We start from the raw sequence: 54322 nt of genomic DNA on the forward strand, positions 1-54322 counted from the left end.
TAGGGGCCGCTCGACCTGCGCCGGCGGCACGGGTGCGGCCGACCTTGCCGGCCATTTCGTGTCGCAGTTCATCGGCCGCAAGGCTGCGGAAAAAGCCGCCAAGATCCTCGTGCTCGACCGCATCCGCTCGAGCCTGGATGTGCAGCCCGTCGGCGATCTCTTTCCGGCCGCGTCGAGCCGAGCGGTGAAACGGGCGCTGCTTCTGATGGAAAGCAATCTCCAGGAGACGCTGTCGGTCGCCGAGATCGCGGGCCGGTTGCATTTATCCCGGCGCCAGCTTGAGCGGCTGTTCTGCGCCGAGCTCGGCATCGGCCCGATGGCCGCCTATCTTGCGCTGCGCGTACATCAGGCCAAGTCGCTGCTGGAGGGGAGCGACTTGGCAATCGGCGACATCGCCTACCGCTGCGGTTTTCCCAATGCCGGCCATTTCAGCCGTGTCTTCCGCCATCAGACCGGTATCACGCCGACCCATCTCAGGCATCCGAACCGAATGTCCGGTGTCTTTGCCGACGGCAAGGGGAGCGGTCCCTAAGCCTATATTGGGGCGTGCGATCTCGCCGTTGGTATGATAATATCATACCAACCTGATAGGAGGGATCCATGTCCGCCACCGAAAAACGCACCTTCAGCCTGCCGGCCGAGCAGGCTGCTTTCATCGACCAGCTCGTTCGGTCCGGCACATACGCGACCAGCAGTGAAGTGATCCGCGCCGGTCTTCGCGCATTGCAGGAACGCGACGCCGCTGTGGAGCGCTGGCTGCGTGAGGAGGTCGCGCCGACCTATGATAGGTGGAAGGCAGACCCCTCCCAGGCCATCCCGGCCGACAAGTCTTTTGAAAGCATTCGCGCACATCACGCAGCTCGCCTCAAGGGGAACGTGTGAAGCGCCGGCATGTTGTCCTTTTGCCGGAAGCCCAGACGGACCTGTTATGGATATACGATACGGTCGCTCACGCATCCGGCAACCTCACCGCCCTTCGCTACATCGAGCGGATCGAGCGATTTTGCCTGGGTCTCGACTATGCCTCGGAACGCGGAACCCTAAGGGATGATGTGCGGCCGGGGCTTTGCATCGTTGGCTTCGAGCGCCGCCTGACTGTGGCCTTCACCGTAGAAGGCGACCAGGTGGTGATTCTCAGGGTGTTCTACGGCGGCGTCAACTGGGAGGACGAGTTGGCGCCTATCGCTCCGTGAACGCCCGCGCGAACGAGTCCAGCATCGGCCGCGCCAGATATTCGAGGAAGGTTCGGTCGCCGGTGCTGATAAACGCCTCGACCGGCGTTCCCGGGTAAAGCTGCTCGGCTTTCACGCCCTGCGGCAGCGTGTCGGTGATCTTCAGCCTGGCGCGGAAATACGCCTCATGCGTGGTTTCATCGATCAGCCGGTCGGCGGAAATTTGCGTCACCGTAGCCGGGACCTCAGGGGTGAGGCGCGCGTTCAGGGCGGACAGCCTGAGCTTCGCCGGCTGGCCGACGCGAACCAGGTCCACGTCTTTCGGCCGCAGCTTCGCGTCGACGATGAGGCCCGACGCGGTCGGCAGGATCTCCATGATCTTCTGCCCCGGCGCAATCACGCTGCCTTTGGAGTTGTAGATCGAGGATACCACGATGCCGGCTGCCGGCGCCTTGATCGTCGTGCGCCCCAGCACCGCCTCGGCTGCGGTGATCTGTTCGCCGATGTCGGCCAGGCTGGTGCGAACCTCGTCGAGCTTGGTCAGCGCGTCCTCGACGCGCTGCGTGGTCGCGCGCTCGACCTGCGCCTGGGCTTCGACGATCTGCGTCTTGGTCGCTGCGATATCCGCCTCCAGCGCGCCGGCCTGGCCGACCAGATCGGCCTCGCTGCGCAGAAGCTGCGAATATTCGCTGCGGTTGGTGAGACCCTTGTCGAGCAGGCCGGTCTTGATGCCGAGTTCCTTCTTCACGATCTCGGCCTGTTGCTGGATGGCGAGTTTCTGCGCCTCCAGTCCCAGCGCCGACTCACGATGCATGGCGACGCGCTGCGCCAGGATCGACTGCTCGGAGCGGAACCGGGCGAGCCTGGCCTCGAACTCCTTCTGCTGTTCGTGCACCAGATTGTCGAAATCGCGCTGGAACGGCGCGGGTGCTGCTTCGGCGATCGGCGCCAGCCTGTCCGATCCGTCGCGCTCGGCCTCAAGTCGCGCGGCACTTGCCCTGAGCGCGATCGTCTGTCTGGTCAGCCGGTTGAGGTCGGTCTGAGCCGCCCTGCGGTCGAGCAGGACCAGCGGTTCGCCTTGTTGCACGCGGTCGCCTTCATGCACCAGCAACTGCTCGATGATGCCGCCCTCGGGGTGCTGGATGAGGATGTTGCCGCCCGTCGCCGAGATCGTGCCGGAGGTGATCACCGCGCCGGAGAGCGGCGCGTTCGCCGCCCAATAGCCGAAGCAGCCGACGAAGAGCGCTATGGCCACGTAGCCGACGACGGCCATGCGGCGGAAGTCGGTGCGCGGTCGACCTTCGAAGGCGAGGCTCTGCTGCATCATCGTCTATGACCCGAAGCGGACGCTGTGCGGGCGCACGGTCGGCACGAACGAGCCTGTCACCACCGCGCTCCCGGCCTTGCCGGCCGCCGGTTGCCTCAGCACCTCGCTCGCAGGGCCGAAAGCTTCGACCATGCCGTTGCGCAGGACCATGACGCGGTCGCAGGCCGCGGCGATCGAAGGGCGATGCGTGATGACGACTGTCGTGACGCTTACACTTCGCGCGGCCGAAAGCATCCCTTCGAGCGCCGCCTCCCCACTGCCGTCGAGATGGGCGTTGGGCTCGTCCAGCACCAGCATGCGTGGCTTGCCGTAGAAGGCGCGCGCCAGCCCTATCCGCTGGCGCTCGCCGCCCGACAGCACGGTATGCGACGGGCCTATCATGGTCTGATAGCCGTCGCGCAGCGTGAGAATCAGCTCATGCGCCTCGGCGCGCCTGGCCGCTTCGACGATCGCGGCGTCATCGGCGTCGGGTTCGAAGCGGGCGACATTTTGCGCGATCGATCCCGGGAAAAGCTCCACCTCCTGCGCGAGATAGCCGATATGCCTGCCAAGCTGGGTTTCGTCCCAGCTCCTCAGGTCGGCGCCGTCGACCCTGACCGCGCCGCCGGTCGGCTGCAGCGCGCCCACAAGCAATTTCGCCAGCGTCGATTTGCCGGCCCCGCTCGGGCCGACGATCGCCACCGCTTCGCCGGCGCCGATGGCAAAATTCAACCGCTTGAGGATGGGCTCCGTGCCGAAAGCCGCAGTCGGCGCGATGAAGAACAGATCCTGCACCGAAATCGCGCCCAATGGATCGGGCAGTGCGAGCTTGCGCCCCTGCGCTGGTTGCGCCGCAAGGGCGGTGTCCAGCCGCTTCCAGCATCGCTTGGCGTCGACGATCTGCCGCCAGGATCCGATCAGCTGGTCGAGCGGCTGCAGCGCGCGCGACGACACCAGCGACGAAGCGAAGATCATGCCGGCGGTCATCTGCCCTTGTAGCACCAGCCACGCGCCGGCGCCGAGGATCGCCAGTTGCAGCATCATGCGCAGCGCCCGCGACGTCGCGCTGAAGATCGCATTGGCGCTTCCGGAACGGTCATGCAGGGTCAGCGCCTCAGCAACGTGTTGTCCCCAGACCGCGGCGGCATTTTGCACCATGCCCATGGCGCGCAGCGTGTCGGTGTTGCGGGCGAAGGCCTGTTCCGCCTGGCTGGCCACCGCCGAGCGTTCCGCCGACATGGCATCGTTCCTGCCGATGGCAAGCTGGTTGGCCACGACCAAGAGAAACAGCAGCACGGCGCCGGCGAGCGTCAGCCAGAACAGGACGGGATGGATGAAATAGAGCAAGGCCAGGAAGACGGGCGCAAACGGCAGGTCGAACAACACCGCCACGCCGCGCGACCTGATGAAGGCGCAAGCAGTGGCAAGGTCGTTCAGCGGCGACAGCCCGCTGCCGGCATGTCTGGCGCCAAGCGAGGCGGCGAACGTCCGCGCGCCCAGTTTCTGGTCGACGGTGGCCGCAACACGCTGCGCGTAGATGGCGCGGACCGCGTCCAGCAGGCCGAGGAAGGCGAGCGCGACCACCGCCATGACGGAGAGATAAAGCAGAGTCTCGACGCTGGAGGACGGCAACACCCGGTCATAGACCTGCAGCAAATAGAGCGGGATCACCAGGAGAAGGATGTTGATCAGCAACGAAAAGATGCCGATATCGGCGATGCCGCGCAGGAAAACCGGGCGCAGGCCGATGGCCGCATCCCTGAGTGGCGCGCGGTCCCGTGACATCTAGACGGCGTGCTCGGCTGTCGTGCTCAGATGGCTCTGCTGCAAATCGTTCAGCGTATAGGCGTGGATATAGTCGATCTTCATTTGCGCGGGCGTCGCCAGATGGTCGGGCGGCGCGCCGGCTTGACCGCCGACCGCAAGGTCGACCAGCATATACATGGGCTTGTTCATATCGGACGGCGTCGCCGCTTCCGCGACCTGGACGCCATCATAGGTCCAGACCAGCTTGTCCGGCGTCCACAACAGGCCATAGGTGTGATAGCCGTCGGTGTTGGAGACATTCACCGTCGACCCGACCGTGGTGTGGGTTCCCGTCTCATTTGTGTGCGCGGTCATGAGAAGCGCATTCGGGTTCTGCCCATACATTTCGATCACGTCGAGTTCCGGTGGCCATGAACCGTCTTCGGGCAGAAGCCAGAAGGCCGGCCACGCGCCGGCGTTTTCCGGGAGATCGGCCCGCATTTCGAAATAGCCATAGGTCTGCGAGAAGGTGTCGTGCGTCGTCAGTATGCCGGAAGTGTATTCGTAATTGTTGATCAGCGGCTTGATGTCGTCGGGCGTATGCGCCGCGGTTATGGTGAGCACGCCGCTTGCGACGCTGAACGGATGGACCGAGCTGGTCGGCGCATAATTGGCGTCGATATACCATTGCAGCTCGCCGTTCTGGGGCTGCGAGCTGCCGTTCTGCGCCCCCCACCAGAAATTGGAATCCCAGATGCCGCTCTGGCCGTTCCACAGGCTCAGCGTGTTGAAATCGTCGTTGAAAGACAGCGTCATGCCGGTCTTGTCGATCGGCAGCTCGAACTGGCCGGGCTGAAACTTGTCGATCGTGGTGTTGTGGAACACCAGCACCTCGCTCGAGCCGAGGTTCAGCTGCACGTTCGATCCCACCTGGACCATATTGGCGTGGACGGCCTCGAACGAGGTGAAGGCATAGCCGTTGAGGCGCACCGTGTCGGTCGCGCCGAAATCGGAGATAAGGTCGCTGCCATTGCCCTTGGTGATGATGAAGGTGTCGGCGCCGGCGCCGCCGATCAGCACGTCATTGCCCTTGCCGCCGTCCAGCGTCTGGCTGCCAGCGCCGCCCGTTATGATGTTGTCCTGACCATTGCCGAAGGCATAGTGGCCGTCGCCGGTGACGACGAGGTTCTCGAAATTCGCGGGCAGCTTGTAGCTCATCCAGGTATCGATCGTGTCGACGCCCGCGCCGTAGTTCTCGACCGCTTTGTTGATCGTCGAATAGAGATGGTAATAGTCGTCGCCCGCGCCGCCATACATGGTGACCTTGACGTTGGTGTCGCCCCAGAAGGAATCGTTGCCCGAGGTGCCGTAGCGGTAAGGCGCGCCTCCAGTCGCCGAGAACCAATGGGTGGAAGCGCCGGTATACGGAAGTGGAATGCCTTTGGCGTTGAGGACTGTGGTCATTCCGACACTCCTTGCGCGTGCTGCCTTGGTCGTTCGACAACCTTCGAGCGACCATTTCGGATCAACTCTTAAATTGATCCGTCGTTCCAGGGAATCATTCTATAGTACACCAAGGAGATCGTCGCCCATCATTTAATAGATAATGCCGAAGGTGTTAAGCTGATCCTAATACAACTTTGTAGGAGAGACTTAAAATTTTAATAAATTGTGAGATCCGCGCCGAAAAGTTAGGCAACCTGTCAATGATGCATGCAATTTGACGCGACACGACCGCCTGCCTGAGGCGGCGGTCGAAGTCGCGGGCGGATGGCCGCGGGCAAAGGGCTCAAGAAAATTTGACAGGCTATGTCGGACCGGGTGAGGTTCACCCGTCCTTGGGGCATCGGACAACGAAACCACAAAGGATACCGAAGAGATGCCAAGCACCGTACGTTTGCACCGCGTTCTGACGACCAGCCCGGAGAAGGTCTACCGCGCATTCACAGAAGCCGACGCGCTGGCGAAATGGCTTCCGCCGAACGGCTTCACTTGCACGGTACACAGCTTCGACGCGAAAGTCGGTGGCGCCTTCAAGATGTCGTTCCGAAACTTCACGACGGGCGGCAGCCATTCCTTCGGCGGCGAATATCTCGAACTCGTTCCCGGCGAGCGCCTGCGCTACACCGACAGGTTCGACGACCCCAATTTGCCCGGCCAGATCGAAGTGACCGTGCTCCTGAAGAAAGTGTCGGTCGGCACGGAACTCGACATCACGCAGGCCGGCATTCCGGACGTTATTCCGGCCGAAGCCTGCTATCTCGGCTGGCAGGAGTCGCTGCGCAATCTGGCAAAGCTCGTCGAACCCGAGATCAATCAGTAGAGCCCATCGGATCGGCGGCGCCGCCCAGCCAGTCCGCGCCGCCGACAATGCCGAGCCGAGGACTCATCCCTCACGGCCCGGTGCAGATCGGCAACGGTTGTGGCGGCGGTGGCGGGTTGTCCTTGGCGTATTGCGCGATGATCGGCTCAAGGCTCTTTCGCGGCCAGAATTTCGGCTTGCCGATCTCCTTCAGGCAGGACGCATTCCAATAGGCGCCCGATTTACCAACGGCGGTGATGTCGCGCGATTCCGGGTAGATATAGAGCGTCGTCGGATTGCCCTTCACCATCGAAATGATCTGGTCGGCGTCGGACGGCGACCAGCTGGTGCAGCCATTGCTGCGGCCGCCGGCATAATCCACCAGCTTGCCGTATGGCACGAAGCCGTCATGGTCGGCATAGGAGCTGTTCGGGTTCTTGCGCAGGCACATGCCGCGCAACAGCCGCGCCGCGTGGCCACCGATCACCCGCTGCCTGGCATTCGCCGTCTCCCCCTCACCGTCGAACTGGATGAAGGTGCGCAGCAGCGCCTGGTCCTTTTTTGCGCCGATGCGGTAAAAACCCTTGAATGAGGTCTTTGCCTCGCCGGTCATATAGGCGCCACCGGTCGTCAAGGACGAGTCCAGGGCATTGCCGAAGTTTTTCGCGCAGCGTTTGCCGTTGGAGAAATCGACCACGCCTTTCAAATTGCGGCCGCCGCCATGGCCCGACGAGATCGCCCTGAACGACTGCTTGGCCTCGCAAATGACGTAGTAGCGCCGCCCTAGCACGCCATTGCCGAGATCGCCGGGGCGCGTCGCATCCATGGCGAAATAGCAGCCATTGTGGACCGCGCCTTGCGCGACCTTTTTCAGGTAAAGCGCGCGCGCCCGCTCCAGCACCACTTGCGAAATCTCGCCGTCGTCATTGCCGACGTGGGCCTGCAGCCAGGCCGGTATATCGGAGGACGCGGCAAAAGACCGGGCAGACATCGTCAAGGCGATGCCGGCGACGGCGAGGAGGCCAAAGACAAAGACAGCCAGAGATTTCAACCGCACCGGACAACCCTCCCGCCCGAACCGTTCTGCGATTCTCGGAAACCCATCATAAATCGTCGCGCGCCGATCGGCGAAACACATCTTGTTCAGAACCGCGCAAGCAAGTCAGGTAGCTGCCTGTTCGCCTTTCAGAGCGCCAGGCTGCCCTGTTCCGCCTCCGCGGCATTGGGGTCGCCCGGCGCCGTCGCCCAGGCGAGCTCGACCAGCGTCACCGTGCGGCGGCCGGTGCCGTCGAGCTGGCAGACGATGAGGCCCTGCTCCTCGATATAGGTGAGCAGCCGCCGGGCGCGGCGCAGCGAATGCGAGCCGTAGGCGCGCGCGATCGCCGCGTCGCTCGGGCACGGCCAGCCCTCCTTGGCGGCGCGGGCGATCATCATGAACACGCCCTGCATGTCCTCGGGCAGCAGCGAGGCGCGCACGGAAACGTCCTGCCAGGCGTCATCGCCTGCCATGTCGGCGCCGAGCCCGGCGCGGGCACGCGTCAGCATGCGACGGAATTCTGAGAGGTCCGGCACCACCGAAGCGAGGCCTTCGATGCGGCAGCGGACGACGAACTCCTGATAAAGCACGCCGATGACGCGGAAACCCGCATCGGGCTGCGCCAGGATGGCGCGCAGGACACGGTCCACCCGCTCTCGCCGCTCGGCCATATCCTCGGCGCTTACCGCCGGTTCCGCAGGTTCCGGGCGGATCTCCATCGCCGCCGATTTGGCCGCCATCAGCTGGTCGAGCAGCTCCGGCGACGCCATCCGGCGCGGCGCGCGCATCGTCTCGGGCGGCGGCGCCGCCAGGATGATGGCGCGCGCGTCTTCAAGCGCTGTTTCCGGCATTGCCATCAGCCGCGGCGTACCGTTGCGCGGGCTGGTCTCGGTCTGGCCGATGCGCACGCCCAGCGGACGGCGCGACAGCGCTGGGCCCAACGCCATGAAGTGCCCGCGCTCCAGGTCTCGAAACGCCTCGGCCTGACGCCGTTCCATGCCCAGAAGGTCGGCGGCGCGCGCCATGTCGATATCGAGGAAGGTACGGCCCATGAGGAAATTGGACGCCTCCGCCGCGACATTCTTGGCGAGCTTTGCCAGCCGCTGCGTGGCGATGATGCCGGCAAGGCCGCGCTTGCGGCCGCGGCACATCAAATTGGTCATGGCGCCGAGCGAGAGCTTTCGCGCCTCGTCGGACACTTCGCCGGCCACGGCGGGCGCGAACAGCTGCGCTTCGTCGACCACCACCAGCATCGGATACCAATGCTCGCGGGCAACCTCGAACAACCCGCCGAGAAAGGCAGCGGCGCGCCGCATCTGGTTCTCGGCATCGAGCCCTTCGAGATTGAGCACCGTGGAGACGCGGTGGATGCGCGCCCGCTCGCCGGCTGCTTGCAGGCCACGCTCCGTATGCTCCTCGGCATCGATGACCAGATGGCCGTAATGGTCGCCCAGCGAGACGAAATCGCCTTCCGGGTCGATGATGGTCTGCTGCACCCAGGGCGCGCTCTGCTCCAGGAGCCGGCGCAAAAGGTGCGATTTGCCGGAGCCGGAATTGCCTTGCACCAGAAGCCGGGTCGCCAGCAGCTCCTCAAGGTCGAGCGCCGCCGGCGCACCCGCCGTCGTCTGTCCCATCTCGATGGCTACGGTCATGTCACGACTCTCCTTGCGGACAGGGCTTATCAACCCGGCCGCGAGCCGTCGAGCGCGCCATGGCAACTCGCCCGCTGTTCCACACCTATGCTGCCAAAGCGCCACACATCAGCCCATCTGCCCAAAGGGAAGCACATCAAGCGGAGTTGACCGGCGGCAGAAGCGGCGCGTCCAGCCCGTCGAAGGGATCGCGCCAGGCATCGATGGCTTCGAGCCGGCGATACCAACCCAGAACAGAGGGATAGTCCGCCAGCGGCAGGCCGGCTGGATCGTTGAACGGCAAAAACGTCGCCATGCGGAAATCGGCATAGGAGAGCGACTTGCCCACAAGCCATGGCCGCTTGGCGAGCTCCGCCTCGAGAATCGCTGCCGCGATGCGGAACTCCGCCAGCCCCTCCTCGACCTTGGTCTGGTCGACGGGCCCAATCCCGTAGCGCTGCTTGGTTCCGCGCTCGAAATGCACGGTGTCGCAGGCCCGCACGAAATTTTCCTTGCCCCAGCTCAGCCAGCGGATCATGTCGGGTTGGTCGCCGCCGCCGCGCCAGAAATCCGAACCCGCTTCGCGCGACAGAAGGCAGGCTATGGCGTCGGCTTCCCACAGGCTGCCGCCCGTCCATGCCAATATCGGCAGGGTAAGATTGGGATTGAGCTGACGAAACCGCTCAGCCTGCCGGGGCGCCATGGGTGCCGCGAACTCACACTCGACCTTGGCCTGCAGATGACGTGCCGTTGCTACCGCAAGGCGCGGATTGGGATTGCGGCTGAAGTACAGTTTCATATCCGGTCCTGGACGCTGTGGGCTCGACCCTATCAAACACGCAAACGTGCCCTCCCGGCAATCTGGTCGGACCACGATTCCGCTGGCACACGCCGTCGTTCGGCGTATTATTTCCTTCGGGAGAGGGTTCTTGGCAGGAGGAAGCCATGAACGTAGTGCCGAGCGTACCTGTCATCGACGTGACAACCCAGAACCTTGTTTCCTCTGCGCTTTCCAGATTCCGCGCCGGCGATACCGTCTCGACTAGAGCGGCGCTCGACGCCATCCGCCGCATGGATCCAACCTGTGTCGACAGCGACGACGATCTCGTCGAACTCGTCGTCATGGCGGCAATTGGTAAGACCATGGCGGTCGTGTTCGACCACCGCTCCCGCTAGCCCTGTGGGACGAACCTGTCCCGTTCAACTCGCTTGAGCTCGAGTGGGTTCGGTTGGCGAGCTTTTACAGCTGCAGCCCGGAAGCGGACGTCTTCGTGCGCGAAGCCGGCAATAGCATAAGCGGGTAAACCTCAGATCCCCAAGGGATGTGGCATGTAGCCGACGAAGCCGCCGATCTTCCAGTGGCCCGCCACCTTCCTGCAAAAATACAGCGTCTGCCATTTCAGCTTGTCGACGCTGCCATCGGCCTTGGCCACCGAGCCGTTGAACTTCTTGTGCAGCACGGCGCGGTCGCCATCGACATCGATGTCGCGCATGTTGGTGACGCGAAACAGCGCCTCGCGCAGCGGCTCGGCGAATCTGGCCGCCGCCGTCTCCTTGGCCTGGCGCAGCCATTCGTCGCGATAGACGGCAAGGCTCGGGAATTGCAGACGCCAGGCGTCGGCATCGCTGAGGAAATGCGCATGCATGCCGAAGAAGCTGTCGGCGAGGAAATCATCCTCGACCATCGACCAGTCCTGACCGATAAAGGCGTCGATGTCGCGCCGCACCAACATTTCCCAGAGCGCGTGGCGATCGGCATCGCCCTCTGGAAACGGGTTCTTGTCGAAGGTCATTGAAATCTCCTGTCGGGAAAATGCGACGCGCAAGATGCTGGCGAGCCTGCGATAAAGCAACACGCGTTTGGAAAAATGCTGCTTTCCAAAAAGCCCCCTATGAGGATCACCGGGACAGGCGTAGAGCGGTCGTCGAAAACGGGGCGCGGCCCGCCATTCTGAACAGGAGTTTCCTTTGCCTAAAGAGTGTTTTGGAACATCCCACGTGCCGCTGTCGCCGGCCGTGCGCGCCGGGGATTTCGTCTACATCTCAGGCCAGGTGCCGGTCGACAGCGACCGCATCGTGGTCAAGGGCGGCATCACCGAGCAGACCGAGCAGGTGCTGCAGAATGTGAAGGCGGCACTCGCGCTGGCCGGTTGCACCATGGACGATGTCGTCAAGACCACGGTCTGGCTCGAGGACGCGCGCGACTTCGGCGCCTTCAATGCCGTCTACGCCAAGCACTTCCCGAAGAATCCGCCGGCCCGCACCACGGTCGAATCGCGGCTGATGATCGATATCAAAATCGAGGTCGAAGCCGTCGCCTACCGGCCGGTTTGACCAGTCGGGGCATGATCTCGAAAAGTGGAAACCGGTTTTCTCGGACAAACGGAAACCGTTTTGTCCAGAGATCATGCCCCAAAACGAAGAGAGGCAGGCGCCGATGCAGTTCGATCTCCTGATCAAGGGCGGCCGCCTGATCGATCCGGCCTCGGGCCTGGACGCGCCGCGCGATGTCGCCGTTGCGGGCGGACGCATCGTGGCCATCGAGGCGGCGATCGATGCCGAGCACGCCACCAAGATAGTCGATGCTCGTGATTGCATCGTCACACCCGGCCTCATCGACCTGCACAGCCATGTCTACTGGGGCGGCACCTCGCTTGGCGTCGACGCCGACCGGCTGGCGGCCAAGAGCGGCACCACCACCTTCATCGATGCCGGCAGCGCCGGCGCCGGCAATTTTCTGGGCTTTCGCCGCCATGTCATCGAGCGCTCGAAGGTGCGCATCCTGGCCTATGTCAACATCTCCTTTGCCGGCATATTCGGCTTCTCGCAAAGCGTCTCTGTCGGCGAATGCAGCGATCTCAGGCTCTGCGAGCCACGCGAGACGGTGGCTGCGGTGCGCGAGCACGCCGATGTCGTCGTCGGCGTAAAAGTGCGCTCCGGCAAGCATGCCGGCGGCGCCAGCGGCATCGCGCCGGTCGATCTCGCGCTGGAAGCCGCCGACCAGGCCGGCCTGCCGCTGATGGCGCATATAGACGAGCCGCCGCCCGGCCGCTCCGAAGTGCTGCCGCGGCTGCGCAAGGGTGACATCCTCACGCACTGTTTTCGCCCGTTCCCCAACGCGCCGGTCTTCGCCTCCGGCGCGGTGCGGCCGGACATGCGGCTGGCCCGCGAACGCGGCGTCATCTTCGACATCGGCCACGGCATGGGATCGTTCGACTTCGCCGTGGCGAAAGCGATGCTGGCCGAGGGCCTCGCGCCCGACGTCATCTCCAGCGACGTGCATCTCTATTGCGTCGACGGTCCGGCCTTCGACATACTGGTCTGCATGTCGAAGCTAATGGCGCTGGGCATGCCGCTGGTCGAGGTGCTGCGCGCCGCCACGCAAAGGCCAGCCGAGGCGATCGCCAGGCCGGAGCTTGGGACGCTGAAAGTTGGCGGTGTCGGCGATGTCGCGGTGCTGAGACTGCGCCCCGGGCGCTTTACCTTCGTCGATGCGGTCGGTGCGGCGCTGATCGCGGATCAGCGGCTCACATCGGACGGCATCGTCGTGGGTGGTGTCTGGTGGCCGAACGAAGCCGCCGGCCACAACGAGACCGAGCGCTTCGAGGCCCACACGCACCATACGCATGTCGAGGTCGCGGCACGGCATTTCGGGCGTAGGCACGATTAGCTGGTCTCCCCTTCATGGGAGATGGTCTGTCTTTCGGCGGCGCGTTTGAGGACCGCCTTCCCCCACTCCGTCTCGGCTTCGCCGAGCCACCTCTCCCCCCTCCGGAGGGAGAGGAAAGGCGCCAGCTGGAATCGCTTCGCGCCATTCCTCTCCCCCGTCGATCGGGGGAGAGGTGTCGAGCGAAGCTCGACGGAGTGGGGGTCGAACCTTACCCCGAATTACTCACCGCCCCAAACACCGGCGTCGCAATCCCTTCCATCCGCGCCTTGATCTGCAGCGCCACATATTTCGAGTAAAACCGCGACAGCGCCAGATTGCCGCCGTGGAACCACAGCGCGTCCTGCGCCGTCGGCTTCCACATGTTGCGCAGCTCGCCTTGCCAAGGACCGGGATCGCCCTTGACGCCGGAGCCGAGGCCCCAGCATGGCCCGACCTTGTCGGCGACCTCGCGCGAGACGATGGCCGCCACGGTCTCGTTCATCGACTGGTAGCCGGTACAGGCGACGATCGCATCGACGGCCAGCTCGCTGCGGTCGTCGAACAGGATGCCGGTCGGCGTCAATGAACTGATGCCGACGCCGCTCTTCACTTTGATCTCGCCATTGATGATCAGTTCGCAGGCGCCGACATCGATGTAGTAGCCGGAGCCGGTGCGGTAGGCCTTCATCAACAGCCCGGTCTCGTCCTCGCCGAAATCGATGGCGAAGCCGGCGGCGCATAGCTGGTCGTAGAAGTCTGCGTCGCGTGCCTTGATCACCTCGTAAAGATCCCGCTGGCCCTTGGGTACAAGCGCGAACGGCGTGGACGCGACGATCAGGTCGGCCTTGTCGGTGCTGATGCCGCGCGCCAAAGCCTTTTCCGAGAAGATCTCGAAGCCGACTTCCATCAGAGTGTCGGATTTCACCACTGTCGTCGGCGACCGCTGGATCATGGTGACGTCTGCGCCGCTCTCCCAGAGGTCGACGCTGACATCGTGCCCCGAGCTTGCCGCGCCGATGACAGCGACACGTCTGCCGCGGAATTTCTCGCCGCTTGCATACTGGCTGGAATGCAGGAGTTCGCCCTTGAAGGTCTCGGCGCCGGGCAGCGCGATCTGGCGTGGCGGGCCATAGGCGCCGGTGGCAAAGACGATATGCTTCGGCTTCAGCGTGATCTGCCGGCCGACGCGGTCGACCACCACAGTCCACACCTTCTCGGCCTCGTCATAGCTGGCGCTGAGGCATTTGGTGGCGACCCAGTAGTTGAGCTCCATCACCCTGGTGTACATCTCCAGCCAGTCGCCCATCTTGTCCTTGGGCGTGAACACCGGCCAGTTCTCCGGGAACGGAATGTAGGGCAGATGGTCGTACCAGACCGGATCGTGCAGCACGAGCGAGCGATAACGGTTGCGCCAGGAATCGCCGGGGCGCGCATTTTTCTCGATGATGATGGTGGGCACGCCGAGCTGCCTCAGCCGCGCGCCGAGCATGATGCCGCCCTGCCCGCCGCCGATCACCAGGCAATAGGGCTGCTCGGTGGCGCCGAGGTCACGCGTCTCGCGCGCCCGCGCCTCCGCCCAGGTTTCGCGCTTCGGATCGGCCTTGTGACGGATGCCTAGCGGCCGCGCCGGTCCCTTTTTCTCCTCGAACCCTTTGAGCTCCCGCACCGCCGTGAACAAGGTCCGGCAGCGGCCGTCCGTGAGGCGCACAATCCCTTCGCCCCGCGCGACCGACGTTTCGAACGTGAACCAGGCCTCGACGGTGCCCTCATCCGAGGTCGCCTCGCCGGACAGCGTCCAGTGTGAGGGCTTCGCTTCCGCCAGCGTCGCTTGCAGCATGTCGCGGATCGCACCGCGGCCTTCCATCGTGGTGATGTTCCAGGTGAAAGCCAGCAGATCGCGCCAGTAGCAGTCCTCGACGAACAGGTTGGCGGCCGCTTCGGCGTCATCAGCTTCCAGCGCCCGTGCAAGCGCGCAAAGCCATGTCGCCGCCTGTTTCGATGGTGCCATGTCGAGCATCTGTTTTTCCCTCACTTTGCGTTCCCATTGTTTCGAAAGACGGCGGCGCCGCAAGAGGGGTCGCGATATCATGGCCTCGGTTTCTAGCGGCCCGGAACGGAGCCATCTCCCGGAAATCTTTATAGGAATTTTATATCTTTCCTCCCGGCCCCGTCTCGAACCTTTATGGCGATCGGGTCCATATTCCACCACGAGCAAAACGCTCCGGACGCCGTAGCCTTCGAAGCTACGGCGGGTCGTTCTCATGGAATTTACGGCCTGCCAGCAACTGGCGCCAAATACAAGCAGAAGCAAGGACCAACACAAATGGAAATCGTCGTCATCGGGATCGAGGTTTTGTTCTTCGGTCTTTCCCTCGCCTACATCAAAGCTTGCGACGCTCTTTAAGCGGAAGGATCGCACCATGCTTGTCGATTACATCCTCGGTGGCGGCGTGACCTTGTTCCTGCTCGTCTACCTGACATACGCCCTCGTTCGCCCAGAACGCTTCTGAAGCAAGGCACGGAAAGCCATGACACTCAACGGATGGATACAGATCCTGGTTTATTGCGGGATCGTCGTTTTGCTGGTGAAGCCGCTCGGCGGCTACATGTACCGCGTCTTCAACGGCGACCGCACATTGCTGTCGCCAATACTCGGGCCCGTTGAGCGCGGCCTCTACCGCATCTCGGGCACCAGCGAACGCGAGGAGCAGCACTGGACCGCCTATGCGGCCGGCATCATCTTCTTCAGCCTTGCCAGCTTCCTGGTGCTGTACTTTGTGCAACGCCTGCAGGGCGTCCTGCCTTACAATCCGGCCGGGATGGCATCGGTTGAGCCCAATCTCGCCTTCAACACCGCCGTCAGCTTCGTCACCAACACCAACTGGCAGAATTACGGCGGCGAAAGCACGATGTCCTATCTCGTGCAAATGGCCGGCCTCACCGTGCAGAACTTCATGTCGGCCGCCGTCGGCATTGCCATCGCGGTGGCGCTGATCCGCGGCTTCGCCCGCGCCTCGGCAAAATCGATCGGCAATTTCTGGGTCGATATGACCCGCTGCACGCTCTACATCCTGCTGCCGCTCAGCATCGTGCTCACCCTCGTCTATGTCTGGCTCGGCATGCCGCAGACGCTCGGGCCTTATGTCGACGCCACCACGCTGGAGGGCGCCAAGCAGACGCTCGCCCTTGGGCCGGTCGCCTCGCAGGTCGCCATCAAGATGATTGGCACCAATGGCGGCGGCTTCTTCAACGCCAATGCGGCGCATCCTTTCGAAAACCCCGACGCCATCTCCAACATGATCCAGATGGTGACGATCTTCGCGCTGGGTGCTGCACTCACCAACGTCTTCGGCCGCATGGTCGGCAACCAGCGCCAGGGCTGGGCGATCCTGGCCACGATGGGTGTGCTGTTCATCGCCGGCGTCGTTATCTGCTACTGGGCGGAAGCCGCGGGCAATCCGCTGGTCCATGCGCTGGGCGTCGACGGCGCCAACATGGAAGGCAAGGAGAGCCGCTTCGGCATTGCCGCTTCGGCACTATTCGCCGTCATCACCACGGCTGCGAGCTGCGGTGCGGTGAACGCCATGCATGACTCGTTCACAGCACTTGGCGGCCTGATCCCGATGCTCAACATGCAGCTCGGCGAAGTCATCGTCGGCGGCGTCGGCGCCGGCTTCTACGGCATCGTCATGTTCATCGTCATCACCGTGTTCGTCGCCGGCCTGATGGTTGGCCGCACGCCCGAATATCTCGGCAAGAAGATCGAGGCCAAGGAGGTCAAGATGGCAATGCTCGCCATCCTAGCTCTGCCGCTGGTCATGCTGGTCTTCACGGCAATAGCGGTCGTGCTGCCAAGCGCCGTCGCCTCGATGGCCAATGGCGGTCCGCATGGCTTCTCCGAGGTTCTTTATGCCTACACTTCGGCGGCGGCCAACAACGGCTCGGCCTTTGGCGGCCTTTCCGGCAACACGCCCTGGTACAACATCACGCTCGGCATCTCCATGTGGGTGGGTCGCTTCTTCGTCATCATTCCAGCGCTTGCCATTGCCGGCTCGCTAGCGACGAAGAAGACGGTTCCGGCTTCCGCCGGCACCTTCCCGACCGACGGCCCGCTGTTCGTCGGCCTGCTCGTCGGCGTCATCCTGATCGTCGTCGGCCTGACCTTCTTCCCGGCACTGGCGATCGGACCGATCGTCGAGCACCTGGCTGCCATCAACGGCCAGACATTCTGAGGCTTGTCATGTCCTGGTTCTACCCAAAACGCATGAAGGCCCGGCCGCGAGCCGGCCCACGAGCCGGCAATGAGGGGGAGGAAACGCCCCCTCCCTTCCCCAGCGTATCTACCTTCCTCGGCCTCGCGGCAGTCATGATCGTGATCTGGCTGCTGGCCTATGGTCCGCCGCCCCTCTTTTCGGCATCCGATCGGTCGGTGCCGGCCAACAGTTCAGATTCTGGAGCCATCAAATGAGCCAGTCCAAATCCGCGGTCATCATGGATGCCCGCATCCTGTGGCCGGCCATCGGCGGCGCCTTCAGGAAACTCGACCCCCGCACGCTGGTCAGGAACCCGGTGATGTTCGTCGTCGGCATCGTCTCGCTTCTTACCACGGTCCTGTTCGTCAAGGATCTCGTCACCGGCGGCGGCGATTTCGGCTTTACGCTGCAGATCATCATCTGGCTGTGGTTCACCGTGCTGTTCGCCAACTTCGCCGAGGCCGTCGCCGAAGGCCGCGGCAAGGCGCAGGCCGATTCGCTGCGCAAGGCGCGCACCGAAACCCAGGCCAAGCTGCTTGCCGGCGAAGACCGCTCCAGGTTCAAGCTGGTGCCCGGCACCAGCCTGAAGGTTGGCGACATCGTGCTGGTCGAAGCCGGCGACATCATCCCGTCCGACGGTGAAGTGATCGAAGGCGTGGCCTCGGTCAACGAGGCGGCAATCACCGGCGAGTCCGCACCCGTCATTCGCGAATCCGGCGGCGACCGTTCGGCGGTCACCGGCGGCACGCAGGTTCTGTCCGACTGGATTCGCGTGCGCATATCAGCCGCCTCCGGCCACACCTTCCTCGACCGCATGATCTCGCTGGTCGAGGGTGCCTCGCGCCAGAAGACGCCCAACGAGATCGCGCTCAACATCCTGCTCGTCGGCATGACGCTGATCTTCGTGCTGGCCACCGCCACGATCCCGAGCTTTGCCTCCTATTCCGGCGGCTATATCCCGGTGACGGTGCTGGTCGCGCTGTTCGTCACCTTGATCCCGACCACCATCGGCGCCCTGCTGTCGGCCATCGGCATTGCCGGCATGGACCGCCTGGTGCGCTTCAACGTGCTGGCCATGTCCGGCCGTGCCGTCGAAGCGGCGGGCGACGTCGATACGCTTTTGCTCGACAAGACCGGCACCATCACGCTCGGCAACCGCCAGGCCACCGAATTTCGGCCGGTCAAGGGCGTCACCGAACAGGAACTGGCCGATGCCGCGCAGCTCGCCTCGCTCGCCGACGAGACGCCTGAGGGACGCTCGATCGTCGTGCTGGCCAAGGAGAAATACGCCATCCGCGCCCGTGACATGGCAACCTTGCATGCCAGCTTCGTGCCCTTCACCGCGCAGACCCGGATGAGCGGCGTCGACATCGATGGCTCGTCGGTGCGCAAGGGCGCCGTCGATTCGGTTCTCGCCTATGTCAGCCAGTCGACATCGGCCACTCACGGCACGCGCCCCGGCAGCGACACCGTCAAGGATCTCCAGGCGATCGCCGACGAGATCGCCAAGGCCGGCGGCACGCCGCTGGCCGTCGAGCGTGACGGCCGCCTGCTCGGCGTCGTCCACCTCAAGGACATCGTCAAGGGTGGTATCCGCGAGCGCTTTGCCGAACTGCGCAAAATGGGCATCCGCACCGTGATGATCACCGGCGACAATCCGATGACTGCGGCGGCGATCGCAGCCGAAGCCGGCGTCGACGATTTCCTCGCCCAGGCCACGCCCGAGGACAAGCTGAAGCTGATCCGCGACGAACAGGCCAAGGGCAAGCTGGTCGCCATGTGCGGTGACGGCACCAACGACGCGCCGGCCTTGGCGCAGGCCGATGTCGGCGTCGCCATGAACACCGGCACGGTTGCCGCCCGCGAGGCCGGCAACATGATCGACCTCGATAGTGACCCGACCAAGCTGATCGAGATCGTCGAGATCGGCAAGGCGCTGCTGATGACGCGCGGCTCGCTGACGACCTTCTCGATCGCCAATGACGTCGCCAAATACTTCGCCATCATCCCGGCCATGTTTGCCGTCTTCTACGTTGCGCCGGGACATACAATCGGCCCCCTGCAAGCGCTCAACATCATGCATCTGGCGACGCCGCAGAGCGCCATCCTGTCGGCCATCATCTTCAACGCGCTGATCATCATCGCTCTGATCCCGCTGTCGCTTAAAGGCGTCAAATACCGCGCCATCGGCGCCGGCGCGCTGCTCAGCCGCAACCTGCTGGTCTACGGCCTCGGCGGCATCATCGTTCCCTTCGTCGGCATCAAGGCGATCGACATGATCGTCACCGGCCTCGGCCTCACTTAAGGAAATACGTCCATGCTCACTCAGATAAGACCCGCTGTTATCATGATCGTCTTTTTCACCGTTTTGACCGGCCTGATCTATCCCCTGGGCATGACCGGCATCGCCCAGGCGCTGTTTCCGCACAAGGCCAATGGCAGCTTGATCGAGAAAAACGGCACGGTCATCGGCTCCGAACTGATCGGCCAGGGCTTTGCCGACGACAAGTATTTCCATGGCCGCCCCTCGGCTGCCGGCGACGGATACAACGCCGCAGCGTCCAGCGGCTCCAATCTCGGTCCAACCAACCCCAAGCTGATCGACCGCATCAAGGGCGATGTTGCAAAGCTGAAGGCGGAGAACCCGAACCAGCCGGTGCCGATGGATCTGGTGACGACGTCCGGCAGCGGCCTCGACCCCGCTATCAGCCCGGACGCCGCCTATTTCCAGGTCGCTCGGGTGGCCAAGGCCAGGGGCTTCGACGAAGCCAAGGTCAAGGCGCTTGTCGACAGCCATGTCGAAGGCCGCGAACTCGGCTTCCTCGGCGAGCCGGTCGTCAATGTGCTGGCGCTCAACCTGGCACTGGACGATACCAAGCAGTGAGAGACAATCTCTGAAGCCAGGGGCCGGGGATCGACACGATCCTCGGCGCCGTTCATGATCGAGCCTGATGCCGGACGCCAGAAGCAACGATACCAGACCCTCTCCGGACGCGCTGCTCGAGCATGCGGAACGGGAAGAGCGCGGCCGTCTGCGGATATTTCTCGGCGCTGCCCCCGGCGTCGGCAAGACCTATGAAATGCTGATGGCCGGCCGCGCCAGGCTGGCTGACGGCGTCGACGTAGTGGTCGGCGTCGTGGAGACCCACGGCCGCAAGGAAACACTGGCGCTGGTCGAAGGCTACGAGGTGATCCCGCGCCAGAAGGTCGACTACAAGGACCGCGTGCTGGACGAGATGGACATCGATGCCATTCTCGCCCGCCGGCCGGCGCTGGTGCTCGTCGACGAACTCGCCCACACCAATGCGCCAGGCAGCCGCCACCCCAAGCGCTATCTCGACGTCCAGGAAATCCTGACGCGCGGCATCGATGTCTACACCACGCTCAATATCCAGCATGTCGAGAGCCTGAATGACGTGGTGGCGCAGATCACCCGGGTCAGGGTGCGCGAAACGGTCCCGGACTCCATCATCGACCAGGCCGATGACATCGAGATCATCGACCTCACGCCCGACGACCTGATCAAGCGGCTGAAAGAGGGCAAGGTCTATTTCCCCAACACTGCCCAGCGCGCAGTCGAAAACTATTTCTCGCCGGGCAATCTGACCGCGCTTCGGGAATTGGCGCTGCGCCGCACCGCCCAGCGCGTCGACGAGCAGTTGCTCAACCACATGCAGTCGCACGCGATTCCCGGCCCTTGGGCGGCGGGCGAAAGGGTGCTCGTCTGCGTCGATGCGCGTCCGGGCGGAGCGTCTCGTGTCCGCTATGCGCGCCGGCTGGCCGACCGGCTGCGCGCACCGTGGACGGCGCTGCATGTCGACACGCCGCGTTCGGCCGCCATGTCGGAGGAAGACAAGGACCAGCTGGCCACGCTCTTGCGCCTGGCCGAGCAGCTCGGCGCCGAGGTGACGACCATTCCGGGCCAGAACGTCGCCCAGGACATCGTCCGCCACGCCACGGCCAACAACTTCACCCATATCGTCGTCGGCAGGCCGACCCGCTCGCGCTGGCGCGAACTGATCGAGGGTTCGCTCACCTACGATCTGATCCGCAATGCCGGCGATATCAGCGTCCATGTCATTTCAGGAACGGAGCGCGACAACGAGGCCACGTCGAGGGTCAAGGCGGCGGCCGAGCAGACGCCATTTCAAATCTGGCCTTATCTTTTCTCGACCGTCTATGTCGCCGGCGCGCTTGCCGTCAGCGCCATCCTCGATCAGTTCCTCGACGTTCGCAACCTTGCCAGCGTGCTGCTGCTGGCGGTGCTGACATCGGCAGTGACCTTTGGCCTGTGGCCGGCGCTGTACGCCTGTTTCCTCAGCGCCATTGCCTTCAACTTCTTCTTTCTCGAGCCGCGCTACACGATGACGATCCGCGATCCGGAGAGCATCGTTGCCTTCGCCGTCTTCCTCGTCGTTGCCGTCATCGCCAGCAATCTGACGGCGCGTGTGCAGCGTCAGGCAGCCGCCGCCCGTTCACGCGCCCGGGCCACCGAGGACATCTACCTCTTTTCAAAGAAGCTCGCCGGCGCCGGCACGCTCGACGACGTTTTGTGGGCCACAGCCTTCCAGATCGCCTCGATGCTGAAGCTGCGCGTGGTGCTGCTTTTGCCGGAAGAAGGCACGATCACCGTCAAGGCCGGTTATCCCCCCGATGACACGCTGGCCGAGGCCGACATCGCGGCTGCACGCTGGGCTTGGGAACACAACCGGGCTGCCGGCCGTGGCGCCGATACCCTGCCCGGGGCAAAACGGCTCTACCTGCCCTTGCGGACCGGCCGTACCGCCATCGGCGTCGTCGGCCTCGACAATGACAAGCAGGGGCCGCTCTTGACGCCCGAGCAACAGCGCCTGCTCGACGCGCTGGCCGACCAGGCGGCGGTTGCCATCGAGCGCATCCAGCTGGTCGCCGATGTCGACCGCGCCAGGCTGGTGGCCGAGGCCGACCGCTTGCGCTCGGCACTGCTGACGTCGATCTCGCATGATCTGAAGACGCCGCTGGCGGCAATCATGGGCGCGGCCGGCACGCTCAGGGAATTTGCGCCGGCACTGCCCGAGGACGATCGGGCCGAGCTGCTGACCACCGTGCTCGACGAGTCCGAACGGCTGAACCGCTTCATCGCCAATCTGCTCGACATGACCAAGATTGAATCGGGCGCCATGGAACCGAATTTCGCCCTGCACTATGTCGGCGATGTCGTTGGCTCGGCCTTGCAGCGGGCACGCAAGATCACTGCCGGGCACAAGACCGAGGTTGATATTCCGGCCGACCTGCCGATGCTGAAGCTTGATCCCGTGCTGTTCGAACAAATGCTGTTCAATCTGCTCGACAATGCCGCGAAATACGCGCCACAGGGATCGACAATCCGGCTGCAGGGCTGGGCCGACAATGGCTCCGTCGCGCTGCAGATCATGGATGAGGGACCGGGCATTCCGCCCGCCGACCTGGAGCGCGTCTTCGACAGCTTTTACCGGGTGCGCAAGCGCGATCAGGTCCAGGCCGGCACCGGGCTCGGCCTGTCGATCTGCCGGGGCTTCATCGAGGCGATGGGCGGCACGATCATGGCGGCGAACCGCAGCGATCGCCCGGGCGCAGTCTTCACAATCCGCATGCCGAGGTTGGTACAATCGTCCGATACGGACGTATCAGGTGTGGACGAGCAAGCATCTGGTGATCCGGCATGACAAATTCCAATGTCAGCATACTGGTCGTCGATGACGAGCCGCCGATCCGCAAACTGCTGCGCGTCGGCCTCGGCAGCCAGGGCTATGCGGTCAGCGAAGCGCCCAACGCCAAGGCTGCGATCGAACTCGTCGATGCACAAAAGCCGGATCTGATCCTGCTCGACCTCGGCCTGCCCGGCATGGGTGGCCTCGATCTCCTGCGGAAATGGCGCGACGACGGCCTCGACGTGCCCGTGGTCATCCTGTCCAGCCGCACCGACGAAGCCGGCATCGTCGCGGCGCTCGAACTCGGCGCTGACGACTACATCACCAAGCCGTTCGGCATGAACGAGCTTGTCGCCCGCATCCGCGTCGCGCTGCGCCACAAATTCCAGCAGCAGGGCGAAAAGCCGGTGTTTCAGACCGGCGATCTCTCGGTCGACCTGGTCAAGCGCATCGTCAAGGTCGAAGGCAAGGAGATAAAGCTCTCCCCCAAGGAATACGACATATTGCGTATTATGGTGCAGCATGCCGGCAAGGTGCTGACCCACCATTTCATTCTGAAGCAGGTGTGGGGCGATTCGACCGACGTGCAGTATCTCAGGGTCTATGTCCGCCAGCTCCGGCAGAAGATCGAAAAGTCGCCCGACCAGCCGCGCTACATCACCACCGAAACCGGGGTGGGGTACCGGCTGCGCGAGGTTGAGTGACCGGACGTTTTCCGCTCAGTCCGCCGAGAGTTCCGCGGTCCGTGCCAGTGCGCCGCCGAAGCCGTTGAGCGGGATAGTGAAACTCACCGCTTGACCGGTGTCGGCCGCGAAGGCGTCGATCTTCAGCGTGGTGGCTGCCTTGAGCAGCGGCGTGACGCTGGCATCGAACGCCACCGGCACCAGGCAGCCGACGGCCTGGCAGGTGTTGAACGGCAAGCTGCCTTCCAGCTTCTGGTCGTCGATGGTCAGGCTGACTCCTTTGGCGAGCGCCAGGCCGAACGGCAGCGCCAGCGTTCCGGCGGCATCCTCGCCGCTCTTGCTCGACAGCTCGATCGCCAGCAGGCGCTGGTTGGACTGCTTGTTGAACTGCTGATGCGACAGGCTGCAAACCTTGGCCGTGCCGGTTACCTGGCAATTGACCGTCCAGTCGCCATGTGTCTCGGACAGCGCCGAGGCGCCGCCAGGCAATGTCGGGCCGGCAGCAGGGGCGGGCGCTGCGGCGGCAGGCGCCGCCTTGTCGGTCTTGGTTTGCGCCGCGACTGCCACCGGGCCAAGAATACAGATGCTGCCCAGTAGCGCCGCGAAATATACTTGCCTGCTTTTCATCAATATGCTCCCGATTGTGCCTCGAGTCAGCAGCGATTGAGCCCGAGATCCGCGCCCGATAGAGCGGTCAATCGATCTTTTCTGTCAAGTGCGGCCAGGCCGCTTCCTCAGGGATTTCGCCAACCCGTGGCAGATCGGCCCATGGCAGACCCGCCCATGGCAGATCGAGACGAACGCCCTATATAGAGAGGAGGTTATATCTGTACGGGAACGAACTGATGTCGACGCTTCGCCTATCGACAGTTCTGATGTCGGCAATGCTGGCGGTGGCAACCCTCGCCGGAATCATGCAATCTGCTGCGGCTCAGTCCGTCAATCCCAGCGCCAACCGGCTGATCCAGCAGAACCAGCTGCAGCAATTGCGCAACAGCCTGCAGCGGCAGCAGTTCCAGCAACAGCAGCAGCAATATCGCGAGCAGGACCGTCGGATCGTGCCGCAGCCGCGCCCCGAAGTGCCCGTCGTCCGGCAAGCTTGTCCGATTCAGATCGTCAACAACCAGATTGTGCGTGTTTGCCGTTGATATCGGTCGCCTGCGATTTACTTAGTCGACTTATTTACTAAAGATGCTCATTGCCTCGCGGGCATATCAGGGTTTGCAGGCGGCGTGCGGCTGTGCGCCCGCCCACCGGATTTCAGCACATGGCGACGACCAAGAAAAAGGCGGTACGCAAGGCAAGGCGAGGCGAACGCATTCGCCAGGTCGCCGCCATTCCCTTTCGCCTGGACGTTTCAGGCAATTTCGAAGTGATGCTGGTGACGTCGCGAGCGACGAAGCGGTTCATCGTGCCCAAGGGCTGGCCCATGAAAGGCAAGAGCGGGCGCAAGGCCGCCACCATCGAGGCGCGCGAAGAAGCCGGCGTGCTCGGCAAGACCCGCAAGGCGCCGGCCGGCAGCTATTCCTATTGGAAACGGCTGGAGCACAATTTCGTGCGCGTCGACGTCGTCGTCTATCTGTTGGAGGTGTCCGAGGAACTGGCCAACTGGCAGGAGGCCAAGAGCCGCCAGCGGGCATGGCTCAAGCCGCAGGACGCGGCGTTGCTCATCGATGAGCCGGATCTCTCGACGCTGATGGCCAACCTGGCGCCGCCTCAGCCGGCAGTGCCGGACCCGGCCTGACCAACCTCACTTGCCCTCGTCCCCTTCAGCGGGACCCTCATCCCCCTCAGCGGGAAATGGCCGCAGCGGCGTGCCCGTATAGGCCCACAGCCATTCGCGCGGCAGCGGCCCTTTGTTGCGCTCGCTTTGCTGCGACTGTTCCCATGCATGCGCCAGGATGCCCACCGAGCGCGAGAGCACGAACAGGCCGCGCGTCAACGGCGGCGGAAAGCCGAGCTCGCCATAGATGACGGCGGTGGCGCCGTCGATGTTGAGCGGTATTTTCTTCCCCTTGCGCCGTGCCACCTCTGATTCGACGGCCTCGGCGATGTCGGCAAAGCGTCCGCTGACGACGCCGCGCGCGGCAAACTCGCGCGTCACTGCGATCAGGCGCGGCGCGCGCGGATCGACCGGGTGGAAGCGATGGCCAAATCCCGGCACATAGCCTTTCTCCTCGGCGAAGAAACGGTCGAGCCGTGCGGCTACGGCTTGGTCCAGCGCAACACCCTGGTCAAGTGCCACGGCAATGTCGCCATAGAAGGACAGCGCCTGTTCGCCGGCGCCGCCATGCACGTCACCCAGCACGTTGACGGCGGACGCCATGGCGCTGTTGATGCCGACGCCGCAGGTGATGGCCATGCGGGCAATGGCGATCGACGGCGCCTGCGGCCCGTGGTCGACGGCCGCCCCCAGCGCAATGCCGAGCAGCGCCGCCTGCTCCTTGCTCGGCAATTCGCCGCGCAGCATCAGCCAGATCGTTGCCGGAAAGCTGACGCGGCCGATCAGCTCCTGGATTTCATAGCCGCGCAGCCGGATGATGCCGGGGCTCATCTCGATGATGCCGGTCTGCCACCACTCCTCGCCGCGCTCGCGGCCGGTTTTTCTCTCGCTCACGCGCTTCTCCTGGCGCGCGGCGGCAGGGTGGAAAAAACCTCGTCCATATGCTCACCCAGCACGGGTGGCGGCAGGACCGGCAAGGGTGCCGCGCCATCGACCATGAAGCCGCCGCGCACCACGGTCAGCGGCTGCGCCATGCCGGGCAGACCCTGGAAACGCGTGGTCATGTCGCGCTCGACGACCTGGCGCTCGCCAAGCACTTGGGGGATCGTCAGCACCCGGCCCGCCGGCACGCCGGCGCGGTTGAATTTTTCCTCCCAGGCTGCGGCCGAGGCGCTCGCCAAGGCCGTCTCGATCAGCACCTTCAGCACAGCGCGGTTCTGCTTGCGCGTCTCGCGCTCGGCAAAGCGCGGATCGTCGGCCAGTTCCGGCTGGCCGATCAGCCGGCAAAGCGTGACGAACTGCTCCTGCTTGTTGGCGGCGATGTTGAGCAGGCCGTCGCCGGTGCGAAACGCGCCGGAGGGCGCAGCCGTCATGTTCTCATTGCCCATCGGCTGCGGCTCGACACCGGCGGTCAAATAGTTGGACACCGGCCAGCCCAGCGCCGACAGCGTGCATTCGAGCATCGAGACATCGAGAAACGCGCCCTCGCCCGAGGTCTTCTGCTTGACCAGCGCCGCGGCGATTGCGAAGGCCCCGACCAGCCCGCCCAGCGTGTCGGCGACGGGATAGCCGACCCGCAAGGGTGCTGTCTCCGGCGTGCCGGTGATGCTCATGATACCGGACAGCCCCTGGATGATCTGGTCGTAGGCCGGATTGTCGCGCATCGGCCCGCTCTGGCCGAAACCGGATATGGCGCAATAGACGAGACCGGGGCGGACCGCTTTCAGCACCTCATAGCCGAGACCCAGCCGCCCCATCACGCCCGGTCGAAAATTCTCGACCAGCGCGTCGGCCGAGGCGACGAGATCGAGGAAGCGTTCGCGGTCGGCTTCGCTTTTGAGATCCAGCACCACCGATCGCTTGCCGGCATTCTGCGCCAGGAACGACGCGCCCATGCCGGCTTTGTTGAGCGCCGGCGAGGCGCCGAGCTGGCGCGCCAGATCGCCGCCTTGCGGCGTCTCGACCTTGATGACATCGGCGCCGAGCAGCGCCAGCTGATAGGCACAATAAGGGCCCGCCAGCACATTGGTCAGGTCGAGGATGCGGATGCCGGCAAGCAGATCGGTCATGATGCTCCAGGTTGCTCAGGCATCGCCCGGCACATGCTCCGGTCCGCGCCGGCGCCGGTGCTCGATGAAGGCCCAGATATGCGGCCCGGCGAGCCCGATGAAGGCGAGGATCAGCAGCACCAGCGACAGCTTGTGGGTGTAGAACACCGACCAGTCGCCGTTCGAGATCGTCATCGCCCGGCGGAACTGCGTTTCGGCGAGCGGCCCCAGGATCATGCCGATGATGACCGGCGCTGTCGGGAAATCGAAGCGCCGCATCAGGAAGCCGGCGGCCCCCAGGAGATAGAGGATGACGAGGTCGATCGGCGACTGCGAGATGCCGTAGGTGCCGACGGTCGCGAACACCAGGATGCCGGCATAGAGCTGCGGCGCAGGGATTTTCAACAGCCGTACCCACAGCCCGATCAGCGGCAGGTTGAGGACGACCAGGATGACGTTGGCGATGAACAGGCTGGCGATCAGGCCCCAGACCAGATCGGCCTGCGTCGTCAACAGCAGCGGTCCCGGATTGATGCCGTAGCTCTGGAAGGCCGACAGCATGATTGCGGCAGTCGCCGAGGTCGGCAGGCCAAGGGTGAGCATCGGCACCAGCACGCCGGCGGCAGACGCATTGTTGGCGGCTTCCGGTCCGGCAACGCCCTCGATGGCGCCGACCGTGCCGAACTCCTCCTTGTGCTTCGACAGCTTCTTTTCGATGGCATAGGACAGGAAGGTCGGGATCTCGGCGCCGCCGGCAGGCATGGCGCCGATCGGGAAGCCGATAAAAGCGCCGCGCAGCCATGGCTTCCACGATCGTCCCCATTCGGCCGCCGTCATGTAGAGCGATCCCTTGAGCGGCACGATCTCGTCCTTGCCGGCATAGCGGCGCGAGGCCATGTAGAGCGTCTCGCCGACGGCAAACAGGCCGACCGCGGCAATGATGACATCGACGCCATCGAGCAGTTCGTTCATGCCGAAGGTGAAGCGCGGCTGTCCCGTCTGCAGGTCGACGCCGATCATGCCGATGACGAAGCCGAGGAACAGGCTGGTGAGGCCGCGCACCGATGACGAGCCGAGCACCGCCGACACCGTGATGAAGGCAAGCACCATCAGCGAGAAATATTCGGCCGGCCCGAAGGCGAGCGCGAACTTCACCACCACCGGCGCCAGGAAGGCGACGCCCATCGTGCCGATGGTGCCGGCGACGAAGGAGCCGATCGCCGAGGTCGCCAGTGCCGCGCCGCCGCGACCCGAGCGGGCCATCCTGTTGCCTTCCAGCGCGGTGACGATGGTGGCGCTTTCGCCCGGCGTGTTGAGCAGGATCGAGGTCGTCGAGCCGCCATACATGGCGCCGTAATAGATGCCGGCGAACAGGATGAAGGAAGCCTCCGGCGCCACCTGGTAGGTGATCGGCAACAGAAGCGCGATGGTCAGCGCCGGCCCGAGGCCGGGCAGCACGCCGATGGCGGTGCCGAGCGTGGTGCCGACCAGGCACCACAGTAGGTTCATCGGCGAGAAAGCGACGGAAAATCCGTGGGCGAGATGGCCGAGCGTCTCCATGGCGTCAGCCCCTCACAGTGGCGATGATCGCGTCGATCACCGTGTTCAGCTGGTTTTCGATGAAGCCGGCGCCAATGTTGACGCCGAGCGCCCTGGCAAAGCCGAAATAGGCGGCAAGCGCCAGGATCAGGCCGGTCAGCGCATCGCGCAGCGTGTGCTTGCTGCCGAAGCCATAACAGACGAGCACGAACATGATGACCGAGGCGGCGGTGAAGCCGAGCGGCTGGATCAGCACCAGATTGGCGACCAGGCCGGCAACGACGATGCCCATGGCCTTCCAGTCGGTCGGCGTTTCCTTTTCCTCCTGCGGCTGCCAGCCGCCGCGCAGCGCGGCGACGATGAGCAGCAGCGAAAGCACGATCATGCCGGTCATGGTGATGTAGGGAAAGACGGTCGGCCCGACCTTGGAATAGAGCGGCGAAACCGGGATCGCCAGGGTCTGCCACGCCACGGCCGCAGCACAGGCGAGAAGCCCGATGCCGATCAACAATTCGGGCATGGCAAGGCGCGGGGGCGCCGGCTGCTGGTCGCTGGTGCTCATCGATGTCCTCCCGAGATGGCCGGCATCCTCCCGCCGGCCGCATCCGCAGTTTCACTCCCAGCGCATGATATGTCCATGCCGCAGGCGAATGTCGGAAGGGGCGGCCGTGGCCGCCCCTGAAGACATCAGGCGAGGCCGAGATCCTTGAGGATCGCGGTGATGCGGGCGGTGTCGTCGACGAGGAATTTCGCATAGTCGTCGCCGGTGAGCAGGATGGGCGTCCAGTTGCGGTTCTTGCATTCGGCTGCCCAGGCATCGCTCTTGGCCATGGTCTCGATCATCGTGACCATCGCCGCCTCATCGGCGTCGGAGACGCCTGGCGGTGCGAAGACGCCGCGCCAGTTGAACAGTTCGACGTCAATGCCGGCTTCCTTCATCGTCGGTGCGTCGATGCCGTCCTGGCGCTTGTCGGCGGAGATCGCCAACAGCCGAAGCGCGCCCGCCTTGACCTGCTCGGAGAACTCGCCGAAGCCAGAAATGCCGGCCGCCACCTGGTTGCCGAGCAGCGCCGACAGCGCCTCGCCGCCGCCGGCGAAAGGCACATAGGAGAGGTTGGTTGCCGGAACGCCGACCGTCTTGGCGATCAGCCCGAACAGGATGTGGTCGGAGCCGCCGGCCGAGCCGCCGGCCACGGGAACCTTGGTCGGATCCGCTTTGAGCGCGGCGACGAAATCGCCGGCCGTCTTGAACGGCGAATCCGCCGGCACCACCAGCGCCTCGAACTCGCCGGTGAGGCGGGCGATGGGCGTCACTTCGGAAAGGTTGTTGGCCGATTTGTTGGCGATGATGGCGCCGACCATGACCATGCCGGCCACCATCAGCGAATTGCCCTTGCCCTTCCACTGGCTGATGAACTGCGGCAGGCCGACAGTGCCGCCGGCGCCGCCGACATTGGTGATCTGCGAGCCGGAGATCAGTTTTTCACTGCGCAGCACCTGGTCGATGGTGCGCCCCGTCTGGTCCCAGCCGCCGCCGGGCGCGGCCGGCACGAAGATCTGGATCTGCGGTGCATCCTGAGCGAAAGCGGGCGTCAAATGCGTTGCGACGAATCCGGCAGCGCCTGCGGCCGCGGTGCTCATCAAAAATCTGCGTCTGTTCAGCATGGGATTCCTCCAAATCACGACACCTCCTCCGGTGCCTGCCAGAAACGTAGCCTGAAAACAGACCCGCTCGGCAAAAATTCATGCCGATTTCGGTACGTTCTGTCAACAGGAACGCTGTTCTACTAGACAGAACCATGGATGTGCGGCACAATCACTTCGGCCGGCCTTTGTCCGAGCAGGTAAACTGGAATGAAACTGTTCGTGAGATGACCGAAGCGCGATCCCAGCCGTTGCCGGCCGATGGCGTTGCCGCGCTCGACCGCGCGATCGCCATTCTCGACGCGTTCGCGACCGCCGACCGCTCGCTCAGCCTGGCCGAGATCGCGGCGCGCACCGGGCTCTACAAAAGCACCATTTTGAGGCTGGCGAACTCATTGCTGCGCGGGCAGTTGCTGGAGCGGCTCGACGATGGCCGCTACCGCATCGGACCCGCCACCTTCCGGCTCGGCGCGCTCTACCAGCGCTCCGTGGTGGCGGTCGACATCCTGCTGCCGATCATGCGCGATCTCGCCGAGCGCAGCTGGGAAAGCGTGGCGTTCTATGTCCGCTCGGGCGACGCCCGCACCTGTCTCTACCGCGTCGAATCCAAGCATCCTATCCGCTACACGATCCGGGAAGGCGACCTGCTGCCGTTGCTCACCGGCTCGGGCGGCCGCGTGCTGGCAGCGTTTTCAGGCCAGCCGGGCGAACCATACGAGACCATCCGCAAGGCCTGCCACTATCTGTCGATCGGCGACCGCGACCCTGAGACGGCGGGCGTCTCGGTGCCGGTGTTCGGACCGGGCCGCGTTCTGCTCGGCGCCTTGACGCTCGCCGGCCCGTCGACACGCGTCGATACGGCGTTCCTGCGCCGCATGACACCGGACCTGCTGGAGGCCGCCGCTCGCGCCACCCGCGCCTTCGGCGAGGATGCCTCGATGCTGGAGCAGGCAGCGCGCCTAGCCGGCGCTGAAACCGTGATCGGCCTCAGTTCGCCTTGACCAGCACCACGCGGCGGTTCTTGGCGCGGCCGGCTTCGTCGTCATTGCTGGCGACGGGCGCCATCATGCCGGCGCCGGCGGCGGTCAGCCGGCCGCCATCGATGCCGTATTTCGAGACCAGCGCCGCCTTCACCGACTGCGCCCGCCGCGACGACAGATCGATATTGTAGTCGAACGCGCCCTGGTTGTCGGTATGACCGACGACGATCACCGCCATGCCGGGCTCGTTGGTCAGAAGCGTCGAGATCTCCTTCAGCGTCGGTTCCGATTCCGGCTTGATGTCGGCCTTGTCGGTGTCGAAGAAGATGCCGTAGAGCGAGATGGAGCCGGTGGCCGACAGCGAATCCGCCATCTTGGCCGCTTCGACCACCACCATCTTCTTGTCGCGCGCCTTGGGCTCCAGCACCTGAACGACGGCAATGGTGCGGCCGTTGAGTTCCTTGCAGTAGAGGTCGTCGATCAGCGAATAGGCCTGAACCGTGACATAGGCGTCGCCGCCGTCCTGCGGCAGCTTGGCGGCGAAGAAGCGCTGGTCGTTGATACCGGTGGTTACCGCACAGGCGCCATTGGAAAAGGCCGCGTCCTTGACGTCGCTTTCATGGAAGAAATACATCATCAGGCTCATGTCGCCGCCGCCACCGCTCGACGACCGGTCGGCGGCGCCGCCGCACTCTTCCTTCTTGCATTCGAACAGGACTTCGCCGCCGGCGGCCGCGATCACATCCTGGTAGTTGCGCAGCACTTCGAGCGGGGAGCGCTCGGCCGGCAGCACATAGGCGATGCGGGTCAGCGCGCCTTCGACCTCAGCCTTCTTGTCCGGCGCGAACACACGGTTGTTCATCGTGTCACGGGCCTCCGGATCGGCGCTCGGCTTCAGCGGCGACAGCGGCACTGTAAAATCGGTATAGGCGAATTTTTCGTAGGAGACGATGAACGACCCCTCGTAGCGCTTGGCCAGATGATTGTCGGCACCGCCCTCGATGTCGGCGGTCGGCACCGTCGCATCGGCGCCCGCCAGTTGCACGGCCGCCAGCAGCAGCAGCCCCGCCCAGAAAAGCTTCAGAAATATCGCATTGATCGCACGCATGGTCGGCTCCCCCAAAGAGCAATTCCAGGAAAAGTGTGAGCGGTTTTCCCACAGGAATTGCGTAGCTAGATTAGAATAGCCAACCCTGGCAGAACGTGGAAATTGCGTCGATGAAGCGCTTCACACCCGCCGTTCGAGCAGGATCGTCAGCCCGTCGTGATAGGTGGTTTCCAGGACCTTGGTGTAGCCGCACTTTGCCGCAACGTTCAACGAACCGGTGTTTTCCGGATCGATGATGCAGACGGTTCTCGCGCCGGCAAAGGTGTCGTCGCCCCAGGCCAGGGCCCTTCTGACGACTTCGCTGGCAAGACCCTTGCCATGCGCTTGCGGCGCCAGCGCCCAGCCGGCTTCCGGAATGCCCTCGAGCGACGGCTCGATGTCCCGCTTCAGATCGTGGAATCCGGCCTCGCCGATGAAGCGACCGCTGGCCTTGTCCTCGACCGCCCAGAAGCCGTAGCCGAGCAGCGACCACAGGCCGGCATGCCGCAGGAACCGCATCCAGCTTTCCTCCCGCGTCCGCGGCTTGCCGCCGATGAAACGGGTGGTGACGGGGTCGGCCCACATGACGGCATAGTCGTCGAAATCTTCGATCCGGTGCGCCCGCATGATGGTCCGTTCCGTTTCGAGAACCGGGACGCCGGCTGTTTTTGGACTGCCCATGAAACTCTGCCTCCGTTGACGGTCAGCGCTTAGCAAACCAGCGCGCCCGGACAAGGGCCAAGCCGGATCATCATTCAGCCAGGGAAGCTTCCGAACGGCCTGGCGCGACCAGGCGGTCGAAGCGAACAGCGTCGGCTTACTTTCAGCCGTGCCAGACCATCTTCATGTAGAGCCCACCGCGCCGCAATTCGTCCAGCATCTGGTCGAGCCGCTTCTGCCTGGTGTCGCTGCGTTTGGCGCGGGCGACCCAGCCGAGATAGTCGTTCTTCTGGTAGTCCGGCCGCGCCTCGTAGGCCGCTGTCAGTCCTTTTTCGGTCAGGGCGATGCGGATGTCGTCCGGCATCGGGTTCAGGGCGCGCTTCAGTCCGGTCATTTCAGAAAACCCCAGCTGTCAGGATGGCGACGCCGATGGTCCAACCCAGGTCCGCCTCTGGGAATTCTGCCGAACGATGCTACCTTTCGCAACCGGTCCGGCAAGGGCCGGTCTCGATACTGCCAATGGGAGGAGAACGCCATGGACACCACCGATCTCGTGCTTGCCATTTTCCATCATCTGCTGGTGTTGTCGCTGGCCGGCATCATCGGCGCCGAATTTGTCCTGATCCGCGGCGACCTCTCCGCCGCCACGCTCAAGCGGCTTGCCGGCATCGACCGCCATTATGGCATCATCGCCATGCTGATCATCATCATCGGCATCTGCCGCGTCATCTACGGCCTGAAGGGCTGGGAATTCTACGTCTACAACTGGGTGTTCTGGGCCAAGATGGCGGCATTCGGCATCGTTGGCCTGCTGTCGATCATCCCGACCATCCGCTTCATCTCCTGGAAGCGGCAAGCCAGTGCAAATCCCGGCTTTCAGGTGCCGGTGGCGGAACTCGCCTCGGTGAAGACCTATGTGCGCGCCGAAGCCTTCATCTTCCTGCTGATCCCGATCTTCGCGGCGGCGATGGCGCGCGGCTACGGTTATTGAAGCAACGCCAACACCAAACCCATCTCCGCCGGGCATACTCCGCACTGATCGCCATGGTTGCGCACGGCTGTATTTTGCAGTTTGCGTCAGGCGACAATCTGTTAGCTTGCCTTTGTTGCACCGTCGCTGCCTGACCTGCACAGCGATCGGAGATTGATATCCTGGGAGGAGAATTACGATGAGGAAAATTGTAGCCGCCCTGGCCGCCGCCGCGGCCGTCTCGCTTTATTCGTTCGCCGCCAGCGCACAGACCTATCCCGAGCGCACCATCACCGTCGTCGTGCCGTTTGCGGCCGGCGGTCCGACCGACACGGTTACGCGGCTCGTCGCCGAAGCCATGTCGAAGGATCTCGGCCAGCAGATCATCGTCGAAAATGTCGGCGGCGCCGGCGGCACGCTGGGCGCCGGCCGCGTCGCCAACGCCGACCCGGATGGCTACACGCTGCTCCTCCATCACATCGGCATGGCGACCAGCGCGACCCTCTACAGAAAACTCGCCTATGACACGCTGAACGCCTTCGAGTATGTCGGCCTCGTCACCGAGGTGCCGATGGCGATCGTCGCCCGCAAGGACCTGGAGCCGGCCGACCTGAAAGGGCTGGTCGAATACGCCAAGACCAACAAGGACACCATCACTGTAGCCAATGCCGGCATCGGCGCTGCCTCGCATCTGTGCGGCATGCTATTCATGAGCGCCATCGGCACGCCGCTGGTCACCGTACCCTACAAGGGCACCGGCCCGGCCATGACCGACCTTCTCGGCGGCCAGGTCGACATTATGTGCGACCAGACTACCAACACCACCAAGCAGATCCAGGGCGGCACGATCAAGGCCTATGCCGTCACCACGCCGGAACGCCTCGACGTGCTGAAGGACGTGCCGACGACCATCGAAGCCGGCCTGCCCGCGGTGCAGGTCAGCATCTGGCACGGCCTCTATGCGCCGAAGGGCACGCCGGCCGAGATCACCGGCCGACTGTCGAAATCGCTCCAGGTCGCGCTGAAGGACCCCAACGTCATCGCCCGCTTTGCCGAACTGGGCACCAAGCCGTCGTCCGAGTCCGACGCGACGCCGGCAGCGCTGAAGGCCAAGCTGGAAGGCGAGATCACGCGTTGGAAGCCGATCATCGAAGCCGCCGGCCAATACGCCGACTGAGGCTTGAACGGGGCGCTGCCGGCGCCCCGTTTTCGCTTCGACGTCCGTTTCACATTTGCAACGGCAGCCGTCGCAAGGGTCAGGGAGGACCGCCATGAAACCTTTCGCCATCGACAGGACAAACGGCCTGTGCGCCGCGCTGTTCATCTTTTTCGGCGCCTTTTTCGCGATACAATCGCTCGGCCTCGAAATCGGCACCGCCTTCCGCATGGGACCGGGCTATTTCCCGCTGGTGCTGGCGATCGTGCTGATCGTGCTTGGCGCCATCATCCTCGTCCAGGCGGTGCGCGTCGAGGGCGAGCCGATCGGCCCCATTGCGTGGCGCGGCATGCTGTTCATCCTGCCGGCGCCGATCTTTTTCGGCATGACCGTGCGCGGCCTCGGCTTCGTCCCGTCGATCTTCCTGACGGCGCTGATCGCCTCTTTTGCCAGCGCCCGCATGAAGCCGCTGACGGCACTTCTGCTGTCGGCCGGCCTGACGCTGTTTTCGGTGCTGGTCTTCAGCTACGCGCTCGGGCTGCCATTCCAGCGCTTCGGCCCCTGGTTGCCCCAATGGCTGGCATTGTGAGGCGCTGAGATGGACCTCCTCAGGAACCTCGAACTCGGCTTTTCGACGGCCACCACGCCGGCCAATCTGGGTTTTTGCCTCATCGGCGTTCTGCTCGGCACGCTGATCGGCGTCCTGCCCGGCATCGGCGCCACCGCAACCATCGCCATGCTGCTGCCGATCACCTTCCAGATCGGCGACCCGGTCTCGTCCCTCATCATGCTGGCCGGCATCTACTACGGCGCCCAGTATGGCGGTTCGACCACCGCCATTCTCATCAACATGCCCGGCGAATCCTCCTCGGCCGTGACCGCCATCGACGGCTACCAGATGGCCAGGAACGGTCGCGCCGGGGCGGCTCTGGCGATCGCCGCGATCGGCTCGTTCTTCGCCGGCACGGTGTCGACCTTTCTCGTCGCCGTCTTTGCCCCGCCGCTGACGGCAATAGCCCTGCAATTCGGCGCGGCCGAATATTTTTCGCTGATGATCGTCGGCCTCGTCTCGTCCATCGCGCTCGCCCACGGCTCGATCGTCAAGGCGCTGGCGATGGTCGTGCTCGGCCTGCTGCTCGGCATTGTCGGCACCGACATCTACACCGGCACGCCGCGCTTCACGCTCGGCATCCGCGAATATGCCGACGGGCTGAACTTCGTCGCGGTGGCGGTCGGCGTCTTCGGCGTTGCCGAGATCCTGCGCAATCTCGAAAACGAGCACGAGCGCTCGGTGATGATCAAAAAGGTCTCCGGCCTGATGCCGACCCGCGACGACTTCAAGGCGATGGCCGCGCCCATCGTGCGCGGCACGATCATCGGTTCGGCGCTCGGCATCCTGCCCGGCGGCGGCGCGGTGCTTGCGGCCTTTGCCTCCTACACGGTCGAAAAGCGCGTGTCGAAACACCCGGAGGAGTTCGGCAAGGGCGCCATTGCCGGCGTCGCCGGACCGGAATCGGCCAACAATGCCGGCGCCCAGACCTCCTTCATTCCGATGCTGACGCTGGGCATTCCGGCCAATCCGGTCATGGCGCTGATGATCGGCGCCATGATCATCCAGGGCATCGTGCCCGGCCCCAATGTCGCGATCGAGCAGCCGGCGCTGTTCTGGGGCATCATCGCCTCGATGTGGATCGGCAATCTGATGCTGATCGTGCTGAACCTGCCGCTGATCGGGCTGTGGGTGAAGCTGCTGACGATCCCCTATTATGTGCTCTTCCCGATCATCATGGCGTTCTGCTCGATCGGCGTTTACAGCGTCAACACCAACGCCTTCGATCTCTACGCGGTGGCATTCTTCGGCCTGCTCGGCTACATCCTGACCAAGCTGCGCTGCGAACCCGCCCCCCTGCTGCTCGGCTTCGTGCTCGGCCCGCTGCTCGAGGAAAACCTGCGCCGCGCCATGATCCTGTCGCGCGGCGACCCTTCGACCTTCGTGACGCGGCCGATCAGCGCCGGCCTGCTGCTCGTCGCACTGGCCGTGCTCGTCGTCGTCTTCCTGCCGTCGGTCAAGAAGAAGCGCGAAGAGGTGTTCGTGGAGGAAAGCTAGTTGTCGGGACGCCGGGCGCCGCGATTTCCACCAGCGGCGCCGGCACGTCTGTCGTCTTCACCTCGGCCTTGCAGAGATCGGCGATGACGCAGGCCGGGCAATCGGGCTTGCGCGCCTTGCAGACATAGCGGCCATGCAGGATCAGCCAGTGATGCGCATGGCGCATATACTCGTCCGGGATGATCCGCAGCAGCCCTTGCTCGACCTGTTCGGGCGTCTTGCCTGGCGCCAGGCCGAGGCGGTTGCCGATGCGGAAAATATGGGTGTCGACCGCCATCGTGTGCTGGCCGAACGCCATGTTGAGCACGACATTGGCGGTCTTGCGCCCGACCCCCGGCAGCTTGACCAACTCATCGCGCTCGCTGGGCACCTCGCCGCCGTAATCGCGTATCAGCGCCTCCGAGAGCGCCACGACATTCTTGGCCTTGTTGCGCCAGAGTCCGATGGTGCGGATGTACTCGCCGACCCTGGCTCCGCCCAGCGCCAGCATCTTTTCAGGTGTGTCGGCGACCTTGAACAACGCCCGCGTCGCCTTGTTGACGCCGGCATCGGTCGCCTGCGCCGACAGCACCACGGCCACCAGCAGCGTGAAGGCGTTGACGTGCTCGAGCTCGCCCTTCGGCTCGGGCCGCTGCACCGAAAACCGCCGGAAGATCTCATGCACCTCGGCGGCGCTGTAGAGCGAACGGAGCCGCGCCGGCCGCGGTCGCGGCTTGGCATTCGAGCCGTCGCGCCGCCCGGGCGGCAGTTCACTTTTGGATAGGGAAAGATTTTTGGACTTGGGGCTGGCCATTTCCCTCCTATAATATCCTGGGATGAGCGACACAAACGCCTCGTTTCAGGCCGACGAGCCATTCTTCCAGGCGCTGCTGACACCGCACCGCTCGCTGGGCCGCACCGGCTTTGCCGTGCTGATGGGCGCGCTGCTGTTCGGCTGGGTGGTGACCGGGGCGTTTTTCCTGTCGCGCGGCGCTTGGCCGGTGTTCGGCTTCTTCGGCCTCGACGTCATCGCCGTCTACATCGCCTTCCGCGCCAACTATCGTGCCGCCCGTGCCCGCGAGGAAGTGTCGGTGTCGCGCACCAGCCTCGACATCCGCAAGACGGCGCCCTCGGGCCGGTCGGAAGCGCATAGCTTCAACCCGTTCTGGGCGCGCTTTTCCGTCGCTCGCCATGCCGAGATCGGCATCACCAGGATGACGGTGGAAGCACAAGGACAGAATGTGCCGATCGGGTCATTCCTGGACCCTGACTCCCGCGAGAGTTTTGCCACTGCATTTTCACGTGCTCTGACAAAAGCCAGGACGCGTTAGAGCCGGCGCGTCAGAACCGGTAGCGTAAAATCCTGCCGACCTTGCGCAATGCGGGAATGTGTCTCCAGAGCCCGATGAACAGTTTTGCGGACCAGCTCATATGCGCTGTGCGTTCCGCGCTGTAGGCCGAGATATCGTCGACAAAGCGCAGCTTCGGAACGGCACGCTCCAGTACCTGCGGGTCGTCGATCGCCCAGTGAACCTCGGCGCCCGTCGCCCTGATGGTCGGATTGAGGCGCAGCATCTTCAGGCCGAAGTGGCTGTAGGCGTCGAACATCAGCTCGCCGCCGGCAAGATGCGCGACAAGGCGTGACAGCAGCCGTGGCCCCTCCTCTACCGGGAGATAAGGCGTCAACCCCTCCATCACCACGACGGCCGGACGATTGCGCGGCACTTCTGCCAGCCAGTCTGGGTCGGTTACCGAAGAGCCGACGAGGTGGTAGTGGTCCCGGGACGGGTAAAGCTTGCGCCGGAGCTCGATGACATCCGGAAAATCGACATCGAACCACTCCACGCCTTCGGGTGGATCGACACGGAAAATGCGCGTATCGAGCCCGCAGCCGAGATGCAGCACGATGGCGCCGGGATTTCTGGCGATGAAGTCTTGAACTCGCACGTCGTAGGTCTTGGCTCGAATCGCCAATCCGATGCCGAGATTGGTGTCGACCTTGAGGCGCGAGAAATCATAGTCGATCTTGCGCACGGCCTCGTCGGCGAAGCGATCCCCGAGCAGCGAATGCGGCAGCCGGCTTTCCAGTGCCTTGCCATAAAGCGTCATCAGCAAGGTCTCCCTTGCTCCGCTCAGATTCACCCTTTCGCCGGCCATTGGCATCTCCCGGGGCGCAATCCAGTATTTATCTGGGAACAGGCGGCAACAAGGCAAGTTTCGGGTGGTTGCAAGGGGCGGAAAGACCGATATTCGCGGTCAAGGAGATATTGCCATGAACGCCCAGATGACCATGAATACGCAGATGAAACCGACAGCGATCCTGCAGCACGACATCACCCCCAAGGGCAGCGACTACGAGGTCGTACGCCGCGCCATCGAGAAGATCAGCCTCGACTATCGCGACCAGCCCTCGCTGGAAGCCCTGGCAGCCGATGTCGGCGAGACACCCACGGGCCTGCAAAAACTGTTCACCCGCTGGGCCGGCCTGTCGCCAAAAGCCTTCCTGCAGGCGGTCACCCTCGACCATGCCCGCAAACTGCTCGATTCCGGCATGCCGCTCCTCGAAACATCGTTCGAACTCGGCATGTCCGGCCCCGGCCGGCTGCACGATTTGTTCGTCACCCATGAAGCGATGTCGCCGGGCGACTACAAGACGCGCGGCGCTGGCCTGACCATCCGCTACGGCTACCACATCTCGCCCTTCGGCATCGCCCTGATCATGGTCACCGACCGTGGCCTTGCGGGGCTCGCCTTCAACGATCCGGGCGGCGAGCGGGCGGCTTTCGCCGACATGTCGGGCCGCTGGCCGAACGCCACCTATGTCGAGGACATGAGCGCCACCCAGCCCTATGCGGCGCGCATCTTCGATCCGACATTGTGGCGCGCCGACCAGCCGCTGCGCGTGGTGATGATCGGCTCCGACTTCCAGCTGCGCGTCTGGGACGCGCTGCTCAGGATCCCGATGGGCAAGGCCTGCACTTATTCTTCGATCGCCTCCAGGATCGGCGCGCCAAACGCCAGCCGGGCGGTGGGGGCGGCGGTCGGCGCCAACCCATTGTCCTTCGTCGTCCCTTGCCATCGGGCGCTGGGCAAGTCCGGCGCACTCACCGGCTACCACTGGGGCCTGACCCGCAAACGCGCCATGCTCGGTTGGGAAGCGGGCCAGACCGCGTCCTGAAGCTGCCCGCATCAAACAACACCGGCGAAATCCCTTCGCCGGTGTTGTTCTTTTTGCGAGCTCCCGGCGCAAAACATCCGCACGCTCTGGCAAGCCGCCGGCTTACAGGTTAGCTTCCCGCGCATTCCGCAGGAGGCTTTCTTGATCATCGTTGTCGGCTCGATCAACCTCGACCTTATCGCCAATGTCGACCGCCTGCCTTCGCCGGGCGAGACGGTCCGCGGCTCCGGCTTCGCCACCGCGCCCGGCGGCAAGGGCGCCAACCAGGCGCTGGCTGCGGCGCGCGCCGGCGCCAAGGTGCGCATGGTCGGCGCCGTCGGCAAGGACAATTTCGCAACCGAAGCCCTCGCTTTGCTCGTGGCCGGCAAGGTCGATCTCTCCGGCGTCGGCCAGAGCTTCGCCTCCACCGGCACGGCGCTGATCCTCGTCGGTGCCGACGGCGAGAATGTCATCGCCGTCGTGCCGGGCGCCAATGATTCGGTGCTGCCCGGCGATCTCGCCAAGGCTTTCCTTGCGAAGGGCGACGTCGTCCTGCTGCAGCACGAGATCCCGCTGCAGACCGTCGATGCAGCGCTTGACGCCGCACGCGCCGCCGGCGCCGTCACCGTGCTCAACACCGCGCCGTTCCGTAGCGAGGCGGCAGCGTTGCTCGGCAAGGCCGACTACGCCGTCGCCAACGAAACCGAATTCGACCTTTACGGCGAGGCGCTGTCGCTGAAAGGCCGCGACCGCCCGGCGCGCATGCGCGACTTCGCCGGCAAAACCGGCCGCACCATCGTCGTCACGCTCGGCGGCGACGGCGTGCTGGCGGCGACCCCGGAGGATTTCCTGACCGTGCCGGCGCTGAAAATCACGCCGGTCGACACGGTCGGGGCCGGCGATACTTTTTGCGGTTATCTCGCTGCCGGGCTGGCGTCCAACCTGCCGCTGGAGCAGGCTCTCACCCGCGCCGCAGCCGCCGGCTCACTCGCCTGCCTGAAGCCCGGCGCCCAGCCGGCCATCCCGCTGGCCGCGGATGTGGACACCGCCCTGCGCAACAACGCCGGATGACTGCCCTGCGCCCTACAACGAAGCACGCCGTGCCCCCCGCCGGCGACATCTGCCGGATGTCCGCTGTCGACCTGGCCGAGGCGATCCGGCTGCGCCGCCTGTCCGTGCGCGAGTTGGTCGCCGCATTCCTCGACCGCATCGACGCGGTAAACCCGCTGGTCAACGCCATCGTCTCGTTGCGCGAGCGCTCCGACATCCTGCGCGAGGCCGACGCGGCGGACGCGCATCTAGCGCAAGGCGGGCCGGCCGGCTCGCTGTTTGGCCTGCCGATGGCGATAAAAGACCTCGCCATGACGCGCGGCTTGAGGACCAGTTTCGGCTCGCCGATCTTTGCCGATTTCGTGCCGCAGGAGGACGATTTCTTCGTCGAGCGCATCCGCAAGGCCGGCGCCATCATCATCGGCAAGACCAATGTTCCCGAATTCGGGCTGGGATCCAACACCTACAACAACGTGTTCGGCCCGACGCTGAACGCCTTCGATCCGGCGCTCACCGCAGGCGGGTCGAGCGGCGGCGCTGCGGTCGCCCTTGCACTCGACATGGTTCCGGTCGCCGACGGCAGCGATTTCGGCGGCTCGCTGCGCAATCCGGCGGCGTGGAACAATGTCTATGGCTTCCGCCCGTCGCAGGGCCTTGTCCCCGGCGGGCCGGATCTTGAAGTCTTTCATGCCCAGATGGGCATAGACGGACCGATGGGCCGCAGCATCAGCGACATGGCGCTGCTGCTCGATGTGCAGGCGGGCTACCATCCGCATGCGCCCTTGTCCTGGGAAAAGCCTGGTTCGTTCCTCGAAGGGCTGGCAACGCCGGCAAGCGGCGGCCGCGTCGGCTGGCTCGGTGATCTCGGCGGTCACCTGCCGGTAGAGCCTGGCATCCTCGACCTGTGCGAGGCCGCACTCGGCCGCTTCGCGGAGGCATCCTTCCTGACCGAGCCCTTGCTGCCGGATTTCGATTTCGAGGCACTGTGGCAAGCCTTCGTGACGCTGCGGCAGGCGAGCAGCGGCTCGGCGCTGAAAGTCCATTATGACGACCCACACAAGCGCGCCCTGCTGAAGCCGGAAGCCGTCTGGGAGGTGGAGAACGCCATGCGACTGACGGCGCCGCAGATCCGCGCGGCCTCGGTCATCCGCACCTCCTGGCACCGGACGCTGCTGTCGCTGTTCGAGCACTTCGATCTCATCGCGCTGCCGACGGCGCAGGTGTTTCCTTTCGAAGTCGGCACGCATTGGCCAAGTGAGGTCGCCGGACGGACGATGGACAGCTACCATCGCTGGATGCAGGTTTCGGCCTTCGCCACGCTCGGCGGCTGTCCGGCGCTCAACGTGCCCGTCGGCTTCGACGACAAAGGCCGCCCCTTGGGCATGCAGCTGATCGGCCGGCCGCGCGGCGACCTCGCCGTGCTCAGGGCCGGAGCGGCCTATGAGGCGACCTTGCCTTGGCAGGCTGGGGCGTCCTGACGCGAGGGGCGGCACGGTCTGCGACCGGCTTGCACCAGCCCCCGCCGCCATGCATTGATTGCAGCCAGCCGCCTAAGCGCATCCTCGAGGAAATCCCCATGTCGCTGGAACTCTACGCTGCCTATGTCCTTGCCTGCATCGTCATCATCCTGGTGCCCGGTCCGACTGTCACGCTGATCATCGCCAACAGCATCCGCCATGGCTACCGCGCCGGCCTTGCCAATGTCGCCGGCACGCAGGCTGGGCTCGCCGTGATGATCGCCATTGTCGGCATCGGCCTCAACACGCTGATATCGGGCATGGGCCACTGGTTCGAATGGGTACGCCTGATCGGCGCCGCCTATCTGATCTGGATGGGGGTGCAGATGTTCCGTTCCAAGGGCGCGCTGAATGCCGACGGCACCGCGAGAAAGCCGCGCGGCGGCTTCTTCCTGCAGGGCCTGCTCGTGGCGCTGAGCAACCCCAAGACCCTGGTGTTCTTCGGCGCCTTCTTCCCGCAATTCATCGCCCCGCAGGGCAATTACACCCTGCAGATCGTCGTCATGGGCCTTACCGCCATGATCTTTGCCGCCGTCTCGGACTCGACCTACGCGCTCGCCGCCAGCCGCGCCGGCCGCCTGCTCTCGGCCAGCCGCATCAAGCTGATGTCCAGGATCAGCGGCAGCTTTCTGGTCGGCGGCGGCCTGTGGCTGGCGTTTTCCAAGGCGAAGTGACGACCGCCAACGGTCGTTCCCAACGGGGCCGGTACGTGAAGGCTGATTGAAAGTCAATCTTCACGCCACCACATGAATCGGCGTGGGGGGATTCACGTCGATGTCATGGACTTACGCTGGCATAAAAAGGGACGCGCCCGGCGTGATCCTGATCGTCGTCCTGTTTGCGGTGATGGTTCCTTCGGCTCTCTACAAATGGACGAATGATGCCAGCCCCATCCGGTCGGTCGAGCCAATCGACGCAACGGTCAAAAGTACCCATTCAGACAACGGCCGAACGCTTTATCTGGTTGCACTCGAAACCGGTTCGTCCATTCTTGTCGAAGACGACCTCCCGCATCTGATCGGCGCGCCGGCAAGATTGGAGCGCGTCACGCGCGAGAATGGATCGACCTTCTACAGGTTCGCAAATTGAACGACCGCCGGTCACGATACCAATGAAACGCAGCGTCCTTGCTGTCAGGTGATACGCATGGCCAAGGCTCGGCATTCCCTTGCCTGGATGACCCTGCAGGAGAACCTCAGGGGCATCCTCATCACCATCCTCGTCGTGGGCGTTTGCGGCCTTGCAATTGGCATCCCGATTGCGAGGCAAAGCAGCCCCATCGCCAATGTCGAACGCCTGACCGGTACAGTGGTCAACGTTCTCAACGCTCCTGCAAGTCCCGAGGTCGCGATCGGCAGCGGGTTCCGTTACTTGTATGGAATTCGCCTCGATGAAAATGACGGCCTGGTGTTTGCATATGACAACACGACAGTGCCGAGAGCCATTGGCTCCAAGGTTTCGATCGAGCGGCAGCGTCGCCGCAACGATACCGAAACATACCGCCTGCTTCGCGAATAAGTGCACAGGTATCGCCCAGAAGCGCTAAGCCCCTGGGCGAACGATCTGTATCAAGGCAGGCTTAAAGCCGCGCCAACCTCTCAACCAGCAGCGCGAAAAACGCGTCATGGTCGATGTCGCGCATCACCATGGCGTTCTTCGGCCGCTTGGTCACGCCCCACCAGTCGATCACGGTCATGCCCATGGTGAGTTCGGAGGTGGTTTCGACGGTGACGTTGCAGTTGCGGCCCTTGAACAGCTCCGGCTTCAACAGATAGGCGATGACGCAGGGGTCGTGCAGCGGGCCGCCATCGGTGCCGTATTTCTCCTCGTCGAAGCGCTCGAAGAACTCCAGCATCTCAGCCGTCGCGGTGCCGACCCGGGTGCCGAGCTGGCGGATGGCCTGCGTGCGCTTGGCCGTGGTCAGCGCCTTGTGGGTGACGTCGAGCGGCATCATGACGATCGGAATGCCGGATTTGAACACCAGGTCGGCGGCTTGCGGATCGACATAGATGTTGAATTCTGCGGTCGGCGTGACATTGCCGCCTTCGAAGAAACCGCCGCCCATCAGTACGATTTCCTTGATGCGCGGCGCGATCTTCGGCTCACGGATCAGCGCCAGCGCGACATTGGTGAGCGGGCCGAGCGCGCACAGGGTGATCGTACCGGCCTCTTCCTTCATCAGGGTCTCGACGATGAAGTCGACCGCATACTGGCCCTGCAGCTTCATCTTCGGATCTGGCAGTTGCGGGCCGTTGAGGCCGGTCTTGCCATGCACTTCCTCGGCGGTGACCAGTTCGCGCGCCAACGGGCGGATGGCGCCTGCATAGACCTTGATATCGGGCCGTCCGGCCAGTTCGCAGATTTTCCTGGCGTTCTTTTCGGTCAATTTCAGCGGCACGTTGCCGGCAACAGCAGAGATGCCGACGATCTCCAGCTCGGCGCTGCCGAGCGCCAGCAATATGGCGACGGCATCGTCCTGGCCGGGATCCGTGTCGATGATGATCTTGCGGGTCTGGGGCATTTCATTTCCTTATGCGGGGGAGTCTTTTTGGCGGGGGTGTTCGGCGGCTTGAACTTGGCCGCGGCGCGGACCATATCAAGACCATCGGGAAAAATGCCATCCGGGTTTTTCCAGTTTATGTCGCTCCAAAGAGGACAGTGTAACATGAGCCGAATGACGCCCTTCTCCAGCCCGCTTCTCCTTGGTTTCGATGCCATGGAAAAGACCCTGGAACGACTGGCGAAATCCGGTGACAGTTATCCTCCCTACAACATCGAGCGCCTCAGCGGTGCTGACGGCAAGGCCGAAAGGCTGCGCATTACGCTGGCTGTCGCGGGTTTCGCCGAAAGCGATCTCGATGTCACCACGGAGGAAAACCAGTTGGTCGTGCGCGGCCGTCAAACCGACGACACCGAGCGCGAATTCCTCCATCGCGGCATCGCCGCGCGCCAATTCCAGCGCTGTTTCGTGCTGGCCGACGGCATGCGGGTGATCGCAGCGGAACTGAAGAACGGCCTTTTGTCGATCGATCTCGATCGGCCGGATACCGAACGGCTGGTACGGAAAATAAATATATCGGTGAAAGACTGATCTTTACCGATGGCTCTCATGCGGGATGGCCTTGAGCGGCGTCCTCGCGCCAAGGAGGCTTGAAATGACCAGAACTGACGAAACCATCACCATGACCAGCGGCGAATTCGCCCATCTCGGCGAAGGCTCGGTCGCTTATCTCCGGAAGGTCTCGAGCGACGAGCTGCTCGGGCGCTTCCCCAACCTCGGCGAAATAGCGCCTGGTATGGTCCTGTGGGCCCTGTTTGCCGCCAACGGCCAGCCGATCCTGCTTTCGGATGCGAAAGACCGGGCTTTGGCCGGCGCCATGGAAAACGACCTGACCACTGTCGCCATTCACTAAGGCGACTGCTGGCGGTTGAAATGGAGAGGGCCGCCTTCGGCGGCCCCTGGAAGACTTAATTCCAAAGAACTTCAGGCGGCGTGCGAGGCTTGCGTGTCCGACAGCAGAGCGTGGATGGCGACCGCGTCGCGCGTGCCCCTGATCTTGGCCACCGTGTCGGCGTCGCGCAAAACCCTGGCGATGCGCGACAGTGCCTTGAGGTGATCGGCGCCGGCGCCTTCCGGGGCCAGCAGCAAGAACACCAGATCGACCGGCTGGTCATCCAGGGCCTCGAAATCGACCGGCGTCTCCAGCCGGGCAAAGACGCCGGCGATGCGCTTCACCCCGGCGAGCTTGCCGTGCGGAATGGCGATGCCGTTGCCGACGCCGGTGGAGCCCAGCCGTTCGCGCTGCAGGATGGTGTCGAACACTTCGCGCTCCGGAATGCCGGAAATCGCCGCCGCTCTCTCGGACAGCAACTGCAAAAGCTGCTTTTTGGAGTTCGCCTTCAACGCCGGCAAGATCGCCGGAACGTTGAGAAGATCGCTCAGATCCATGTTTGAAATCCCTTATTCGCCTGCCGTCGCCAGTCCTCGCCCCTCGCGCGGCTGGCTATTATCCCTGTGCGACCATTGTCGTCACCTGTGCGACCATTGTCGTTGTCGTCACGCCTGTGCGACTTTGGTCGTCGACGGGTCGATCCAGCCGATATTTCCGTCCGGCCGCCGATAGACGATGTTGAGGTGGTCGTTTCCGGCGTTGCGGAATACGAAAACCGGGCTGTCCTTGGTGTCGAGTTCGATAACCGCCGACGCCACCGACATGGTCTGCAGCGTCATGGTTGATTCGGCGACGATGGCCGGGGCGTAGTCCTCCGGAATGTCCTCATCATCATCGGTCAGCGGCGCCATCACCGTATAGGCGATGTCGGTGATTTCACCATTTCCAGTGCCTGAATTGTGCGATTTCAGACGGCGTTTGTAGCGCCGCAGCCTGGTTTCGAGGCGGTCCGCGGCCGCCTCGAAGGCAAGTGTCGGATCCTGGGAATCGCCGGTTGCCTGCAGCGAAGCGCCGGAATCCAGCCTGATCATGCAATCGGCCGAGTAACGCGACCCCGATTTGATGACCGTGACGTGCCCTGAAAAACCGCGATCGAAATATTTTCCAATCGCCTCGCCGACACGATCGGTAATGCGCGTACGCAACGCATCGCCGATATCCATGTGTTTACCCGATATGCGCAATTTCATCTGAAAACTGACCTTCCTTGCTCAGGCTTCAAACTGGCCAGAGTTTATACTCGTGATCCGTGCGCACAAGCTTTGCGGCGTCAACTCGCGCCGATTTTAGATCCGAACTTTCCGGTTGATCACAATCCGCCTTCTTGGCCGTCCCGTGGCCTTCATCGTGACGGACCATCCGCATGCGGGCCGCGAGCCCGTCTCATGCGGGCGGGCTTCTAGACACTTCATTGCAGCTTGTCAATTAATGCATGTCGCCCAGAAGTGCGCTGCGGTTCTGGGACAACGACATGCATCAAAACAAAGACTTAAAGCGCGTCGTATGAATCCGTTTCAGCGCGATGCGCTTTAAGGTCGGAAAGTTGTGGAATCCAGCCATAGCAAAAGCCTTTCCGGGCAAGCAGACCTAGCGCCCCGCGCTCGCCAGAGCGCGCTTTTCACGCCGCCGCTGCACCGACGAGGGAATATTCATACCCTCCCGGTACTTGGCCACCGTGCGCCGGGCAATATCGACGCCGCTTTCCTTCAACATATCGACGATTGCGTCATCGGACAGCACATCGGCGGGCTTTTCCTCGTCGATCAGCTGCTTGATGCGGTCGCGCACCGCTTCCGAGGAATGCGCATCACCGCCGCCCGACGCCGCGATCGAAGCCGTGAAGAAATAACGCAGCTCGAACACGCCACGCGGCGTCAGCATGTATTTGTTGGCCGTCACCCGGCTGACGGTCGATTCATGCATGCCGATGGCATCGGCCACCGTGCGCAGGTTGAGCGGCCTGAGCTGACGCACGCCATGGACGAGAAAAGCGTCCTGCTGGCGCACGATTTCCGACGCCACTTTCAGGATCGTCTTTGCCCGCTGGTCGAGACTGCGCGTCAGCCAGTTGGCATTCTGCAGGCATTCGGCCAGGAAATCCTTCTCCGCCTGATTCTTCGCATGCGGCGAGACCTGGGCGAAATAGATGTGATCGACAAGCACGCGCGGCAGCGTCTCGGCATTGAGCTCGACCGTCCAGCTGCCGTCATTGGCGGCGCGGACTTCGACATCGGCGACGATGGCGTCGCTGGCGCCGCCCGAAAACGCCATGCCCGGGCGCGGGTCGAGCGCGCGGATTTCGGCCAGCATGTCGAGGAGATCCTCCTCGTCGACCCCGCAAAGCCGCTTCAGCGTCTGGAAATCGCGCCGCGCCAGGAGTTCTAGGTTGCCGATCAGCGTCTTCATCGCCGGATCGAGACGATCGCGCATGGCAAGCTGCAGCGACAGGCATTCGGCAAGGTCGCGCGCAAACAGGCCGACCGGCTCGAATGTGTGGCAGGCTGCCAGCACATTGGCCACCATCGCCTGATCGGCGCCGAGCCGTTTGGCGATCTCGGCGGGATCGGCGCGCAGATAGCCGGCCTCGTCCAGGCCGTCGGCCAGTTCGGCTGCGATCAGCCTTGCGGCCGGATCGGCAAAGGCAAGCGCGATCTGCTCGCCAACATGCTGGCGCAGCGTGATCGCCGCGGCTGCCATGTCGCCGACGTCGAAGCCTTCGGAAGAACCGGACGAACTATTGCCGGTGGCCGACTTCCACTGCGCCGTCAGGTCCGGGCCGAGCCGCTCGCTGGTGCCGGGATCGTCGGGGAACAGATTTTCCAGCGAGCTGTCGAGCTTGTCGGAGATCGCTTCGGCGCTCCACGCCGTCTCGTTTTCGAACCAGTCGCCATCGGCGGCAGGCTCAGGAGCGGCATCGCCCTTCTGCACCTGGTCGCTTGCGGCGTCATCCTGGGGCTCGGCGCGCTCCAGCAGCGGATTGCGCTCGATCTCGTCGTCGATGAAGTGGTCGAGCTCGACATGGGTGAGCTGCAACAGCCTGATCGACTGCATCAGCTGCGGCGTCATCACCAGCGACTGGGATTGTCGTAGCTGTAGTTTCGCCGCCAACGCCATGGTTCGGTTTCAAACGCCCTTCTGCACCCGGAAGCCTACACATCAGAAGCTGCCGGAAAATGAATTTTTCCGACCTTCCATAGAAACTGGCCCGGCTTTTGCTTGTCAAGGCGAACGATGGCAAAAGGCCCCTACCGAAGCATTATCTCACGCAAAATCGGAGAAAAAAGCCCGGCGGGGCGGCAAAAATCACGTCAGGAAACAAATTTCACGCTCAGAGCGTGAAACCTTCGCCGAGGTAGAGCCGGCGCACATCGGGGTTCGCCACCACCTCGTCGGCACGGCCATGAGTCAGCACCTGGCCGGCATGGATGATGTAGGCGCGGTCGATGAGGCCGAGCGTTTCGCGCACATTGTGGTCGGTAATCAGCACGCCGATGCCGCGCGCCGTTAGATGACGAACCAGCTGCTGGATGTCGGCGACGGCAATCGGGTCGATGCCGGCGAACGGCTCGTCGAGCAGCATGTAGGCCGGGCGCGTCGCCAAAGCTCGGGCGATCTCAAGACGCCGCCGCTCGCCACCCGACAGCGACATGGACGGCGACTTCCGCAGATGGCTGATGTGAAATTCCTCGAGCAGTTCGTCGAGATTGCGCTCGCGCACCTTGCGGTCCTTCTCAACCACTTCGAGCACGGCGCGGATGTTCTGCTCGACATTCAGGCCGCGGAAGATCGAGGCTTCCTGCGGCAAATAGCCGATGCCGAGGCGGGCGCGGCGGTACATCGGCATCGAGGTGACGTCGAAACCGTCGATCTCGATCGTGCCCTCATCGACCGGCACCAAGCCGGTGACCATGTAGAAACAGGTGGTCTTGCCGGCGCCGTTTGGCCCGAGCAGCCCGACAGCCTCGCCGGCGCGCACGCCGATGGTGACACCGCTGACCACCTTGCGGCCCTTGTAGCTCTTGGTCAGCCCCTTTGCGATCAGGGTGCCCTTGAACTTCGCGGAATCGACGGTGACCGTGGCCGGGGCTGCAAGTTTACTGGCCGCCCGTCCCGGAAGGCGGGTCAGCAGCGAAGATACGCCGGTCATTCGGGCTTCGGGGCCTCGGATTTCGGTGGCGGCGTCATCGACATGATGACGCGCCCGCCGCAGCCATCGACCTGAGCAAGGCCGCTTTTCATCTGCACGGTGAGCTTGCAGCCCTTGAGGACGTTGGGTCCTTGGGACAAGACGACCTCCTTGCCCGACAGAACAAGCACCTGCGTCTTCATGTCGAACGTGGCGTTGTCGCCGGTGGCGATCTGGTCATTCGACTTGATGTAGACTTTGTTCTTGACCACCAGATGGTCGATATTGGCCGAACCGGTCATCGCCGAAGCGCCGGCGGCAGCACCTTTGGCGGCGTTGGGGTCCTTGACGTAGTAGACCTCCATGCTGCCGGCCTTGAGCAGCGTTGGCCCTTGCGTGACGGTGACGTTGCCGCTGAACAGCGCCATGCTGTCGGCCTGGCGGACCTCAAGTTTGTCGCTCTCGATCTGGATCGGCTGGTCGCCCGACAGTTTGAGCCCGGACTGGCTGCTGGCGCTGGACTGAGCCCAGGACGGCGCCATACCCAGCAACAGCAAGGCCGAAGCTGCGGCGACAAGCCGTGCCGAATTACTGGGACGCATTCGTTTCTCCGCTCTTTGCCTCTGCCGCCTTCATAGTGGCCGGATCGATGTGAACGCTTACCTTGTTCTCGAAAACGATGACCTTGCCATTGTCTTCGACCGACATTGAACCCGCGGTGATCCGCGAGCCGTTACGGCTGACATCGACCGCATCACCTGTCTTCATAGAGCCTTTGCCCATATCGAGGAAGACCGATTTGAAGATGGCAGCGACGCCGTCGGTGGTGGTGACGGTAACGTCGCTGGTCATGTCCATCGTGTTGGCGTTTCTGTTGTAGATCCCGCGCTTGGCGTCGACGGTCGCCACATTGTCGGCCGTCAGCGGCAATTTGGCATGGATGCCTTCGAGTTCGATGATGTCCTGCTTGCCTACATCCTGGATGGCGCGCAAGGCCGTCAGCGAATAGGGCAGCTTGTCCTTGGTGAAGCCGTTGAGCTTCGGATTGGCCATCACCAGCTTGCCATCCGCGAAAGCGGTGCCGTCTGCCTGTATCGAAATGTTGATCGGCGCCGCCAGATAGGAATAGACCGGAAACGCAACCGCGATCCCGGCGGCAAGCACCGGCACGGCAAACTTAAGCACGCGCACGCGGCGCGAGTGGCGCTGGGCGCGGTCGAAGGCGTCGCCGCGCGTGCCCGCTGGCGCCGTGGGCGCCAAGGCCGCATCGGCATTGGTCGGTTCGTTCGATCGCGCAAGCATGACTGACTTCTAATAAACCCTTGTCCGCCAAAACACCTGCTATAGGTGGGTTGCCGGCCCCCGCAAGCAAGCACAAGCGGAGGAAAACCGCAAAAATGTGACGGCCGCTGTTTTACAGACGGAACTCAGGCGACACAATTTCGTCACTTCATAGCAGAAACGAACGCGCCGCGTCATTTTTTCCTGAAATGCCTCCGTCGTGAAGGTCGCTTCGTCGCAGGCTCTTGAGGAAGAGGTAGCCGGGCGCGGACGCTTGCTTTAAAAGCATCGCTTCCCACCGACTGTGAGGCAGACCATGGCACTGAGAGCCGACGACCTGATCGACCGCCGCCGCTTGCGGCGCAAGCTGACCTTCTGGCGCGGCGCCGCCATTGCCATCGTGGCCCTTGGGGTGATTGCGCTTGCAAGCTGGTTCTATGGGGGCGACCTCGGCGGTTCTTCCGTCGACCACATCGCCAAGGTCAGGATCGAAGGCACCATCACCGAGGACGAGGAACTGATCAAGCGGCTGGAAACCATCCGCACATCCTCGCAGGTCAAGGGCGTCATCCTGGCGATCGATTCGCCCGGCGGCACCACGGTCGGCGGCGAATCGATCTACGAGGAGGTGCGCAAGCTTGCCGCCGACAAGCCGGTGGTGGCCGAGGTCGGCACGCTGGCCGCATCGGCCGGCTACATGATCGCCAGTGCCAGCGACCATATCGTTGCCCGCAAGACGTCGATCGTCGGCTCGATCGGTGTGCTCATCCAGTATCCCGATGTCAGCGGTCTGATGGACAAGGTCGGCATCAAGCTCGAGGAAGTGAAATCCTCGCCGCTGAAGGCATCGCCCTCGCCCTTCAAGCCGACCAATGAAGACGAGCGAGCCATGGTCCGCAAGCTCATCCTCGACAGCTATGACTGGTTCGTCGGCATCGTCGCCGAGCGCCGCAAAATGACCCGCGATCAAGCACTGGCCCTTGCCGACGGCTCGATCTTCACCGGCCGCCAGGGCCTTGCCAACGGTCTGATCGACGCTGTCGGCGGCGAGAGCGTGGCGATCGACTGGCTGGCGACCAAGGGTGTCGACGCCAAGCTCAATGTGGTGGAATGGAAGGACACCGAGCGGCGTGGCGGCTTCCTGTTCTCGAAAGCAATAGCGCGCAGCGTCGGCAGCGCGCTCGGCCTGTCGGAGGCCGGCAGCGACGTGCTTCACGAAATTGGCGCGGATCGCTTGTTTCTTGACGGTCTCGTTTCCGTCTGGCACCCTTGATCTGCCGGTTGGGGCGAGTAAAAAAGCAAATAAAATCATCCTGATAATTTGACCGCAGCGCTTTCACGGGGACCTTTCTGATGATCAAATCCGAGCTTGTGCAGATCATTGCCACGCGCAACCCGCATCTTTTCCTGCGCGACGTCGAAAACATCGTGGGAGCGATCTTCGACGAGATCACCGATGCCCTGGCGGAAGGCAATCGGGTCGAGTTGCGTGGCTTCGGCGCTTTTTCGGTGAAGAATCGCCCTGCCCGCACCGGCCGCAACCCGCGCACCGGCGAATCCGTCGAGGTCGAGGAGAAGTGGGTGCCGTTCTTCAAGACCGGAAAGGAATTGCGTGAAAGGCTGAATGGCGGCAAGTAGGCGCGGACCACGCGCCGGCGTTATCAAGGCCTGCCTTCTCCAGGGAATTTCTATGTTGAACCGCTTCATACTTATCGTGGTCTTCGTGCCGCTCGCCGTCATCCTGATTGCGCTGGCCGTCGCCAACCGCGAGCTGGTCGCCTTCACGCTCGACCCGTTCAACCCCGGCAATCCGAAACTGACGCTGACCTTGCCGCTGTTCATCTTCCTGTTCGTGGCGCTCGCCATCGGCATGGTCGTCGGCAGCCTGGCGACCTGGGTCAAGCAGGGCCGCTACCGCAAGCTGGCGCGCCAGCGCGGGGTCGAGGCCGAGAATTTGCGCCAGGCGGTCAGCCGTATACCCGCCGTGCAGCAGGGCGCGGCCACCGGGCCGGCGCTGCCGAAGCCAACGGCCTGAAGCCGGCGCTTTTATCTTCGCGGAGTTTTGCATGCTGACCATTTCGGCCGACGCTGTCGACCAGGCGCTGACCTTTCCCGGGCTGGTCGAGACATTGCGCGCGGCCTTCCGCGAGGGTGCTGTGCAACCCGTCCGCCATCATCACGGGGTCGAGCGGCCCGACGGTGCCACATCCACGCTGCTTTTGATGCCGGCGTGGACCGACTTCCATGCGGCCGGCACATCGGTCGGGGGTCATATCGGCGTCAAGATCGTCACCGTATCGCCCGACAACAACGCCATCGGCAAACCGGCGGTGATGGGGCTCTACCTCCTGCTCAACGGCACCACCGGCGAGCCCGAAGCGCTGATCGACGGCCAACGG

General features: G+C 63.8%; 60 protein-coding genes (2 of these 60 running past the window's edge). 34 read left to right on the plus strand and 26 right to left on the minus strand.

Features of this window, described 5'->3' with window-relative positions; genetic code table 11:
- From ACYG97_RS18390 to ACYG97_RS18400, 3 genes are all read left to right on the plus strand, one after another.
- Positions 1-532, plus strand: partial view of a GlxA family transcriptional regulator gene (locus ACYG97_RS18390; protein WP_023707585.1) — the 3' portion only. It extends 464 nt beyond the left edge of the window; the window shows 532 of its 996 coding nt (coding positions 465-996); the start codon falls outside the window, past its left edge; its stop codon occupies positions 530-532.
- A 68-nt stretch (positions 533-600) separates the two neighbouring features.
- Positions 601-882, plus strand: a complete 282-nt coding sequence (locus ACYG97_RS18395) for a type II toxin-antitoxin system ParD family antitoxin (RefSeq protein ID WP_023707584.1) — start codon at positions 601-603, stop codon at positions 880-882.
- Positions 879-1193, plus strand: a complete 315-nt coding sequence (locus tag ACYG97_RS18400) for a type II toxin-antitoxin system RelE/ParE family toxin (RefSeq protein WP_023707583.1) — start codon at positions 879-881, stop codon at positions 1191-1193. The genes ACYG97_RS18395 and ACYG97_RS18400 overlap by 4 nt, the downstream gene beginning before the upstream one ends.
- Here ACYG97_RS18400 and ACYG97_RS18405 read toward each other — a convergent pair.
- From ACYG97_RS18405 to eglC, 3 genes are read right to left on the minus strand one after another with little or no spacing between them, the layout of a single operon-like run.
- The gene (locus ACYG97_RS18405; protein WP_023707582.1) at positions 1180-2499 is read right to left on the minus strand and encodes an HlyD family type I secretion periplasmic adaptor subunit; all 1320 of its coding nucleotides are present in this window, start codon (positions 2497-2499) and stop codon (positions 1180-1182) included. The genes ACYG97_RS18400 and ACYG97_RS18405 overlap by 14 nt on opposite strands.
- Before the next feature lie 3 nt (positions 2500-2502).
- On the minus strand, positions 2503-4263 hold the full coding sequence (locus tag ACYG97_RS18410; RefSeq protein WP_023733570.1) for a type I secretion system permease/ATPase: 1761 nt from the start codon (positions 4261-4263) through the stop codon (positions 2503-2505).
- Entirely contained in the window at positions 4264-5688 is a 1425-nt protein-coding gene (gene eglC, locus ACYG97_RS18415) for an endo-1,3-1,4-beta-glycanase EglC (RefSeq protein ID WP_023733571.1), read from the minus strand.
- Positions 5689-6103: 415 nt separating this feature from the next.
- Between eglC and ACYG97_RS18420 the strand changes: the two genes are divergently transcribed.
- Positions 6104-6547 (plus strand): SRPBCC family protein, encoded by a 444-nt coding sequence (locus ACYG97_RS18420; protein WP_023683102.1) that lies wholly within the window; start codon positions 6104-6106, stop codon positions 6545-6547.
- Positions 6548-6617: 70 nt separating this feature from the next.
- Here ACYG97_RS18420 and ACYG97_RS18425 read toward each other — a convergent pair whose 3' ends face one another.
- The 3 genes from ACYG97_RS18425 to ACYG97_RS18435 all read right to left on the minus strand — a co-directional run bounded on the left by ACYG97_RS18425 (position 6618) and on the right by ACYG97_RS18435 (position 9992).
- Entirely contained in the window at positions 6618-7583 is a 966-nt protein-coding gene (locus ACYG97_RS18425) for a hypothetical protein (protein ID WP_023726477.1), read from the minus strand.
- A gap of 128 nt (positions 7584-7711) precedes the next feature.
- The gene (locus tag ACYG97_RS18430) at positions 7712-9214 is read right to left on the minus strand and encodes a helicase HerA domain-containing protein (protein WP_023691930.1); all 1503 of its coding nucleotides are present in this window, start codon (positions 9212-9214) and stop codon (positions 7712-7714) included.
- A gap of 136 nt (positions 9215-9350) precedes the next feature.
- The gene (locus tag ACYG97_RS18435; RefSeq protein ID WP_023707577.1) at positions 9351-9992 is read right to left on the minus strand and encodes a glutathione S-transferase family protein; all 642 of its coding nucleotides are present in this window, start codon (positions 9990-9992) and stop codon (positions 9351-9353) included.
- A 146-nt stretch (positions 9993-10138) separates the two neighbouring features.
- Between ACYG97_RS18435 and ACYG97_RS18440 the strand changes: the two genes are divergently transcribed.
- Complete coding sequence (locus ACYG97_RS18440; protein WP_023669703.1) at positions 10139-10369, plus strand: hypothetical protein; 231 nt, start codon at positions 10139-10141, stop codon at positions 10367-10369.
- Positions 10370-10500: 131 nt separating this feature from the next.
- On the opposite strand, the gene ACYG97_RS18445 is transcribed toward ACYG97_RS18440, so the two are convergent.
- Positions 10501-10986 (minus strand): hypothetical protein, encoded by a 486-nt coding sequence (locus ACYG97_RS18445; protein WP_023669704.1) that lies wholly within the window; start codon positions 10984-10986, stop codon positions 10501-10503.
- Positions 10987-11161: 175 nt separating this feature from the next.
- Here ACYG97_RS18445 and ACYG97_RS18450 point away from each other — a divergent pair, with 175 nt between their 5' ends.
- Positions 11162-11527 (plus strand): RidA family protein, encoded by a 366-nt coding sequence (locus ACYG97_RS18450; protein ID WP_023707576.1) that lies wholly within the window; start codon positions 11162-11164, stop codon positions 11525-11527.
- 103 nt (positions 11528-11630) lie between these two features.
- Positions 11631-12863 (plus strand): amidohydrolase/deacetylase family metallohydrolase, encoded by a 1233-nt coding sequence (locus ACYG97_RS18455; protein WP_023733572.1) that lies wholly within the window; start codon positions 11631-11633, stop codon positions 12861-12863.
- A 208-nt stretch (positions 12864-13071) separates the two neighbouring features.
- Here the strand turns inward: ACYG97_RS18455 and ACYG97_RS18460 are convergent, their stop codons facing one another.
- On the minus strand, positions 13072-14859 hold the full coding sequence (locus tag ACYG97_RS18460; protein WP_023733573.1) for a flavin-containing monooxygenase: 1788 nt from the start codon (positions 14857-14859) through the stop codon (positions 13072-13074).
- Between the two features lie 165 nt (positions 14860-15024).
- Between ACYG97_RS18460 and ACYG97_RS18465 the strand changes: the two genes are divergently transcribed.
- From ACYG97_RS18465 to ACYG97_RS18495, 7 genes are all read left to right on the plus strand, one after another.
- Positions 15025-15246: a hypothetical protein gene (locus tag ACYG97_RS18465; RefSeq protein ID WP_023733574.1), complete on the plus strand. Its 222-nt coding sequence runs from the start codon at positions 15025-15027 to the stop codon at positions 15244-15246.
- A gap of 16 nt (positions 15247-15262) precedes the next feature.
- Positions 15263-15352, plus strand: coding sequence for a K(+)-transporting ATPase subunit F (locus tag ACYG97_RS18470; protein ID WP_023669708.1), 90 nt, complete (start codon positions 15263-15265; stop codon positions 15350-15352).
- Between the two features lie 18 nt (positions 15353-15370).
- Positions 15371-17074 (plus strand): potassium-transporting ATPase subunit KdpA, encoded by a 1704-nt coding sequence (gene kdpA, locus ACYG97_RS18475; protein ID WP_023733575.1) that lies wholly within the window; start codon positions 15371-15373, stop codon positions 17072-17074.
- A 232-nt stretch (positions 17075-17306) separates the two neighbouring features.
- A complete protein-coding gene (gene kdpB / locus ACYG97_RS18480) occupies positions 17307-19400 on the plus strand; it encodes a potassium-transporting ATPase subunit KdpB (RefSeq protein WP_023733577.1) in 2094 nt (697 codons plus the stop codon).
- A gap of 12 nt (positions 19401-19412) precedes the next feature.
- Positions 19413-19979: a potassium-transporting ATPase subunit KdpC gene (kdpC, locus tag ACYG97_RS18485; protein ID WP_023710827.1), complete on the plus strand. Its 567-nt coding sequence runs from the start codon at positions 19413-19415 to the stop codon at positions 19977-19979.
- Between the two features lie 67 nt (positions 19980-20046).
- Positions 20047-22779, plus strand: coding sequence for a DUF4118 domain-containing protein (locus ACYG97_RS18490; RefSeq protein ID WP_460221603.1), 2733 nt, complete (start codon positions 20047-20049; stop codon positions 22777-22779).
- Complete coding sequence (locus ACYG97_RS18495; protein ID WP_023733578.1) at positions 22776-23468, plus strand: response regulator transcription factor; 693 nt, start codon at positions 22776-22778, stop codon at positions 23466-23468. The genes ACYG97_RS18490 and ACYG97_RS18495 overlap by 4 nt, the downstream gene beginning before the upstream one ends.
- Positions 23469-23483: 15 nt before the next feature.
- On the opposite strand, the gene ACYG97_RS18500 is transcribed toward ACYG97_RS18495, so the two are convergent.
- Positions 23484-24074 (minus strand): invasion associated locus B family protein, encoded by a 591-nt coding sequence (locus ACYG97_RS18500; protein ID WP_023669715.1) that lies wholly within the window; start codon positions 24072-24074, stop codon positions 23484-23486.
- Positions 24075-24292: 218 nt separating this feature from the next.
- Here ACYG97_RS18500 and ACYG97_RS18505 point away from each other — a divergent pair, with 218 nt between their 5' ends.
- Both ACYG97_RS18505 and ACYG97_RS18510 read left to right on the plus strand, forming a co-directional pair.
- Positions 24293-24595, plus strand: a complete 303-nt coding sequence (locus ACYG97_RS18505) for a hypothetical protein (RefSeq protein ID WP_023704190.1) — start codon at positions 24293-24295, stop codon at positions 24593-24595.
- A gap of 119 nt (positions 24596-24714) precedes the next feature.
- Positions 24715-25191, plus strand: coding sequence for an NUDIX hydrolase (locus ACYG97_RS18510; RefSeq protein WP_023669717.1), 477 nt, complete (start codon positions 24715-24717; stop codon positions 25189-25191).
- Between the two features lie 6 nt (positions 25192-25197).
- Here ACYG97_RS18510 and ACYG97_RS18515 read toward each other — a convergent pair whose 3' ends face one another.
- The 5 genes from ACYG97_RS18515 to ACYG97_RS18535 all read right to left on the minus strand — a co-directional run bounded on the left by ACYG97_RS18515 (position 25198) and on the right by ACYG97_RS18535 (position 30422).
- The gene (locus ACYG97_RS18515; protein WP_031199646.1) at positions 25198-26064 is read right to left on the minus strand and encodes a citryl-CoA lyase; all 867 of its coding nucleotides are present in this window, start codon (positions 26062-26064) and stop codon (positions 25198-25200) included.
- Positions 26061-27239, minus strand: coding sequence for a CaiB/BaiF CoA transferase family protein (locus ACYG97_RS18520; RefSeq protein ID WP_031262138.1), 1179 nt, complete (start codon positions 27237-27239; stop codon positions 26061-26063). Before ACYG97_RS18520 ends, ACYG97_RS18515 begins: the two co-directional genes overlap by 4 nt.
- Positions 27240-27254: 15 nt before the next feature.
- Entirely contained in the window at positions 27255-28778 is a 1524-nt protein-coding gene (locus ACYG97_RS18525; protein WP_023733580.1) for a tripartite tricarboxylate transporter permease, read from the minus strand.
- Between the two features lie 4 nt (positions 28779-28782).
- A complete protein-coding gene (locus ACYG97_RS18530; protein ID WP_023700086.1) occupies positions 28783-29319 on the minus strand; it encodes a tripartite tricarboxylate transporter TctB family protein in 537 nt (178 codons plus the stop codon).
- A gap of 125 nt (positions 29320-29444) precedes the next feature.
- Positions 29445-30422, minus strand: a complete 978-nt coding sequence (locus ACYG97_RS18535; RefSeq protein ID WP_023683086.1) for a Bug family tripartite tricarboxylate transporter substrate binding protein — start codon at positions 30420-30422, stop codon at positions 29445-29447.
- A 206-nt stretch (positions 30423-30628) separates the two neighbouring features.
- On the opposite strand from ACYG97_RS18535, the gene ACYG97_RS18540 reads away from it, so the two are divergent.
- The gene (locus tag ACYG97_RS18540) at positions 30629-31402 is read left to right on the plus strand and encodes an IclR family transcriptional regulator (RefSeq protein WP_023683085.1); all 774 of its coding nucleotides are present in this window, start codon (positions 30629-30631) and stop codon (positions 31400-31402) included.
- Here ACYG97_RS18540 and ACYG97_RS18545 read toward each other — a convergent pair.
- From ACYG97_RS18545 to ACYG97_RS18555, 3 genes are all read right to left on the minus strand, one after another.
- The gene (locus tag ACYG97_RS18545; protein WP_023733581.1) at positions 31389-32489 is read right to left on the minus strand and encodes an OmpA family protein; all 1101 of its coding nucleotides are present in this window, start codon (positions 32487-32489) and stop codon (positions 31389-31391) included. The genes ACYG97_RS18540 and ACYG97_RS18545 overlap by 14 nt on opposite strands.
- A gap of 120 nt (positions 32490-32609) precedes the next feature.
- The gene (locus ACYG97_RS18550) at positions 32610-33149 is read right to left on the minus strand and encodes a GNAT family N-acetyltransferase (RefSeq protein ID WP_023683084.1); all 540 of its coding nucleotides are present in this window, start codon (positions 33147-33149) and stop codon (positions 32610-32612) included.
- Between the two features lie 142 nt (positions 33150-33291).
- Entirely contained in the window at positions 33292-33522 is a 231-nt protein-coding gene (locus tag ACYG97_RS18555) for a YdeI/OmpD-associated family protein (protein WP_023683083.1), read from the minus strand.
- A 141-nt stretch (positions 33523-33663) separates the two neighbouring features.
- Here ACYG97_RS18555 and ACYG97_RS18560 point away from each other — a divergent pair, with 141 nt between their 5' ends.
- The 4 genes from ACYG97_RS18560 (at position 33664) to ACYG97_RS18575 (ending at position 37361) form a co-directional block, all read left to right on the plus strand.
- Positions 33664-34119: a DUF2214 family protein gene (locus tag ACYG97_RS18560; protein ID WP_023704193.1), complete on the plus strand. Its 456-nt coding sequence runs from the start codon at positions 33664-33666 to the stop codon at positions 34117-34119.
- A gap of 178 nt (positions 34120-34297) precedes the next feature.
- The gene (locus ACYG97_RS18565; RefSeq protein ID WP_023704194.1) at positions 34298-35275 is read left to right on the plus strand and encodes a tripartite tricarboxylate transporter substrate-binding protein; all 978 of its coding nucleotides are present in this window, start codon (positions 34298-34300) and stop codon (positions 35273-35275) included.
- A gap of 94 nt (positions 35276-35369) precedes the next feature.
- On the plus strand, positions 35370-35843 hold the full coding sequence (locus ACYG97_RS18570; protein ID WP_023686558.1) for a tripartite tricarboxylate transporter TctB family protein: 474 nt from the start codon (positions 35370-35372) through the stop codon (positions 35841-35843).
- A gap of 9 nt (positions 35844-35852) precedes the next feature.
- Positions 35853-37361, plus strand: coding sequence for a tripartite tricarboxylate transporter permease (locus tag ACYG97_RS18575; RefSeq protein WP_023683079.1), 1509 nt, complete (start codon positions 35853-35855; stop codon positions 37359-37361).
- On the opposite strand, the gene nth is transcribed toward ACYG97_RS18575, so the two are convergent.
- On the minus strand, positions 37321-38154 hold the full coding sequence (gene nth, locus ACYG97_RS18580; RefSeq protein WP_023683078.1) for an endonuclease III: 834 nt from the start codon (positions 38152-38154) through the stop codon (positions 37321-37323). The two genes, ACYG97_RS18575 and nth, sit on opposite strands and share 41 nt — an antisense overlap.
- Positions 38155-38176: 22 nt before the next feature.
- On the opposite strand from nth, the gene ACYG97_RS18585 reads away from it, so the two are divergent.
- Positions 38177-38671, plus strand: coding sequence for a DUF2244 domain-containing protein (locus ACYG97_RS18585; protein WP_023733582.1), 495 nt, complete (start codon positions 38177-38179; stop codon positions 38669-38671).
- A 10-nt stretch (positions 38672-38681) separates the two neighbouring features.
- Here ACYG97_RS18585 and ACYG97_RS18590 read toward each other — a convergent pair whose 3' ends face one another.
- Positions 38682-39497 (minus strand): class I SAM-dependent methyltransferase, encoded by an 816-nt coding sequence (locus ACYG97_RS18590; protein ID WP_023733583.1) that lies wholly within the window; start codon positions 39495-39497, stop codon positions 38682-38684.
- Between the two features lie 115 nt (positions 39498-39612).
- On the opposite strand from ACYG97_RS18590, the gene ACYG97_RS18595 reads away from it, so the two are divergent.
- The 6 genes from ACYG97_RS18595 (at position 39613) to ACYG97_RS18620 (ending at position 44582) form a co-directional block, all read left to right on the plus strand.
- Complete coding sequence (locus ACYG97_RS18595; RefSeq protein WP_031262141.1) at positions 39613-40518, plus strand: methylated-DNA--[protein]-cysteine S-methyltransferase; 906 nt, start codon at positions 39613-39615, stop codon at positions 40516-40518.
- Between the two features lie 141 nt (positions 40519-40659).
- Positions 40660-41568, plus strand: a complete 909-nt coding sequence (locus tag ACYG97_RS18600) for a ribokinase (protein WP_023726465.1) — start codon at positions 40660-40662, stop codon at positions 41566-41568.
- On the plus strand, positions 41565-43025 hold the full coding sequence (locus ACYG97_RS18605; protein ID WP_031243998.1) for an amidase: 1461 nt from the start codon (positions 41565-41567) through the stop codon (positions 43023-43025). The genes ACYG97_RS18600 and ACYG97_RS18605 overlap by 4 nt, the downstream gene beginning before the upstream one ends.
- 98 nt (positions 43026-43123) lie before the next feature.
- Positions 43124-43738, plus strand: coding sequence for a LysE family translocator (locus tag ACYG97_RS18610; protein ID WP_023669737.1), 615 nt, complete (start codon positions 43124-43126; stop codon positions 43736-43738).
- A gap of 142 nt (positions 43739-43880) precedes the next feature.
- On the plus strand, positions 43881-44153 hold the full coding sequence (locus ACYG97_RS18615; RefSeq protein ID WP_023712342.1) for a hypothetical protein: 273 nt from the start codon (positions 43881-43883) through the stop codon (positions 44151-44153).
- 57 nt (positions 44154-44210) lie between these two features.
- On the plus strand, positions 44211-44582 hold the full coding sequence (locus ACYG97_RS18620) for a hypothetical protein (protein ID WP_023733586.1): 372 nt from the start codon (positions 44211-44213) through the stop codon (positions 44580-44582).
- A gap of 61 nt (positions 44583-44643) precedes the next feature.
- Here ACYG97_RS18620 and ACYG97_RS18625 read toward each other — a convergent pair whose 3' ends face one another.
- Positions 44644-45585, minus strand: coding sequence for a nucleoside hydrolase (locus tag ACYG97_RS18625; RefSeq protein WP_023698210.1), 942 nt, complete (start codon positions 45583-45585; stop codon positions 44644-44646).
- 144 nt (positions 45586-45729) lie between these two features.
- Between ACYG97_RS18625 and ACYG97_RS18630 the strand changes: the two genes are divergently transcribed.
- Both ACYG97_RS18630 and ACYG97_RS18635 read left to right on the plus strand, forming a co-directional pair.
- Positions 45730-46155: an Hsp20 family protein gene (locus ACYG97_RS18630; protein WP_023669741.1), complete on the plus strand. Its 426-nt coding sequence runs from the start codon at positions 45730-45732 to the stop codon at positions 46153-46155.
- A 64-nt stretch (positions 46156-46219) separates the two neighbouring features.
- On the plus strand, positions 46220-46477 hold the full coding sequence (locus ACYG97_RS18635) for a BQ00720 family protein (protein WP_023683072.1): 258 nt from the start codon (positions 46220-46222) through the stop codon (positions 46475-46477).
- A gap of 71 nt (positions 46478-46548) precedes the next feature.
- On the opposite strand, the gene ptsN is transcribed toward ACYG97_RS18635, so the two are convergent.
- The 6 genes from ptsN to lptC form a co-directional block, all read right to left on the minus strand.
- Positions 46549-47013, minus strand: a complete 465-nt coding sequence (gene ptsN / locus ACYG97_RS18640; RefSeq protein ID WP_023669743.1) for a PTS IIA-like nitrogen regulatory protein PtsN — start codon at positions 47011-47013, stop codon at positions 46549-46551.
- A 108-nt stretch (positions 47014-47121) separates the two neighbouring features.
- Positions 47122-47706: a ribosome hibernation-promoting factor, HPF/YfiA family gene (gene hpf / locus ACYG97_RS18645; RefSeq protein ID WP_023683071.1), complete on the minus strand. Its 585-nt coding sequence runs from the start codon at positions 47704-47706 to the stop codon at positions 47122-47124.
- 397 nt (positions 47707-48103) lie between these two features.
- Complete coding sequence (gene rpoN, locus ACYG97_RS18650) at positions 48104-49630, minus strand: RNA polymerase factor sigma-54 (RefSeq protein ID WP_023683070.1); 1527 nt, start codon at positions 49628-49630, stop codon at positions 48104-48106.
- A 214-nt stretch (positions 49631-49844) separates the two neighbouring features.
- Entirely contained in the window at positions 49845-50663 is an 819-nt protein-coding gene (gene lptB / locus ACYG97_RS18655) for an LPS export ABC transporter ATP-binding protein (protein WP_023700100.1), read from the minus strand.
- Positions 50660-51244, minus strand: coding sequence for an LptA/OstA family protein (locus ACYG97_RS18660; RefSeq protein ID WP_023683069.1), 585 nt, complete (start codon positions 51242-51244; stop codon positions 50660-50662). The genes lptB and ACYG97_RS18660 overlap by 4 nt, the downstream gene beginning before the upstream one ends.
- The gene (lptC, locus tag ACYG97_RS18665; protein ID WP_023669748.1) at positions 51231-51944 is read right to left on the minus strand and encodes an LPS export ABC transporter periplasmic protein LptC; all 714 of its coding nucleotides are present in this window, start codon (positions 51942-51944) and stop codon (positions 51231-51233) included. The genes ACYG97_RS18660 and lptC overlap by 14 nt, the downstream gene beginning before the upstream one ends.
- 295 nt (positions 51945-52239) lie before the next feature.
- Between lptC and sppA the strand changes: the two genes are divergently transcribed.
- The 4 genes from sppA to lhpI form a co-directional block, all read left to right on the plus strand.
- Positions 52240-53196 carry a signal peptide peptidase SppA gene (sppA, locus tag ACYG97_RS18670; RefSeq protein ID WP_023733587.1) on the plus strand — a complete coding sequence of 319 codons (957 nt, stop codon included), beginning with the start codon at positions 52240-52242 and terminating at the stop codon, positions 53194-53196.
- 80 nt (positions 53197-53276) lie between these two features.
- Positions 53277-53561 (plus strand): integration host factor subunit beta, encoded by a 285-nt coding sequence (locus ACYG97_RS18675; protein WP_006200394.1) that lies wholly within the window; start codon positions 53277-53279, stop codon positions 53559-53561.
- A gap of 52 nt (positions 53562-53613) precedes the next feature.
- Positions 53614-53958 carry a lipopolysaccharide assembly protein LapA domain-containing protein gene (locus ACYG97_RS18680; RefSeq protein WP_023691965.1) on the plus strand — a complete coding sequence of 115 codons (345 nt, stop codon included), beginning with the start codon at positions 53614-53616 and terminating at the stop codon, positions 53956-53958.
- Between the two features lie 31 nt (positions 53959-53989).
- On the plus strand, positions 53990-54322 hold the beginning of the coding sequence (gene lhpI / locus ACYG97_RS18685; protein ID WP_023691966.1) for a bifunctional Delta(1)-pyrroline-2-carboxylate/Delta(1)-piperideine-2-carboxylate reductase. It continues 633 nt past the right edge of the window; only the first 333 of its 966 coding nucleotides appear in the window; the start codon lies at positions 53990-53992; its stop codon lies beyond the right edge, outside the window.

The organism is Mesorhizobium sp. W067 (assembly GCF_054719525.1).

Bases quoted from the DNA above. Each gene is read 5' to 3' on its own strand.
- ACYG97_RS18520 (WP_031262138.1), bottom strand. From the start codon at position 27,239: ATGACCGATCTGCTTGCCGGCATCCGCATCCTCGACCTGACCAATGTG.
- ACYG97_RS18620 (WP_023733586.1), top strand. From the start codon at position 44,211: ATGGCCAAGGCTCGGCATTCCCTTGCCTGGATGACCCTGCAGGAGAAC.
- ACYG97_RS18530 (WP_023700086.1), bottom strand. From the start codon at position 29,319: ATGAGCACCAGCGACCAGCAGCCGGCGCCCCCGCGCCTTGCCATGCCC.
- eglC (WP_023733571.1), bottom strand. From the start codon at position 5,688: ATGACCACAGTCCTCAACGCCAAAGGCATTCCACTTCCGTATACCGGC.
- hpf (WP_023683071.1), bottom strand. From the start codon at position 47,706: ATGAAATTGCGCATATCGGGTAAACACATGGATATCGGCGATGCGTTG.
- nth (WP_023683078.1), bottom strand. From the start codon at position 38,154: ATGGCCAGCCCCAAGTCCAAAAATCTTTCCCTATCCAAAAGTGAACTG.
- ACYG97_RS18430 (WP_023691930.1), bottom strand. From the start codon at position 9,214: ATGACCGTAGCCATCGAGATGGGACAGACGACGGCGGGTGCGCCGGCG.
- ACYG97_RS18465 (WP_023733574.1), top strand. From the start codon at position 15,025: ATGGCGATCGGGTCCATATTCCACCACGAGCAAAACGCTCCGGACGCC.
- ACYG97_RS18440 (WP_023669703.1), top strand. From the start codon at position 10,139: ATGAACGTAGTGCCGAGCGTACCTGTCATCGACGTGACAACCCAGAAC.
- ACYG97_RS18420 (WP_023683102.1), top strand. From the start codon at position 6,104: ATGCCAAGCACCGTACGTTTGCACCGCGTTCTGACGACCAGCCCGGAG.
- ACYG97_RS18630 (WP_023669741.1), top strand. From the start codon at position 45,730: ATGAGCCGAATGACGCCCTTCTCCAGCCCGCTTCTCCTTGGTTTCGAT.
- lptB (WP_023700100.1), bottom strand. From the start codon at position 50,663: ATGACCGGCGTATCTTCGCTGCTGACCCGCCTTCCGGGACGGGCGGCC.
- ACYG97_RS18545 (WP_023733581.1), bottom strand. From the start codon at position 32,489: ATGCGTGCGATCAATGCGATATTTCTGAAGCTTTTCTGGGCGGGGCTG.
- ACYG97_RS18605 (WP_031243998.1), top strand. From the start codon at position 41,565: ATGACTGCCCTGCGCCCTACAACGAAGCACGCCGTGCCCCCCGCCGGC.
- ACYG97_RS18575 (WP_023683079.1), top strand. From the start codon at position 35,853: ATGGACCTCCTCAGGAACCTCGAACTCGGCTTTTCGACGGCCACCACG.
- ACYG97_RS18550 (WP_023683084.1), bottom strand. From the start codon at position 33,149: ATGGGCAGTCCAAAAACAGCCGGCGTCCCGGTTCTCGAAACGGAACGG.
- ACYG97_RS18585 (WP_023733582.1), top strand. From the start codon at position 38,177: ATGAGCGACACAAACGCCTCGTTTCAGGCCGACGAGCCATTCTTCCAG.
- kdpA (WP_023733575.1), top strand. From the start codon at position 15,371: ATGACACTCAACGGATGGATACAGATCCTGGTTTATTGCGGGATCGTC.
- ACYG97_RS18590 (WP_023733583.1), bottom strand. From the start codon at position 39,497: ATGGCCGGCGAAAGGGTGAATCTGAGCGGAGCAAGGGAGACCTTGCTG.
- ACYG97_RS18410 (WP_023733570.1), bottom strand. From the start codon at position 4,263: ATGTCACGGGACCGCGCGCCACTCAGGGATGCGGCCATCGGCCTGCGC.
- ACYG97_RS18510 (WP_023669717.1), top strand. From the start codon at position 24,715: ATGGCGACGACCAAGAAAAAGGCGGTACGCAAGGCAAGGCGAGGCGAA.
- ACYG97_RS18460 (WP_023733573.1), bottom strand. From the start codon at position 14,859: ATGCTCGACATGGCACCATCGAAACAGGCGGCGACATGGCTTTGCGCG.
- ACYG97_RS18560 (WP_023704193.1), top strand. From the start codon at position 33,664: ATGGACACCACCGATCTCGTGCTTGCCATTTTCCATCATCTGCTGGTG.
- ACYG97_RS18435 (WP_023707577.1), bottom strand. From the start codon at position 9,992: ATGAAACTGTACTTCAGCCGCAATCCCAATCCGCGCCTTGCGGTAGCA.
- ACYG97_RS18610 (WP_023669737.1), top strand. From the start codon at position 43,124: ATGTCGCTGGAACTCTACGCTGCCTATGTCCTTGCCTGCATCGTCATC.
- ACYG97_RS18470 (WP_023669708.1), top strand. From the start codon at position 15,263: ATGCTTGTCGATTACATCCTCGGTGGCGGCGTGACCTTGTTCCTGCTC.
- ACYG97_RS18495 (WP_023733578.1), top strand. From the start codon at position 22,776: ATGACAAATTCCAATGTCAGCATACTGGTCGTCGATGACGAGCCGCCG.
- ACYG97_RS18555 (WP_023683083.1), bottom strand. From the start codon at position 33,522: ATGACCGGACTGAAGCGCGCCCTGAACCCGATGCCGGACGACATCCGC.
- ACYG97_RS18675 (WP_006200394.1), top strand. From the start codon at position 53,277: ATGATCAAATCCGAGCTTGTGCAGATCATTGCCACGCGCAACCCGCAT.
- ACYG97_RS18535 (WP_023683086.1), bottom strand. From the start codon at position 30,422: ATGCTGAACAGACGCAGATTTTTGATGAGCACCGCGGCCGCAGGCGCT.
- ACYG97_RS18505 (WP_023704190.1), top strand. From the start codon at position 24,293: ATGTCGACGCTTCGCCTATCGACAGTTCTGATGTCGGCAATGCTGGCG.
- ACYG97_RS18395 (WP_023707584.1), top strand. From the start codon at position 601: ATGTCCGCCACCGAAAAACGCACCTTCAGCCTGCCGGCCGAGCAGGCT.
- ACYG97_RS18565 (WP_023704194.1), top strand. From the start codon at position 34,298: ATGAGGAAAATTGTAGCCGCCCTGGCCGCCGCCGCGGCCGTCTCGCTT.
- ACYG97_RS18445 (WP_023669704.1), bottom strand. From the start codon at position 10,986: ATGACCTTCGACAAGAACCCGTTTCCAGAGGGCGATGCCGATCGCCAC.
- ACYG97_RS18490 (WP_460221603.1), top strand. From the start codon at position 20,047: ATGCCGGACGCCAGAAGCAACGATACCAGACCCTCTCCGGACGCGCTG.
- kdpB (WP_023733577.1), top strand. From the start codon at position 17,307: ATGAGCCAGTCCAAATCCGCGGTCATCATGGATGCCCGCATCCTGTGG.
- ACYG97_RS18680 (WP_023691965.1), top strand. From the start codon at position 53,614: ATGTTGAACCGCTTCATACTTATCGTGGTCTTCGTGCCGCTCGCCGTC.
- ACYG97_RS18625 (WP_023698210.1), bottom strand. From the start codon at position 45,585: ATGCCCCAGACCCGCAAGATCATCATCGACACGGATCCCGGCCAGGAC.
- ACYG97_RS18570 (WP_023686558.1), top strand. From the start codon at position 35,370: ATGAAACCTTTCGCCATCGACAGGACAAACGGCCTGTGCGCCGCGCTG.
- lptC (WP_023669748.1), bottom strand. From the start codon at position 51,944: ATGCTTGCGCGATCGAACGAACCGACCAATGCCGATGCGGCCTTGGCG.
- ACYG97_RS18455 (WP_023733572.1), top strand. From the start codon at position 11,631: ATGCAGTTCGATCTCCTGATCAAGGGCGGCCGCCTGATCGATCCGGCC.
- ACYG97_RS18500 (WP_023669715.1), bottom strand. From the start codon at position 24,074: ATGAAAAGCAGGCAAGTATATTTCGCGGCGCTACTGGGCAGCATCTGT.
- ACYG97_RS18660 (WP_023683069.1), bottom strand. From the start codon at position 51,244: ATGCGTCCCAGTAATTCGGCACGGCTTGTCGCCGCAGCTTCGGCCTTG.
- kdpC (WP_023710827.1), top strand. From the start codon at position 19,413: ATGCTCACTCAGATAAGACCCGCTGTTATCATGATCGTCTTTTTCACC.
- ACYG97_RS18525 (WP_023733580.1), bottom strand. From the start codon at position 28,778: ATGGAGACGCTCGGCCATCTCGCCCACGGATTTTCCGTCGCTTTCTCG.
- sppA (WP_023733587.1), top strand. From the start codon at position 52,240: ATGGCACTGAGAGCCGACGACCTGATCGACCGCCGCCGCTTGCGGCGC.
- rpoN (WP_023683070.1), bottom strand. From the start codon at position 49,630: ATGGCGTTGGCGGCGAAACTACAGCTACGACAATCCCAGTCGCTGGTG.
- ACYG97_RS18635 (WP_023683072.1), top strand. From the start codon at position 46,220: ATGACCAGAACTGACGAAACCATCACCATGACCAGCGGCGAATTCGCC.
- ACYG97_RS18540 (WP_023683085.1), top strand. From the start codon at position 30,629: ATGACCGAAGCGCGATCCCAGCCGTTGCCGGCCGATGGCGTTGCCGCG.
- ptsN (WP_023669743.1), bottom strand. From the start codon at position 47,013: ATGGATCTGAGCGATCTTCTCAACGTTCCGGCGATCTTGCCGGCGTTG.
- ACYG97_RS18405 (WP_023707582.1), bottom strand. From the start codon at position 2,499: ATGATGCAGCAGAGCCTCGCCTTCGAAGGTCGACCGCGCACCGACTTC.
- ACYG97_RS18595 (WP_031262141.1), top strand. From the start codon at position 39,613: ATGAACGCCCAGATGACCATGAATACGCAGATGAAACCGACAGCGATC.